This window comes from Bacillus sp. T2.9-1 (assembly GCF_950097965.1).
Lineage (GTDB): Bacteria > Bacillota > Bacilli > Bacillales > Cytobacillaceae > Niallia > Niallia hominis.
Genome location: NZ_CATNHG010000130.1, coordinates 57,672 through 115,342 on the forward strand (window position 1 = coordinate 57,672; position 57,671 = coordinate 115,342).

The 57,671-nt window shown below is 35.5% G+C and carries 51 protein-coding genes (2 of these 51 cut by a window edge); 3 read left to right on the forward strand and 48 right to left on the reverse strand.

Going from position 1 to position 57,671, the window contains the following annotated elements; genetic code table 11:
• The 18 genes from QQZ16_RS19665 to QQZ16_RS19750 all read right to left on the reverse strand — a co-directional run.
• Nucleotides 1-229: the 5' portion of a response regulator transcription factor gene (locus QQZ16_RS19665; RefSeq protein WP_048716883.1), read on the reverse strand. It extends 458 nt beyond the left edge of the window; 229 of the gene's 687 nt are visible here — the first part of the coding sequence; it begins with the start codon at nucleotides 227-229; the stop codon falls past the left edge of the window.
• Nucleotides 230-428: 199 nt separating this feature from the next.
• On the reverse strand, nucleotides 429-1,325 hold the full coding sequence (locus tag QQZ16_RS19670) for an ROK family protein (RefSeq protein WP_109767901.1): 897 nt from the start codon (nucleotides 1,323-1,325) through the stop codon (nucleotides 429-431).
• 41 nt (nucleotides 1,326-1,366) lie between these two features.
• Nucleotides 1,367-2,356 (reverse strand): Gfo/Idh/MocA family protein, encoded by a 990-nt coding sequence (locus tag QQZ16_RS19675; protein WP_109767900.1) that lies wholly within the window; start codon nucleotides 2,354-2,356, stop codon nucleotides 1,367-1,369.
• A 187-nt stretch (nucleotides 2,357-2,543) separates the two neighbouring features.
• Nucleotides 2,544-3,500 carry a siderophore ABC transporter substrate-binding protein gene (locus tag QQZ16_RS19680; RefSeq protein ID WP_031536252.1) on the reverse strand — a complete coding sequence of 319 codons (957 nt, stop codon included), beginning with the start codon at nucleotides 3,498-3,500 and terminating at the stop codon, nucleotides 2,544-2,546.
• Nucleotides 3,501-3,782: 282 nt separating this feature from the next.
• Nucleotides 3,783-4,541, reverse strand: coding sequence for an iron ABC transporter ATP-binding protein (locus tag QQZ16_RS19685; protein ID WP_048716892.1), 759 nt, complete (start codon nucleotides 4,539-4,541; stop codon nucleotides 3,783-3,785).
• The gene (locus tag QQZ16_RS19690; RefSeq protein ID WP_048716895.1) at nucleotides 4,535-5,491 is read right to left on the reverse strand and encodes an iron chelate uptake ABC transporter family permease subunit; all 957 of its coding nucleotides are present in this window, start codon (nucleotides 5,489-5,491) and stop codon (nucleotides 4,535-4,537) included. The genes QQZ16_RS19685 and QQZ16_RS19690 overlap by 7 nt, the downstream gene beginning before the upstream one ends.
• Entirely contained in the window at nucleotides 5,478-6,434 is a 957-nt protein-coding gene (locus tag QQZ16_RS19695) for an ABC transporter permease (RefSeq protein ID WP_284561693.1), read from the reverse strand. Before QQZ16_RS19695 ends, QQZ16_RS19690 begins: the two co-directional genes overlap by 14 nt.
• 296 nt (nucleotides 6,435-6,730) lie before the next feature.
• A complete protein-coding gene (gene qoxD, locus QQZ16_RS19700) occupies nucleotides 6,731-7,036 on the reverse strand; it encodes a cytochrome aa3 quinol oxidase subunit IV (protein WP_031536248.1) in 306 nt (101 codons plus the stop codon).
• 6 nt (nucleotides 7,037-7,042) lie between these two features.
• Nucleotides 7,043-7,645, reverse strand: coding sequence for a cytochrome aa3 quinol oxidase subunit III (gene qoxC, locus QQZ16_RS19705; protein ID WP_035416157.1), 603 nt, complete (start codon nucleotides 7,643-7,645; stop codon nucleotides 7,043-7,045).
• Nucleotides 7,645-9,597 (reverse strand): cytochrome aa3 quinol oxidase subunit I, encoded by a 1,953-nt coding sequence (gene qoxB / locus QQZ16_RS19710; protein WP_048716898.1) that lies wholly within the window; start codon nucleotides 9,595-9,597, stop codon nucleotides 7,645-7,647. Before qoxB ends, qoxC begins: the two co-directional genes overlap by 1 nt.
• Nucleotides 9,587-10,516: a cytochrome aa3 quinol oxidase subunit II gene (qoxA, locus tag QQZ16_RS19715; RefSeq protein WP_031536245.1), complete on the reverse strand. Its 930-nt coding sequence runs from the start codon at nucleotides 10,514-10,516 to the stop codon at nucleotides 9,587-9,589. Before qoxA ends, qoxB begins: the two co-directional genes overlap by 11 nt.
• Nucleotides 10,517-11,117: 601 nt before the next feature.
• Nucleotides 11,118-13,217, reverse strand: a complete 2,100-nt coding sequence (locus QQZ16_RS19720; protein ID WP_284561694.1) for a PBP1A family penicillin-binding protein — start codon at nucleotides 13,215-13,217, stop codon at nucleotides 11,118-11,120.
• 433 nt (nucleotides 13,218-13,650) lie between these two features.
• On the reverse strand, nucleotides 13,651-14,802 hold the full coding sequence (locus QQZ16_RS19725) for a mannitol-1-phosphate 5-dehydrogenase (protein ID WP_284561695.1): 1,152 nt from the start codon (nucleotides 14,800-14,802) through the stop codon (nucleotides 13,651-13,653).
• Nucleotides 14,803-14,806: 4 nt separating this feature from the next.
• On the reverse strand, nucleotides 14,807-15,235 hold the full coding sequence (locus QQZ16_RS19730; protein ID WP_284561696.1) for a PTS sugar transporter subunit IIA: 429 nt from the start codon (nucleotides 15,233-15,235) through the stop codon (nucleotides 14,807-14,809).
• Between the two features lie 15 nt (nucleotides 15,236-15,250).
• A complete protein-coding gene (locus QQZ16_RS19735) occupies nucleotides 15,251-17,335 on the reverse strand; it encodes a BglG family transcription antiterminator (RefSeq protein ID WP_284561697.1) in 2,085 nt (694 codons plus the stop codon).
• Between the two features lie 345 nt (nucleotides 17,336-17,680).
• On the reverse strand, nucleotides 17,681-19,117 hold the full coding sequence (locus tag QQZ16_RS19740; protein ID WP_284561698.1) for a PTS mannitol transporter subunit IICB: 1,437 nt from the start codon (nucleotides 19,115-19,117) through the stop codon (nucleotides 17,681-17,683).
• A 235-nt stretch (nucleotides 19,118-19,352) separates the two neighbouring features.
• Complete coding sequence (locus QQZ16_RS19745; protein WP_284561699.1) at nucleotides 19,353-20,657, reverse strand: hemolysin family protein; 1,305 nt, start codon at nucleotides 20,655-20,657, stop codon at nucleotides 19,353-19,355.
• A gap of 139 nt (nucleotides 20,658-20,796) precedes the next feature.
• On the reverse strand, nucleotides 20,797-21,189 hold the full coding sequence (locus QQZ16_RS19750; protein WP_231512521.1) for a MerR family transcriptional regulator: 393 nt from the start codon (nucleotides 21,187-21,189) through the stop codon (nucleotides 20,797-20,799).
• A gap of 227 nt (nucleotides 21,190-21,416) precedes the next feature.
• Here QQZ16_RS19750 and QQZ16_RS19755 point away from each other — a divergent pair, with 227 nt between their 5' ends.
• Entirely contained in the window at nucleotides 21,417-22,448 is a 1,032-nt protein-coding gene (locus QQZ16_RS19755) for an AI-2E family transporter (RefSeq protein ID WP_031536240.1), read from the forward strand.
• Nucleotides 22,449-22,546: 98 nt separating this feature from the next.
• Here QQZ16_RS19755 and ilvD read toward each other — a convergent pair whose 3' ends face one another.
• Complete coding sequence (ilvD, locus tag QQZ16_RS19760; RefSeq protein ID WP_031536239.1) at nucleotides 22,547-24,223, reverse strand: dihydroxy-acid dehydratase; 1,677 nt, start codon at nucleotides 24,221-24,223, stop codon at nucleotides 22,547-22,549.
• 502 nt (nucleotides 24,224-24,725) lie between these two features.
• Entirely contained in the window at nucleotides 24,726-25,658 is a 933-nt protein-coding gene (locus QQZ16_RS19765; protein WP_414630332.1) for an aldo/keto reductase, read from the reverse strand.
• Between the two features lie 372 nt (nucleotides 25,659-26,030).
• Between QQZ16_RS19765 and QQZ16_RS19770 the strand changes: the two genes are divergently transcribed.
• Nucleotides 26,031-26,429, forward strand: coding sequence for a VanZ family protein (locus tag QQZ16_RS19770; RefSeq protein WP_065429047.1), 399 nt, complete (start codon nucleotides 26,031-26,033; stop codon nucleotides 26,427-26,429).
• A gap of 428 nt (nucleotides 26,430-26,857) precedes the next feature.
• Here QQZ16_RS19770 and murB read toward each other — a convergent pair whose 3' ends face one another.
• The 15 genes from murB to QQZ16_RS19845 form a co-directional block, all read right to left on the reverse strand.
• Complete coding sequence (gene murB / locus QQZ16_RS19775) at nucleotides 26,858-27,769, reverse strand: UDP-N-acetylmuramate dehydrogenase (protein WP_031536235.1); 912 nt, start codon at nucleotides 27,767-27,769, stop codon at nucleotides 26,858-26,860.
• A 243-nt stretch (nucleotides 27,770-28,012) separates the two neighbouring features.
• On the reverse strand, nucleotides 28,013-28,831 hold the full coding sequence (locus QQZ16_RS19780) for an ABC transporter ATP-binding protein (RefSeq protein WP_109767897.1): 819 nt from the start codon (nucleotides 28,829-28,831) through the stop codon (nucleotides 28,013-28,015).
• Nucleotides 28,832-29,114: 283 nt separating this feature from the next.
• Nucleotides 29,115-29,897 carry a serine hydrolase gene (locus QQZ16_RS19785; RefSeq protein ID WP_235248441.1) on the reverse strand — a complete coding sequence of 261 codons (783 nt, stop codon included), beginning with the start codon at nucleotides 29,895-29,897 and terminating at the stop codon, nucleotides 29,115-29,117.
• An 11-nt stretch (nucleotides 29,898-29,908) separates the two neighbouring features.
• Complete coding sequence (locus QQZ16_RS19790; protein WP_031534985.1) at nucleotides 29,909-30,868, reverse strand: ABC transporter ATP-binding protein; 960 nt, start codon at nucleotides 30,866-30,868, stop codon at nucleotides 29,909-29,911.
• A 12-nt stretch (nucleotides 30,869-30,880) separates the two neighbouring features.
• A complete protein-coding gene (locus QQZ16_RS19795) occupies nucleotides 30,881-31,798 on the reverse strand; it encodes a C40 family peptidase (protein ID WP_109767895.1) in 918 nt (305 codons plus the stop codon).
• Complete coding sequence (locus tag QQZ16_RS19800) at nucleotides 31,795-32,895, reverse strand: mandelate racemase/muconate lactonizing enzyme family protein (RefSeq protein ID WP_284561700.1); 1,101 nt, start codon at nucleotides 32,893-32,895, stop codon at nucleotides 31,795-31,797. The genes QQZ16_RS19795 and QQZ16_RS19800 overlap by 4 nt, the downstream gene beginning before the upstream one ends.
• 87 nt (nucleotides 32,896-32,982) lie before the next feature.
• Nucleotides 32,983-33,912, reverse strand: a complete 930-nt coding sequence (locus QQZ16_RS19805; RefSeq protein WP_446715468.1) for a S66 peptidase family protein — start codon at nucleotides 33,910-33,912, stop codon at nucleotides 32,983-32,985.
• A gap of 74 nt (nucleotides 33,913-33,986) precedes the next feature.
• Nucleotides 33,987-35,600, reverse strand: coding sequence for a peptide ABC transporter substrate-binding protein (locus QQZ16_RS19810; protein WP_284561702.1), 1,614 nt, complete (start codon nucleotides 35,598-35,600; stop codon nucleotides 33,987-33,989).
• A 109-nt stretch (nucleotides 35,601-35,709) separates the two neighbouring features.
• Nucleotides 35,710-36,702 carry an ABC transporter ATP-binding protein gene (locus QQZ16_RS19815; protein ID WP_284561703.1) on the reverse strand — a complete coding sequence of 331 codons (993 nt, stop codon included), beginning with the start codon at nucleotides 36,700-36,702 and terminating at the stop codon, nucleotides 35,710-35,712.
• Nucleotides 36,702-37,664, reverse strand: coding sequence for an ABC transporter permease (locus QQZ16_RS19820; protein ID WP_284561704.1), 963 nt, complete (start codon nucleotides 37,662-37,664; stop codon nucleotides 36,702-36,704). Before QQZ16_RS19820 ends, QQZ16_RS19815 begins: the two co-directional genes overlap by 1 nt.
• A gap of 2 nt (nucleotides 37,665-37,666) precedes the next feature.
• Nucleotides 37,667-38,596: an ABC transporter permease gene (locus QQZ16_RS19825; protein WP_031534998.1), complete on the reverse strand. Its 930-nt coding sequence runs from the start codon at nucleotides 38,594-38,596 to the stop codon at nucleotides 37,667-37,669.
• Between the two features lie 13 nt (nucleotides 38,597-38,609).
• Nucleotides 38,610-39,422, reverse strand: coding sequence for a M55 family metallopeptidase (locus QQZ16_RS19830; protein ID WP_284561717.1), 813 nt, complete (start codon nucleotides 39,420-39,422; stop codon nucleotides 38,610-38,612).
• A 138-nt stretch (nucleotides 39,423-39,560) separates the two neighbouring features.
• Nucleotides 39,561-39,884 carry a DUF3870 domain-containing protein gene (locus QQZ16_RS19835; protein WP_284561705.1) on the reverse strand — a complete coding sequence of 108 codons (324 nt, stop codon included), beginning with the start codon at nucleotides 39,882-39,884 and terminating at the stop codon, nucleotides 39,561-39,563.
• Nucleotides 39,885-40,234: 350 nt separating this feature from the next.
• Nucleotides 40,235-41,890: a histidine kinase N-terminal 7TM domain-containing diguanylate cyclase gene (locus QQZ16_RS19840; protein ID WP_284561706.1), complete on the reverse strand. Its 1,656-nt coding sequence runs from the start codon at nucleotides 41,888-41,890 to the stop codon at nucleotides 40,235-40,237.
• Between the two features lie 151 nt (nucleotides 41,891-42,041).
• Complete coding sequence (locus QQZ16_RS19845; RefSeq protein WP_284561707.1) at nucleotides 42,042-43,430, reverse strand: protoporphyrinogen oxidase; 1,389 nt, start codon at nucleotides 43,428-43,430, stop codon at nucleotides 42,042-42,044.
• Between the two features lie 304 nt (nucleotides 43,431-43,734).
• Between QQZ16_RS19845 and QQZ16_RS19850 the strand changes: the two genes are divergently transcribed.
• The gene (locus QQZ16_RS19850; protein WP_284561708.1) at nucleotides 43,735-44,157 is read left to right on the forward strand and encodes an Rrf2 family transcriptional regulator; all 423 of its coding nucleotides are present in this window, start codon (nucleotides 43,735-43,737) and stop codon (nucleotides 44,155-44,157) included.
• Nucleotides 44,158-44,512: 355 nt separating this feature from the next.
• Here QQZ16_RS19850 and tuaH read toward each other — a convergent pair whose 3' ends face one another.
• From tuaH to QQZ16_RS19915, 13 genes are all read right to left on the reverse strand, one after another.
• Complete coding sequence (tuaH, locus tag QQZ16_RS19855; RefSeq protein ID WP_048718169.1) at nucleotides 44,513-45,706, reverse strand: teichuronic acid biosynthesis protein TuaH; 1,194 nt, start codon at nucleotides 45,704-45,706, stop codon at nucleotides 44,513-44,515.
• Nucleotides 45,707-45,725: 19 nt separating this feature from the next.
• Nucleotides 45,726-46,475, reverse strand: coding sequence for a teichuronic acid biosynthesis protein TuaG (tuaG, locus tag QQZ16_RS19860; RefSeq protein WP_284561709.1), 750 nt, complete (start codon nucleotides 46,473-46,475; stop codon nucleotides 45,726-45,728).
• A 7-nt stretch (nucleotides 46,476-46,482) separates the two neighbouring features.
• A complete protein-coding gene (locus QQZ16_RS19865) occupies nucleotides 46,483-47,157 on the reverse strand; it encodes a hypothetical protein (protein ID WP_284561710.1) in 675 nt (224 codons plus the stop codon).
• 29 nt (nucleotides 47,158-47,186) lie between these two features.
• Complete coding sequence (locus QQZ16_RS19870) at nucleotides 47,187-48,626, reverse strand: O-antigen ligase family protein (protein ID WP_284561711.1); 1,440 nt, start codon at nucleotides 48,624-48,626, stop codon at nucleotides 47,187-47,189.
• 31 nt (nucleotides 48,627-48,657) lie between these two features.
• A complete protein-coding gene (locus tag QQZ16_RS19875; protein WP_284561712.1) occupies nucleotides 48,658-49,587 on the reverse strand; it encodes an NAD-dependent epimerase/dehydratase family protein in 930 nt (309 codons plus the stop codon).
• On the reverse strand, nucleotides 49,584-50,813 hold the full coding sequence (gene tuaC, locus QQZ16_RS19880) for a teichuronic acid biosynthesis protein TuaC (RefSeq protein ID WP_284561713.1): 1,230 nt from the start codon (nucleotides 50,811-50,813) through the stop codon (nucleotides 49,584-49,586). Before tuaC ends, QQZ16_RS19875 begins: the two co-directional genes overlap by 4 nt.
• 35 nt (nucleotides 50,814-50,848) lie before the next feature.
• Nucleotides 50,849-52,291: a teichuronic acid biosynthesis protein TuaB gene (tuaB, locus tag QQZ16_RS19885; protein ID WP_284561714.1), complete on the reverse strand. Its 1,443-nt coding sequence runs from the start codon at nucleotides 52,289-52,291 to the stop codon at nucleotides 50,849-50,851.
• Nucleotides 52,292-52,951 (reverse strand): sugar transferase, encoded by a 660-nt coding sequence (locus QQZ16_RS19890; protein WP_031535024.1) that lies wholly within the window; start codon nucleotides 52,949-52,951, stop codon nucleotides 52,292-52,294.
• 773 nt (nucleotides 52,952-53,724) lie between these two features.
• Nucleotides 53,725-54,516 (reverse strand): energy-coupling factor transporter transmembrane component T family protein, encoded by a 792-nt coding sequence (locus tag QQZ16_RS19895; protein WP_031535026.1) that lies wholly within the window; start codon nucleotides 54,514-54,516, stop codon nucleotides 53,725-53,727.
• Complete coding sequence (locus tag QQZ16_RS19900; protein WP_031535028.1) at nucleotides 54,513-55,370, reverse strand: energy-coupling factor transporter ATPase; 858 nt, start codon at nucleotides 55,368-55,370, stop codon at nucleotides 54,513-54,515. Before QQZ16_RS19900 ends, QQZ16_RS19895 begins: the two co-directional genes overlap by 4 nt.
• Entirely contained in the window at nucleotides 55,355-56,158 is an 804-nt protein-coding gene (locus QQZ16_RS19905) for an energy-coupling factor transporter ATPase (protein ID WP_035415984.1), read from the reverse strand. Before QQZ16_RS19905 ends, QQZ16_RS19900 begins: the two co-directional genes overlap by 16 nt.
• Before the next feature lie 59 nt (nucleotides 56,159-56,217).
• Complete coding sequence (menA, locus tag QQZ16_RS19910) at nucleotides 56,218-57,159, reverse strand: 1,4-dihydroxy-2-naphthoate polyprenyltransferase (protein ID WP_031535031.1); 942 nt, start codon at nucleotides 57,157-57,159, stop codon at nucleotides 56,218-56,220.
• A gap of 23 nt (nucleotides 57,160-57,182) precedes the next feature.
• On the reverse strand, nucleotides 57,183-57,671 hold the 3' end of the coding sequence (locus tag QQZ16_RS19915; protein ID WP_031535034.1) for an FAD:protein FMN transferase. The gene runs 558 nt beyond the window's last position; 489 of the gene's 1,047 nt are visible here — the last part of the coding sequence; the start codon falls outside the window, past its right edge; the stop codon is at nucleotides 57,183-57,185.

Below are 57,671 nucleotides of genomic sequence, written 5' to 3' on the forward strand. Positions count from 1 at the left end.
TAATAATAGGTGTCTCTTTATCTGTTTCTCTTATTTTGCGACAAACTGTTATACCATCTAAATCTGGAAGCATCCAGTCTAAAATAATCATATCATATTTATTTTGCTTCAAATGTTTATATCCTTCCAAGCCGTTAGAAAGAAAGGTTACCTGAAAGCCCTCCTTCATAAAAAACATTTCCAGCATGGAACAAACACTTTTATTATCTTCTATTACTAAAATATCCATAAGTACTCTCCTATTTTATCTGCTTTTTACTAATTAAAGCCGCTTTTACTAATAGAAGCAATAGCTTACCTTCCTATTTAATGGATTGTTAAAGGTTAGGAAATAGTTCGTTCATATTTTAAAAAAGACATTTGTACATAGACACAAAAAAGACCATCTAAAAGATTCCTCCTTTAAATGGTCTACTAAATTAACTTATTTAGTTAACTTCTGCCTTACTTTCTTCCAATACTTTTTCTGCGAGAAGTAGCCCTCCTGTGATGCCGGCATTATCTCCTAATCCTGGTCTAACAATATATTCATTCATCTTGTCTTGGACTTCTGGATAGGAAACATACCCATTTAAAAGTTCGCTCAAATGGCGATATACATGTGTTAACACATGCTCCTGATTCATAACACCTCCGCCAAGGATGATTTTTTTAGGGGATAGAATAAGGATATATTGCATGAGTGCCTGTGCAATATAATAGCCCTCCATTTCCCATACACTTTCCTTGTCACTTAAATGAATAGCCTTCTCGCCCCATCTTTCTTCAATTGCTGGTCCTGCAGCTAACCCTTCTAAACAATCTGCATGGTATGGGCATCTCCCTTTGTACATATCTTCTGGATGTCTTCTGACTAAAATATGTCCCATTTCTGGATGTGTCAAACCTTGCAATAATTCGCCATTAACATACGCACCAGCACCAATGCCTGTACCAATGGTAATATATAAACAATTATCTACTCCTTTAGCAGCACCTAACTTTGCCTCTCCTAGCGCAGCAACATTTACATCTGTATTAAAACCAGTTGGAACAGAAAATTCATCCTCTATTGCTTTTAATAATGAATAGTCCTTCCAAGCTAGTTTAGGCGTAGTTGTGATATTTCCATAAGTAGGACTATTTTTATCCACATCAATTGGACCAAATGACCCGATTCCAATTGCTTCAATAGGAAACCTTTTAAAAAAGGCAATTACCTCTGGCATTGTTTCTTCAGGGGTCGTCGTTGGAATGGAAATTCGTTCTTTAATTTCCCCTTTTGCATCTCCTACTGCACAGACAAATTTTGTTCCGCCTGCTTCAATCGCACCATATAATGTCATGAATCTTCTCTCCTTATGAATGACTAGATTTATTTGCTTATTTACTGTTTATCTGCTGGAAAAACAACTCCTGTTTGCTTTCTTACCTCGTCCATAATTTCCATGACCGTTAAAGAAACATCATAAGTGTTCACAGAAGATTCTATTTTCCCCGCTTTAATCAATTCAATAAATTCCTTCGCCTCATAATACATCGAAGCTGGCTTTTGTGAAACCGTCAGATCCTCTTTTTCCCCTTTACGCGGGATAAATTCTACCTTTGTAGGTGTGCTGAATTGTTGAATTAATATGTTTCCTTCTTCCCCTTGAATTTCGGATGGAATATAGGAATTGGTGATTTTTGAATACATCAATAGTACATCCATATCAGAATAGCTTAAAATGATGCTTCCTTCTCCATCTACCCCTGAATCTAGTAAGAAACTATTTGCTTTAATTTCCTCTGGCCTTCCAAACAGAGCTACCATTGGATAAAGACAATAAACACCAATGTCCATTAGTGATCCATTTGATAATTCTGGCTTAAATGCATTTAATACCGTTCCTTCTTTATAAGCATCATATCGTGAAGAATACTGACAATAGCTTACAAATGCACGACGGATTTTTCCGACTTTATGTAAATTCTTTTGAATAACTTGAAAGTTAGGAAGGAAAGTTGTTTTTAATGCTTCCATTAATAAGACATTATTTTCCTTGGCAACCTCCATCATCTGTCTCACTTCACGTGCATTAGAAGCCATCGCTTTCTCTGTTAAAACATGCTTTTTATTTTTCAAAAAAACGATAGCCTGTTCTGCATGATAGGCATTAGGACTAGCAATATATACAGCATCGATTGTATCGCTTTTTGCCATTTCTTCTAAATCTGTGTATGTATAATCTGCCCGATACTTATCAGCAAACGTTTTTGCTTTATCTTCCGTTCTAGAATATACCGCTGTTAATTGAAAGTCTGCTATTTCACTAGCCGCCTCAATAAAAGATTCTGTAATCCAATTCGTGCCGATGATTCCAAATCTAATCGTCATAAAATGTAGATCCTCCTATTCGATGAAATCTTCCCATCTTTCTTTTATTTTGGATGGAAGTCGCTAAAAAAGCAACTATCAGCTAGCATTTTTATCTTTTGAAAATGGTTCTATATCCTTGCAAAATTGTTTTATCCTTACACAAAAAAGAATCCAGCAAGTAGCATACTTACTGGATTCTCCTTCTTTATTCTGAAATCGCTTCTGAAATTTCTTTTACCATTTCACTTGTTGATAGCAGTCCTCCGCCTGATAGGTACCAGTAATTTGGATCTAGATAGATAATATGATCATTTTTAGCTGCATCAATGCCATTTACTAACTTATTATCAAGCGTCTTCTCACCTGAAGATTCTCCACCAACAACTGCTCCTCTATCAATGACAAATAAGTAAGCTGGATTTTTTTCTGCTAGATATTCAAATGTAACCTTTTGTCCATGTGTAGATGCCTCAATATTTTCATCTGCTGGAGCTAAGCCTAATACATCATGAATAATCCCGAACCGAGAGTTTTTCCCATAAGCACTTAAGCTTCCGTCATTTACTAATACGATTAATGATTTACCATCTATCGTTTTTGCTTTTTCATTAATGGCAGCAATATCCTCCTCAATTTTTGCTAGTTCATCTGCCACTTCTTGTTTCTTATCAAAAATATCGCCAATAAGATTCATATTATGCTTAAATGAATTCATATAGTCTGTTGTATCAACACCGACATATACAGTTGGAGCAATTTTTTTCAATTCTTCATAAGCAGCTGACTGTCTTCCAGAGATAAAAATAACATCTGGTGATAATTCACTAATTGCTTCAAAATCTGGTTCCTTTAAACTTCCTACATTTGCATACTTTGAATCTTCATATTTAGAAAGATATGGGGGAATGTTTGCTTGTGGAACACCCGCTACTTCTATTCCTAATTTTTCTAATGTATCTAAAACTCCAAAATCAAAAGCTACAACTTTCTTAGGATTGACCGGAACTGTGTCTTCCCCTAATTCATGGGTTACTTTAATTTCTGCCGGCTCTTCGCTATTCTTACTTGAATCTGCTTCTGCATTTGATTTTTCTGTATTGCCACATGCAGCTAATACTGCAAGAACGAATGTTAATAATAATAGGGAAAGCTTTTTCTTCATTCGATAAACACCTCTATAAATTTAATATATAAATTAAATTGAATACATTGCATTTAAAGACAGAATACCCTATGATAAGGTATTATTAGCATCTTTCCTTCCTCATTTTCCTAGAATGATTAGGGATTTTGCTAATTCTAATGGTAGTGTTATTATGGTTTCTTCTGGCGAAGGGACTTAGTTAAGTCAGCCATAATTACACTGCCCCCTTTCTATTTTTCTTCCACCATTAGCTTCTTTTCTACAATGAACCAATCATTTATCAATAGGCAGAATCTTTTTCTATGCAAAATAAACGCATATTCGTTGATTATTAATTTCCTCAATTTGCATATCCATTTCATAAATGCTTTTTAATACTTTTCGATTGATTATCTTTTTAGCTGGTCCATCATTGACGATTTTGCCATTCTTTAATGCTACGATATTATCTGAATAAACAGATGCAAAATTAATATCATGGATAACAATTACTACCGTTTTTCCCAGCTCTTCTACTAATCTTCTTAGCACTTTCATAATTTGCACAGAGTGCTTCATATCTAAATTATTTAGCGGTTCATCCAAAAGGATATATTCTGTATCTTGGGCAACTACCATTGCGATATAAGCTCTTTGCTTTTGTCCACCGCTTAGCTGATCTAAGTATTTATGCTGCATATCCTCTAATTCCATATACTTAATGGCTTCATCTACCATTTTTTCATCTAAGTCTGTCAGTTTTCCTTGTGAATAAGGAAATCTCCCAAAGCTTACAAGCTCTCTTATTGTTAAGCGAAGATTGATATTGTTTGCTTGTTTTAATATAGAAATTTTCTTTGCAAGGTCATTGCTTTTTGCTTTATCAATATGCTGGCCATCTATAATGACATCTCCACTGTCTGCTTTAATTAAGCGACTAATAATAGAAAGCAATGTACTTTTCCCAGCGCCATTCGGTCCAATAAAAGAAGTGATTTTTCCTTTTTCTACAGAAAGAGAAACATTATCAAGCACTTTTTTCCCACCATATTGTTTCGTAATGTTCTTTACCTCTACCATGCTCTTCTCTCCTTTAGTAATAAATAGATAAAATACACTCCACCTACAAAGTTAATGATCACACTGATAGTTGTTGAAAATGTAAATACTCGTTCTACAATCAGTAACCCACCAACTAAAGAAATAATGCTCAATAGAATAGATCCAGTAATCAAGGTACTGTGCTTATATGTTTTCAAAAACTCACGAGCTAAGTTGACAACCAGTAACCCGAGAAAGGTAATTGGACCAACTAATGCCGTCGCAACAGATACAAGGATAGATACTACAATTAACATATTGCGCACTACCTTCTCATAATCAATCCCTAAGTTAATAGCCTGATCTCTTCCTAAAGACATGACGTCAAAGAAGCGACTATATCTTGTAACATAGATAGACACTACTGCTACAATAATAAGACTGATCGTTAAAATATTGGTATTTATATTATTAAAACTTGCAAACATTTTATCTTGAATAATCAGAAACTCATTTGGATCAATTAATACTTGCATAAAGGATGAAACACTAGAGAAAAAGCTCCCCATTACAATTCCAATTAACAGTAATAATAAAATGTTTTGGTCTTCTCTATTAAAGAAAAGCTTATAAAGGATACTTGAAAAAAGAACCATTAATACAACAGACACTAAGAAGTTTATGTTGCTATTCATCATCGTCATCGTGCTTGAGCCAAAAAGGAAAACAACAGCGGTTTGAATAAATAGATAAAGGGAATCTAACCCTAAAATACTTGGCGTTAATATTCGGTTATTTGTAATGGTTTGAAATACCATCGAAGTAAAGGCAATGCAGCCACCAGTTAAAAGAATGGCTACAATTTTTATGGCTCTGCGTGGAATGACGTATTCCCAATTATTGCTACTGACTTTGATTAACATGAATATAGTAATTAGTAGAATCGCTATAATGGCCAGTACAATAAGTTTTATCTTAGGCTGCTTCATAAGTCTTTCTCCTTAAAAGTAAATACAGGAAGATACCACTTCCGATGACTCCAACCATCACACCAATCGAAATTTCATATGGATAAATAATCACTCTACCCAGAATATCACAGAATAATACAAATACTGCGCCAAGTAATGCTGTATGCGTTAAGCTGTTTTTTAAATTATCTCCTCGGTATAAAGAAACAATATTTGGAATAATTAGGCCAAGAAATGGAATCATTCCTACTGTCAGTAATACAACAGAAGATACTAGTGCAACGATGATTAATCCTATATTCACCACTCTTTTGTGATTTAGTCCAAGATTAATGGAAAAGTCTTCACCCATTCCAGCAATCGTAAATTTATTAGCATATAGATAGGCAATAATTACTACCGGAATACTTATGTAAAGAAGCTCGTATCTCCCTGCCATGATCAAGGAAAAATCTCCTTGCAACCATGAAGACATATTTTGTATTAAATCATATTTCATCGCAAAAAAAGTGGTAATGGAACTTACAATATTTCCAAGCATTAGACCAATTAATGGAATAAAGATAGCATCTTTGAATTTAATCATATTCAGTATTCGCATAAACAAAAATGTACCACCAAGTGCAAATACGAATGCGATTGTCATCTTTATAATCGGGCTCTCCCCTGTAAAAAGCATTAGAGCGACCAATATCCCCAACCTTGCCCAGTCCATCGTACCAGCTGTCGTAGGAGAAACAAATTTATTTCTCGATATTTGCTGCATAATGAGGCCACAAATGCTTAAGCTAACGCCGGCAATGATAATGCTGATTAGGCGTGGAAATCTGCTAATCAAAAGAATTTCTTTTTGATCTGCTGTTAAATGAAAAATATTTTTTGGGTGAATATCAATGACTCCAACAAATAGGGAGATGGTAGATAAGACTATTAACAATATAAATAAATACTTTATTTTCATCATGCTATTGAGTAATACTACTCTCTTTCCTCACTCCCCTACTTAGTCGTAAATGATTTTCATTATCATTTAGATTCTTTCTTTATTTTATCATCTTTTTCCAGCTCGTCAATGCTTTTTCAAAGACCTGATAGATTTATCACAAAATTTAAAAAAGAATGATGCTGATTACCTAGTTACTTTGTCATGGTTTAGCATCACCATAAAAATACTTAATTAAGCATGCTGTCGTTCCGTTCCGCTCGAATGCAAAAAAAAGAGACCTCCAATGGAGACCTCTTTCACATAACGCTTTATTAGTAATGCACATGTCCTGATGTCATTACCCAAATAGTTCCTCCTGCTACTACGATTGCGCAGAAGAAAGCATAAACGATATTTATAGTTTGTACTTGTCCTTCTCCTTCTGTAAGATGCATAAACATAAACAGTTGAAGAATGGCTTGAATGACAGCCAATGCACCGATAATCCACATAACAGTTATCATTGGAAGATCTGTATATAACTTAGCTCCTACAGCTGCGAAGGTAAGTAATAAAGAAACAATAAAACCTGCAATATGACCAATTGGAAATTTTTCATTTTCATGATTTTTTGCCATCTTTAATTACCCTCCCATTCTAGCAAGATAAACGAATGTGAAGATGAAAATCCACACAACGTCTAAGAAGTGCCAGTATAAACTTATAATAAATGTCTTACGAGCTGTTGTTGGTGTTAAACCATGCTTCATTAATTGAATAATAATTAATATTGCCCAGCCAATACCTATGGATACGTGCAATCCATGCGTTCCAAGCAATACAAAGAACGAAGAAAGGAATGCACTTGTCTGCATTGTTGCACCTTCATGTACATAATGAATAAACTCATTTACTTCCACAAAAACGAACCCTGCACCTAATGCCAAAGTGATAATTAACCAAGTTAATAATCCTTTTAAATTCTGGCGACGCATATACCATATGGCAATCCCACAAGTGAAACTACTTGTTAATAGTAAAAGTGTTTCAATCATGACATCTTTTAATTTAAATAATTCAGCTGGAGTAGGCCCGCCTGCAAAGTTATCCTTTAAAGATCCATAGGCTGCAAACAAGGTAGCGAATAATACAACCTCCGCACCAAGGAAGATCCAGAAGCCTAGAATATTTAAACGGCTTTGCTCTGTCTGATATTCTAGTGGTAAAGACTTATCGACTTTTGCCATTATTTCTCACCTCTCCATGCACGTTCCGTTTTCTTAATAACATCCAGTTTAATATGGTAACCTTCGTCATAATCAAAAGAACGAATTATTAAGCCAACAAAAATACCTAAACTACAGATTGCAGCTGGAATAAACAATTCAAATACTAGTAAGAAACCAACTACACCAAATATTGCACACATATAGAATGGCAACCAAGAGTTGCTCGGCATGTGTATTTCTTCTAACTCTTCTTCTTTTAAAACTAAGCCTTCTTTATTTTTCTTCATATACCAGAATGCATCTAATGCTTTTACTTCTGGAGTGATAGCGAAGTTATATGGCTGAACTGGAGAAGCTGTATGCCATTCTAATGTTCTTGCATCCCATGGATCTGTTGAAATCTTTCTATCTGCATAACGAGTGCTATAGTAAATGTTATAAACAAGTACTGCAAATCCCGCAGCAAGAATAAGAGATCCGATTGCGGAAAGCATGAACAATGGTGCAAATCCAGATTCTGCAGAGAAAGTATAAGAACGTCTTACTGCTCCTTGTAAACCTAAGAAGAACATTGGCATAAATGTTACGTTAAAACCAATATTAAATAACCAGAAATGCCATTTTCCTAAACGCTCATTTAAAGCATAACCGAACATTTTTGGCCACCAGTAATAGAAACCAGCAAATACTGCATACACTACACCTGGTATTAATACATAGTGGAAGTGAGCTACTAAGAATAATGTATTATGATATTGATAGTCTGCTGCAGCCATTGCAAGCATAACTCCAGTTACCCCACCAATTGTAAAGGTTGGAATAAATGCAAGCGACCATAGCATAGCTGTTGTAAATTGAATTCGCCCTTTTCTCATTGTAAATAACCAGTTGAAAATCTTAACCCCAGTCGGAACTGCAATTAACATTGTCGTAATCGAGAATACAGAGTTTACAACAGGTCCAGACCCCATCGTGTAGAAATGGTGAACCCATACAACCATACTTAAGATAGCAATACCTACAATAGATATAATCATTGAATTATAACCATATAGACGTTTTCTTGAGAAAGTCGCAATTACTTCTGAGAACATACCGAAAGCAGGCAAGATTACGATATAAACCTCAGGATGTCCCCATAACCAGAATAAGTTATTCCATAACATCGCATTTCCTCCACCGGAAATCGTGAAGAAATGTGTTCCGAATAAACGGTCAAATGTCATTAATGCTAGTGCAACAGTTAAGATTGGGAATGCAAATACAATAATAACGTTTGTAATTAATGAAGTCCAAGTGAACATTGGCATTTTCATTAATGTCATCCCTTTTGCACGCATTTTTAGGATCGTAACAACAAAGTTGATACCTGTCATTAACGTACCTATACCTGCAATCTGCAAGGCAATGGCATAGAAGTTATTTCCAACCCCTGGCGTAAATTCTTTCCCAGCAAGAGGGAAATAGGATGTCCATCCTGCATCAGGTGATCCACCAATTACGAAAGAAATATTGAATAACATTGCACCACTAAATGTTAGCCAGAAGCTTAATGCATTTAATTGTGGGAATGCAACATCACGTGCACCAATTTGTAAAGGAATTACTACGTTCATTAGTCCAATCAACGCCGGCATCGCCATAAAAAGAATCATGATAACACCGTGTGTTGTAAATACTTCATTGTAATGCTGTGCATCTAAAAAATCCATTTCAGGTGCTGAGGTTTGATATTTCATCATCAAACCATCTACTCCACCACGGAAGAACATTAATACGGCTACGATAATATACATAATACCGATTTTTTTGTGATCAACCGTTGTTATCCATTCATCCCATAGATATTGCCATTTCTTAAAATAGGTGACACCAACTACAATGGCAAGCATTGTTAGCGTAATACCTATTTGAGCAGATAATATGAGGGGATCACCAGTAATAACGATATCTTCCCACTTAATGTGCATCCTCTTCACCCCCGTTTGACTCTTCGTTCTTTTCAAAAGTTTTACCTGGATATCCATGAACTCGATATAGCTCAGGATTTAAATAATAGTTTGAGTCTCCACCTTTCCCGTGATCAATCCACTCTAAATGAGTATTAGAGAAAGTCATACGGCCTAAATGTGTCGGCTTAATAATTTCTTTATATTTTTCCTCAGTTAATTCAGGGGCAGTTTCTTTTACTTCATCTACCCATTCATCATAGTCCGCTAAAGTTTTTGCTTCAACTTCAAATTTCATCTCCGCATAGCCTTTACCGTTAAAGCTTGTATTTTGCCCTTCATAACTACCTGGGTTATCAGCCACAACATAAAGATCTGTTTCAGCCCCATACATTGTGTACTTCTGGCCAGCTAATGCAGGAATCCAGAATGATTGCATTGTTCCAGCAGAAGTTAATTTAAACTCCACTGGTACACCAGCAGGGATATTTACATAGTTGACTGTTTCAATTCCTTCTTCTGGATAGCTAAAAATCCACTTCCAGTCTGCAGAAGTTACATTAATTACAATAGGATCTTGATCTTTATAATCCTCTGGAATATCCTCTAATGCATAAATTGTTTTTACAGTCGGAATCGTTAATGCAATAATAATTAGAAATGGGATTACAGTCCAAACAATCTCAAGCTTTGTACTTCCATGTTCTTCTGGTTCATAATCCGCATTGTCTTTCGTTGCGCGATATTTCCAAACTATGTAGCCAAATAGTCCAAAAACTACTAGACAAACAAAAGCCATTAATACAATAGACCAGTTAATCAAGTCTGTAATACTTCTAGCAACAGGACCTTGTGGATCAAATACAACCATCGATTCACAACCGCTTAAAATGAATAGTGGTACAATTGCTAAAAGTGAAACTAAAATTCCCTTTTTCATTTGTACAGCTCCTTCCGTTTAAGTTCAAATGTTAAACTATTCACAGAATGTTCGATATTTAGACATAGAACATTCATATTACATAGGTAAAATAATGATTATTACTACCTGTATGATGATATCATATCTCGAACCTATTATTTGTGACAAAAAACGTAAGTATAATTTTACCAATTTTCACATTTTCTATTCTTATGTTTTCCGTGTATTCAAGATTTTATCAACCTTTTTATTATATCAGATGCTATTATTAAAATCCATGTCCACACTCTTGTCACAAATACTTTTTCAACCTATAGCATTTCTATGTTCCCCTCTCTCACAAGACATTTAAACGCTTACAAACATTATAGAATATTCTGGTTGGTTTTTCCAATATTTATTCCTCTTCATCCCCTTTCATCCATTTAGTTTATTCTGTTATATTTATCACAGACTATACTTCATTAAACTAGATTATCTTTCCTATTTTATAGATTATCCATATATTTAGTTATGCTTTTCAAAAAAAGCCTTTAGATAGATAAAAAAAGGCAGAAATATATACCGCCACCAGTAGCAACTGCTCAAGTATCCGTATAAATTTCTGCCTGTTCAAATACTAATTTTCTAGTATTTCTTGTAATTTCCCTTTTACCTTGTCATTTATTTTTTTCACATCTTTTTTAATTTCATCTACAACTTGGCTCCATTTTGAAGAATTCTCTTTTATGGTTGTTTCTAATTCCTCTGCTTTTTCTTTAATTACTTTTTTTGTTTCTTCTACTTTTTCATTTACATTTCCATTATCCTTATTTGCTAGTTTATCACTAACAGATAATACTTTAAAATTTTCCGGTTCTACGTATTGTACAGCCTGATCCATAATTGTCTTAAAGATTGGTACTACATCCCCCGAGCTTTTGCTTGGAAGATAATGTTGATCATCTGTTTTATCATAACCGAGCCACATGGCACCAACTAGATTTGGGGTATAACCCACAAACCATTGGTCCTTTGTACCAGAAATATTACCATTATCTAATTGAGTAGATCCTGTTTTTCCCGCAATTTGGAATCCAGTCACTTTTGCACCTTGACCTGTTCCTGATTTTATAACATCCAGTAGCATCGAAGTCATATCATTTGTGACTGATTTAGATGTTACTCTTGTTGATTCAGGTTCATATTCCGCAATAACGTTACCTGTTGGTCCAATAATTTTTGTAATCAAATGATTCTCCATTCGAACACCATCATTTGGGAACGTAGAATAAGCACTGGCCATTTGTAAAGGGGAAACACCTGTAGTCATTCCACCTAAAGCAATCCCTAAATACTCATCATCTTTTTCATACGGAATTCCAAATCGATCAAGCGATTTAAGTCCCGTTTCTAATCCAATTTGGTCTAATAGCCAGACAGCTGGAACATTTAAGGATTCTTCTAAAGCCTCATACATTGGGACTTCTCCCTTAAATGTTTTTGTAAAGTTTTGTGGTTCATATTTCCCTTTCTTAAAAGGTTTATCCTCTAGCATCGAATCTATTTTATACCCTTTTTCTAAAGCTGGTGTATAAACCGCAAGTGGCTTCATTGTAGATCCTGGTTGTACTTTAATTTGAGTAGCTCGATTAAATCCTCTGAAAACTTGCTCTCCTCTTCCTCCGACTAACCCTCTTACTCCACCTGTTTCTGGGTCAAGCAGCACTGCTCCACCTTGCACTAATGTCCCATCAGCGCTTTTTGGGAAAAGAGAATCGCGAGCAAAGGTCTTTTCTAATGTTGATTGAAGATTTTGGTCCATCTCTGTATAAATTTTATAGCCTCTTTTCAAGATTTCTTCCTGGGTAAGACCATATTTATTGATTGCTTCATCGATAACCGCATCTACAAAGTAAGGATATTCTCTTTCAATAAAAGAGCCTCCCCCATTTTCTAAAACAATTTTTTCTTTTACTGCCTTTTGATATTCTTTCTCTGTTATTTCGTTTAAATCTAGCATTTTCTTTAGAACCACATTACGGCGGGAAATTGCCCCATCATAATTATTATAGGGATCTAATGCAGAGGGAGCCTGTAATATCCCTGCAAGTAAAGCAGCTTCACTTATTGATACTTCTTTAATATCTTTATTAAAGTACTTTAAAGAAGCTTGGCTAATCCCCCATGCTCCACTACCAAAATAAACATGGTTTAAATACATTTGTAGTATTTCTTCTTTTTTATAATGCTTCTCTATTTCTACTGCTAAAAATAATTCCTCTGCTTTCCGTTTATACGTCTGTTCGGAAGTTAACAAGGCATTTTTTGTTAATTGCTGCGTAATGGTACTGCCTCCACCTGTAATTCTTCCTGCAAAAATATTTTTAAAAAAGGCCCGAGTAATTCCTTTTATATCAAACCCATTATGTTCATAAAAACGTTCATCTTCAATAGAAACAACAGCTGCCGGAACATATTCAGGTACATCCTCCAATTCTATTCCTTCCGTTCTTTCTGTTCTTATTTGGGTTGCTTCGTCCCCATCTTTATCGTAAATAATCGTTGCCTGGCTTAAACCAGCCTTCAAGGTACTAACATTTGCCTGTGTCGCTAAATACGTAAAATATAATATTGCCAACAAAACAAACAGTAACCCAGCCAAAAGTATAATTTGGGTAAGATGTCTCTTCTTCCAAAAGCGTCGAAACCCTTCCCAATACGGTTTTAGTCTTTCCATTCTATAACCTATCCTTTACTTTTACTAAATAGAATAAATACTATATATTTTCTTTTCTCTCTTTCCTATCAAACATTAGACGTTAATTTCCATTCTTTTGTTGCAAGTTATCTATCAAAACTATATTCTCTTTTTTTGTAAATTACAAGAAGGTATTCCCCTCTCTATTATTACCAAATTTATCAAGGAGCGAGCTCTGTTGTTTATTCTATCGCAGTTTCGGGAAAAGACCTATTATAGAAGAAAAAGGATGTGAGAGATAATGAAAAAAATGTTCAGACGATTGATTACGTGGGGACCTATCATTTATCCCTTCGCCAAAAAAATGTGGGACAAGCGGAAACAGTCCAAGGTAAACTCTAGTACTGCTACACGCTAAAAGAAAAAATCCAATGCAGCCAGGGCTATTCGCCTTAGGCTACATTGGATTTTTTTATGCATTAATATTGTTATAAGCAAGCACTACTTCTTTCACTAAAGCATGGTCTTCATTTAAACCTGATACTTTACTGAAAGCTGTTTGAACTCCATTTTCATCTATTAAGTTCTTTAACTCAATAGACTCTTGATCTTCCGGTGTATAAAAGCGAAGTGCTGATGCCATCACTTCAACTAAGTAAGAAGGAATTTCGTTAAACTCCCTATAATATGCTAAAGCAGGAGCGACTAATCGATCATTGCCACCTAATTTTCTTAATGGTGATCGACCAACTCGTTTTACGTCGTCAACGATATAAACATTTGCAAAACGGCCTAGAATTTTGTTGATATATTTTTGATGGTCCTCTGCATTAAAGCTATACTTTGCAACAAGGACTTTTCCTGTTTCTTGTAAAGCATGAAGTACCTTTTCTTTCACATCTTCATGTTCGATTGTTTCTGAAATGGTTTCATAGTTCTTAATATTGCCCAAGTATGCTGTTGCAGCATGACCAGTATTTACGGTAAATAGTTTTCGCTCAATATATGCTTGTAAGTTATCTACAAAATGAGCTTCTGCAATTTCCGGTTTCGCTCCTTTAATAGCCGTTTCATCTACTACCCACTCATGGAAAGGCTCTACTAGGACGTCTAATAAATTATCATTCTTTTGGTTTGGCACAATTCTGTCCACAGCTGAATCAGGGAATCCAACATACTCCTCAACCCATGCTGCTTCTTCTTCATTTAAATGCTCTAAAACAAACTGTTTAAGGGCACTGCTTCCACCAATCATGTTTTCACATGCAATCACGTTCACAGGTGTTTGATTATTTTTCATACGCGCTTTTATGCCATCTGCAATTAGTGGTGCAATGAATTTTAAAATATTGGGTCCGATTGCTGTAGTAATGATATCTGCATGGATAAACGCTTCTACTACTTGCTCAGGATTAATTTTACTATTAATCCCTTTAATGTTTTTTACTGCGAATTGCTCTTTAGCTTCATTTGCAAGCAACACATTGTATTGTCCAACACGGTTAATCTCATCGATGATTTGCTCATTAACGTCTACAAAGGTAATAGCATAATTTGACTGATGCAATAATAAGCCGATAAATCCTCTGCCTATATTTCCAGCTCCAAAATGAATAGCATTCATAGTATTATTCTACCTCGCTTAAAATTTGGATTATTTCCTCTTCTGATTTTGCTGCAACTAATTTTTCTACATTTTCCATATCAGAACATACAATGGCGATTTGAGATAATAGCTCTAAATGCTCGCCATCTTTCCCAGCAATTCCAATGATAAGTTTTACCTCGTTACCACCAAAATCAACACCATTTGGGGCTTGAATAACAGATAGACCAGAGTTCAATACAGCTGTTTTTGCTTCATCTGTACCATGAGGAATAGCTAAAAAGTTGCCCATGTAAGTAGAGGAGATTTCTTCTCTTTGTAACATAGCTGGAATATAATCCTCTGAAACATAGCCTTGCTCTACTAAAATTTGACCTGCTTTTTTAATTGCCTCCTCTTTATTTGCTACACTGCTGTTTAAAAAAATATTTTCTTTCTTTAAAATACTCATTTTTTATTCCTCCTATTATTTTCTCATATGATGTCTTAAAAACTGGCTGCTAATAAAATCTAATAGTTCCTCTTTATTACCATTATTGAATATGGCGATACTCTTCTCAGATTCAATAATGGATGCACTTAGAAAACTCAATACTTCCATTACATTAGAATTCGTATTTAATGGCGCGAGTAAAAGCAGTACTCGCTTGACCATTTCATTAGCACCATTCATTGCCCTCAAACTCACCATCTCGGGCAAGTCAATGATATTGAAAGATGGTTTTTCAATTTGATTATTACTTGTGTGATAAAGAGCCAATGTCGTTTCAGGAATGGCAAGTCCGCCTATTTCAGCCCTTGCTTCTAAAGCTTCATAAACTTCCGTCTCGTTTAAAATGGAGCCTTGCTGTTTCAATTCGTGTAAACCATGCCTTAAGCTTTCACTTAAACATGTACCCTTATTCCATATATGCAACTCATTTATAATAGAGGTTAGAATCTGTGATTGCTCTGTAAACACAAGAAATGACTGAAAATCTATACAGGATGGCTTCTGCTTTGGAGCTTCCATATACATTCCTTCTTCTATTACATGACCACTATTCTTCTTAATATAGTTTTTGACTTCTTCTAAATCCTTATCATTTAAAATCGGATTGACTACTAGATAATCTCTTGAGATATCCTCTAGTGGAATCGTCGAAAGAATGGCATCGTAATCATCAATGGAAATGTTTTTCAACTCAAACACTGAAGCTGTTTTGACTTCCGACAGACTTGGAATTTGATTAATAATTTTTGCAGCAAGCATTTTCGATGTTCCAATTCCACTCGAACAAATAATCAATAGCCTTATCTTCTTTGTTATTTTTTTGTCATTAAGCGCTGAACCAAAGTGCAAGACTAAATAGCCAATTTCTTCTTCCGGAACATCTCTATTAACTAGTGTTTGCTTTACTGCTTGTTGCACTACCGCAAATAGTTCGGCATAATCTTCTTTAATATTTTCCAATAATGGATTGGAAATTCTCATCTTTTGATCCAAGCGATATAAGGTTGGCTGAAGATGGGCTAGTAACCCTTGAAATAATGAATCGTCTGCCAATGTCGTATGTAATAATTTCTCCACATTAGCAATCAAAGTTCTTACCAGCATAGCTACTTCCACATTTTCATCCTTGATGCCTACTTTATTATCGTAGCGTATTTTAGCACCTCTTAAATGCATGGTTATATAGCCAATTTCCTCTTCCGGAATCAATATATCAAAAGTGCGTTCCAGTCTCTCTACGATTTGCTTTGCAAAATCAAATTCTTTTGTTTGGGAAAGCTCGCTTAAATAGTCTTCTTTAAATGAAATATTTTCGCCCCTCTGTATTCTTTCCATTGCCAGAGCGATATGAACTACTAAACCGACATAGGAACTATCCGCTAACGGATATGGTAATTGCTCATTAATATCTTCAATAATATTTTCAATGCGTAGTAGTTTCTCCTTTTGAACAAGACCCAACAAACGTTCAGAAATCGAATCAATTTTATTGCTGGACTTTTTCTGGATATTTTCCTTTACCATTTTAAGAAACTCTGGCACATCAAAGCGGTCAGATATTAGACTGCGAATTGCCTTTCTTTTATCTTCTTCTGTTCCAACTAACTCAATCCCATAGCCTCTTTTTCGCATTAAGCGTAGATTATACTTTTCGATAGTTGGCTCAAGTTTATCCAAATCATGGCTTACTGTAGCAGTAGTTACACCAAGCTCTTTTGCTAACGAAAAAAGCTTTATCGGTTCTTGATGATCTAACAAGGTACACAAAGCAACGAGTATCCGTTCATCAGGAGTATATTCTACATAGTCTTGCTTTAATATAGATACCCTCAATTGGTAGATATCATTAGGATTTCCAATAATATTTACTCCAACTCCAGCTTTTTTATTTAATTTAAGATGAAATCCTTCTAATATATCTTCTACATTCTTTAAATCACGATGTATCGTTCGTTCACTGACATTTACATGTTCGGCAATTCCTTTAATCGTCATTTCTTCTTCTGTATGTTCTAATAGTATCTGTAAAATAATTCTTTCTCGAGCGGAAATAATCATACCTTATCTCCTTAATCACCTGACATAATTTAATTATAGAACTTCTATATGTACATACTCAAACAGTTTTAAACACATTTTTTTCAAGTTTATTGTTGCCAATTCTAATTTAGAATCCCCTATTTTTATCTTTAAATACTGAAAATTATTACATTCTTTATCCATGGAGCATCGATTAATAGCAGTTATCTCCCTTCTGCCTGTTGGTTTCTCCTCTTCTCTCTCATTCCTTCCTTAGTCTGCTTATTATTTGTAAATAATTTATTGTCCATAAAGACTTTTTTAGAAAAAATACAAAAAATGCCGACCAAAATTTGGCCGACAGTATCTGATTAAAGCAAAAGCTTATTTTAATTTCTCAATAATTTCATCATATTTAGGACTGTTCATGAAGTTCTCAACAGAAACATGATGTGCATTTGGTAATTTGGCAACTGCTCTATCTGTTAAATCTTTATGTGTAATAACAAGATCTGCATCATTTGGAAGATTTGCAATCGATGTATTTGTTACATCTACTCCTTCAATCCCTGCTTTTTTCACTTTATTACGCATAATAGATGCACCCATCGCACTAGATCCCATACCAGCATCACAAGCGAAGATTACTTTCTTCACTGATTTGTAATCAAATTCTGTAGCTTCAGCTTTGTTAGGAGTTGCTGCAGTTTCAGTAATAGCACTTGCTACTGAGCTCTTTTTCCCTTTTAATGCTTCCATTTTTTCTGTTGCTGCACTAATATCTTCTTCTTTTTCTTTACTTGTTCTTAAAATAATAGCTGCAATTACGAAAGAAATTACTGTTGCAACTACAACACCAGCAATTACGCCCAAATGTTGTCCTTTTGGCGCCATCATCATTAATGCAATAATACTACCAGGAGATGGAGTTGCTACTAAACCAGCATCAAATAAAGTAAAGGTGAATACTCCACCCATACCACCAGCGATAACCGCTAATAACATCATAGGTTTCATTAAGATGTATGGGAAGTAAATTTCATGAATACCACCCAAAAAGTGAATAATTGCTGCACCAGGTGCTGTTTGTTTTGAAGTACCTCTACCAAATATACAATAAGCTAATAATACCCCAAATCCTGGACCAGGGTTTGCTTCTAATAAGAATAGAATAGATTTTCCAACTTCTTTTGCTTGCTCTACTCCTATCGGACCTAAAATCCCTTGGTTGATTGCGTTATTTAAGAACAATACTTTAGCAGGCTCAATAAAGATACTTGCTAACGGTAATAGATTTGCATCAACAATCAATTCTACTCCGTTTGATAAGAAGTTACTTAATCCAGCCACAATAGGACCAATATATTTAAAACCAATAATTGCAATAATTGCACCTAAGATACCAGCCGAAAAGTTATTTACTAACATTTCAAATCCAGCTTTAATTTTACCTCTAAATAAGTCATCCACTTTTTTGATTAAGAAACCACCAAGTGGACCCATTACCATTGCTCCAAGGAACATCGGTATATCCGCACCAACGATTACGCCCATTGCTGCTATTGCACCAACTACGCCACCACGCTCTGCGTAAACCATCTTACCACCTGTATAACCAATTAATAATGGTAACAAGTATTTAATCATTGGATCTACAAGCTGAGCTAAATCTGCATTAGGTGTCCAACCTGTTGGGATGAACAATGCTGTAATTAACCCCCAAGCAATAAAAGCTCCTATATTAGGCATAATCATGCCACTTAAATGACTACCAAAACGCTGTATCTTTACACGAAAACCATTTTTATTTTCGTCTGACATTTTGTTTAACCCCCTTTTATTTCATGTCTTAATAATAAAGCGTTTACAGCTTGATAACAATTCAAACTAAACATACTTTTGACCGACATAATGCTGACACAATTAAATTTAATAAATTGATAAAATTCAATAATATTGTCATTTAATTTTTTTAGGATTCCAAAAAGACACCTATTTATACGAATTCGCAACAAAAAAAGAAGGGTTTCCCCTTCTATAAAATCCGTTTTTTTAATCAAACTTCCACTACACTTGTATCTTTCATCACTTCAATAAAGTGGATATGATGTTCTTCGATATTTTTTATTTTAAAGATATATCCTTCTTCTTCCAAAATATCTCCTTCAACCGCTTCAAAATTTTTAGTCAAAAACCATCCGCCAATCGTATCCACTTCATCCTCAGATAAATGAGTTCCTAAAAGATCGTTTACTTCGCTAATTAATACTTTTCCATTAAGTATATAATGATCGTCTTTGATTCTGCGAATATCAGAAATTTCATCCTCATCAAACTCATCTCTGATGTCTCCTACAATTTCCTCTAATATATCTTCTGCAGTAACAATACCGGAAGTACCACCATATTCATCAAGCAGAATCGCCATATGTGTGCGTTCTTTCTGCATTTTAATTAATAATTCTCTTATAGGGACGGTTTCAATGACACGAATAATCGGTTTCATATAGTCCTCTAATCGAATCTCTTGTTTGTTTTGAACAGTTGCCGTTAGAAATTCTCGAATATTAATTAATCCGATTACATTATCCTTATCTCCATTTACTAATGGATAACGAGTGTAATTCTCCTCTTCCAATATATTCATTATTTCATCAAAGGTATTATCTACACTAATCGTAACCATTTCGGTTCTCGGCACCATGATTTCTTTGGCAATTCGTTCATCAAATTCAAAAATATTATTTACATATGCTAGTTCATTTTTATTGATTTCACCGCTTTTATAGCTTTCTGACATTAAAATTCTTAACTCTTCTTCTGAGTGTGCAAGTTCATGTTCTGATGCTGGTTTTAATCCAAAGATACTTGTCAAAAGTCGTGCAGACCCATTCAACAACCAAATAAAAGGATATAATATTCGATAGAACCAAATAATTGGATTTGCAAAGGTTAATGTTATAAGTTCTGCCTTTTGAATAGCAACCGTCTTTGGAGCAAGTTCTCCAACAACAACATGCAAGAAGGTTACAAGTAAAAAGGATATAACAAAGGCAATCACGTGAGATAGTGCATTCCCAATGGATAACTTAATAAATAGTGGCTCAAGAATTTCCGCGAAAGTGGATTCTCCAATCCAACCTAGTCCTAAAGCTGTAACAGTTATCCCTAATTGGCAAGCTGAAAGATATTCATCTAAATGTGTCGTTACCTTTTTTGCCGCTAATGCACCTTTTTTTCCTTCAGCAACTAACTGATCGATTCTTGAACTCCTGACCTTTACTATTGCAAACTCGGTTGCAACGAAAAAAGCAGTTAAAGCAATTAATATCACAAATAAAATCAAATTAAAAATTTCCAATAAGTAGCCCGTAAAGGGGCTTACACCTCCTGATAATAAAAGCGCATCCGCATTTCTCCAATAAAGGAGAGACGCTGTTGCTTATAATAATTCCCATTCCTTTTAGTTAAATTTTTTATGCAAACCTTAAAAAAACAGTTTAATTTAGCAAAAGCAACAATGCTTGTATTAAAGATATACTTTCATGAGATATAGTATTTCTTACTTCTTTCTTTTTATGATGGTCCTGAATATCTACTGATAGAAGCATTTGATGAATCTTTTCATTCAAATCCCTCATATTTTCTTTCAGTTCCTCTACATCCAAAGTATTCATTTTGTGATTATTTAATTTCCCCTTAATTTCCTCTAGCGTTAGCTTTCTCTTTTTAAATTCTTCAATAACTTTAATTTGTTCTATTTGTTCTTCTCTATAATAACGATAATTTGTTTGAGAACGTTCTGCTTGAAGAAGGCCAAGGTTTGTATAATAATCTATGGTTCTTTTCGTTACACCAGTAACTTTTGCCAAATCACCAATTCTTAATTTCACATCCCCATCGCTTCTCCTCCTAACCATAACGTTTTAGTTTTACTTTTTTATTATATAAGGGGAAGGAGAAAAGATTCAAGCAAAAAACTTCCTATATATAATAGCTTTTCCTTACGCTGACTAAATTTTCACAAAATGTAGGCTTTTTATATTATTAAAATACAATTTAGGTTAAAATATAAGAAGATAAATAGAAAAGAAAAATATATTTAAGAAGGGGAAATGGAGTGGAAACAATTATCAATTTTCTTATGAATAAAGGGGTAAAAAGGTTTTTTATTTTTGCATTAATCATTCTGGGCATCTATGCGCTTAGAAGCATGATTAATTTAATGCTATTTACTTTTATCCTTTCTTTTTTAATGGATCGCATGGAAAAAATTATCTCCAAGCGAATTCACGTTAAACGAAACGTTATAGTTAGCCTCCTCTATCTGGTAACCATCGGAATTCTTTCCTATAGCTTTATTAAATATTTGCCAATGCTTGTAGAAGAAATAACGGCATTAGTTAGACAAGTAATGGATTTTTATTCCCGTCCACATGATAATGAGGTCTTAAATTATATTGTTTCCATCATTCAAGAAAGACAAATCAACAGCTATTTGGAACAAGGACTTGGCATTGTTGTCAAATATTTCTCAAGTATCAGTTCCATAAGCATACAATTCATACTCGCTATGATTCTAAGCTTCTTCTTCCTTTTAGAGAAGCCGCGATTAATAAAATATAAAGAAAACTTTCGTAAAAGTAAAATTGCACCTTTTTATAATGAAATTGAATTCTTTGGCAAAAAATTTGTGTTAACATTTGGAAAAGTATTAGAAGCTCAAGTTATCATAGCTTTAGTAAATTGTATCTTAACGACTATCGGATTATGGATCCTTGGTTTTCCTCAATTACTAGGCTTATCTCTGATGATATTTGTCTTTGGGCTTATCCCAGTTGCAGGGGTTATTATTTCCCTCATACCGTTGCTGACAATTGGGTACACAATTGGTGGATACACCTATATTATTATATTGATTATCTTTATTTGTGTTATCCATGCTATTGAAGCTTATATTCTTAATCCGAAGCTAATGTCATCGAAAACAAATTTACCTGTATTTTTTACTTTTATTGTGCTTATCTTCTCTGAACATTTCTTTGGAGTATGGGGCTTAATCATTGGAATACCTGTGTTTGTTTTCCTTTTAGATATCTTACAGGTACAAAGTATGGATCCCAATAGAGAAAAAGACATGATAAAGGAATAAACCCGTCTACCTTTTTATACACATAAATAGAAAAGCAGGTTGAATACACTTTGTACCGTGTATCTAACCTGCTTTTTCATTAAATAAACATTACCGAATTAATACTTCAATACTGCTCCTGTATTCGCAGATGTCACAAGCTTAGAATATCGTGCTAAATAGCCACTTTTTACTTTTGATTCAAACCCTTTCCATTCTGCTTTCCTTTGTTGCCATTCTTCCTCAGGTACTACAACATCCATTGTACGATTTTCAATGTCAATCACAATATGATCGCCATCTTTAACAAATGCCAACGGTCCTCCTTCTGCCGCCTCTGGTGAAGCATGGCCGATAGATATACCGCGAGAAGCACCTGAAAAACGCCCATCTGTTACAAGCGCAACTTTGGGACCAAGACCCATTCCAACAATTTGTGAAGTAGGTGCTAGCATTTCCGGCATACCCGGTCCTCCTTTTGGTCCTTCATAGCGAATGATAACAACATGCCCTTCCTTCACTTTGCCTTTCACTAATCCCTCTAATACATCATCCTGTGAGTCAAACACAATAGCTGGCCCTTCATGACGTTGAATTCCGTTTTGAACACCACCTGTTTTAATGATAGCACCTTGAGGAGCAAGATTACCAAACAAGACTGCTAATCCTCCTGTTGAGGTATGAGGATCATCGATTGGACGAATCACTTGATAATCCTTCACTTTACATCCAGCAATATTCTCTCCAAGTGTTTTCCCAGTAACAGTTAATGTATCCAGATGAAGAGCCCCTTCTTTTTTGGATAGTTCATAAAGAGCCGCTGAAACTCCTCCAGCTTCATGTAAATCTTCAATATGTACATCAGAAGAAGGAGCAAGCTTCGATAAATGAGGTACTCTTGATGCAACTTGATTGATTCTTTCAAGTGGATATTCTACGCCCGCTTCATGTGCTAAAGCCAATGTATGAAGAACAGTATTCGTTGATCCTCCTAATGCCATGTCCAATGCAAAGGCATTATCAATTGCCTTTTCTGTCACAATATCTCTTGGTTTAATATCCTCATCTATTAAATGCATCAGCTGTTTAGCAGATTTCTTTACAAATTCTTTTCTCTCAGGTGCGACAGCAAGAATTGTCCCATTTCCAGGCAAAGCAAGACCTAATGCTTCAGCAAGACAGTTCATTGAATTTGCTGTGAACATTCCGGAACAAGAACCACAGGTCGGACAACCAAATTGCTCTAATTCTCTTAGACCACCTTCATCAATTTTGCCTGACTGGAAAGCCCCTACTCCCTCAAACACAGATGATAAAGAAATCTTCCTCCCATCACTAGTAACACCAGCCTTCATTGGTCCACCACTTACAAAGATAGTAGGAATATTTAATCGTAGGGAGGCCATCATCATTCCTGGTGTAATTTTGTCACAGTTTGGGATACAAACCATTCCATCAAACCAATGTGCAGCAACTACCGTTTCAATGGAATCTGCAATAATTTCACGGCTTGGCAAAGAATAGCGCATTCCAATATGCCCCATCGCAATTCCATCATCCACACCAATTGTATTCATTTCAAATGGAACGCCGCCTGCTTCTCTTATTGCATCCTTTACAATCTTTCCAAATTCCTGTAAATGAACATGTCCTGGAACAATATCAATATATGAATTGACTACAGCAATAAATGGTTTATCAAAATCCTCCTCTTTTACCCCAGCAGCTCGCAGTAAGCTTCGATGTGGCGCACGATCGAATCCCTTCTTTATCATATTACTTCTCAATTGTGTCACTTCTACCCCTCCAATTATCCGATTAAAGCGAAAAATCTGTATATTTAAACTTTTACTTATTGTAACACTATAAAAGCAAAATTGGTATAATTTCTTCTTGAGATTATAAATAGAAATCGATATCGACAATCCTTTTTACCAAAAAACAAAAACATTGTTAAATTAGGTTTTTTCTAACGGACAATGTTAGAAGTTCTTACATAATAACCTTATGTATTCTAATTCTCCTGTCCTTCTTAATCCATTCTCAGCCAACTTAATATTATATAAAAATAATTTTTCTGTTAGTAATTTCATTAAATACGGCTGTAAATAAAGCTCTATAGATAAACAAAAGCAATGAAGTTCCTATTATCCCTTCATTGCTTTTTATTGATTTCATTATTCTCTATTTAATAAAGTGAATCATCACTTTAGTGTGTTTCCTTGCTCCCACTGAGAATTAGTAGAACCATTTCGGATATTAATGGACAGTTAATCTCCGTCTATCCTATCCGTTCTCCTAAGCAAATATTTCACTAATTTGTTTCACTTCTTCTTCTGTTAACGCCACTTCTAAGGTTCTCAGATTATTCTTAAGCTGACTAGTTGATTTCGCTCCTGGAATAATCACATCAACTGCAGGCTGTTCTAATAGCCATGCTAATGCAAAATGTGTTGCATCAAAGCCTTTTTCTTCAGCCATTTGCTTTAATTTGTCGACTTTTTCAACATTTTGAATAAATGCCTCTCCTTGAAATAGAGGATTATTTTGTCTGCCATCACTAATTGTGGAATCCTTTGAATACTTTCCAGTCAATAGACCAGAAGCTAAAGGAAAATATGGAACAAAGCTAATGTTATGTTCAACACAATACGGTAAGTACATTTCCTCTGCTTGTCTTTTAAATAATGAATATTCTGCTTGGAATACTTCTAAATAGCCATCCTGATTAAATGCCTTTAGTTGTTCAGCATCCAAATTAGAAGCTCCAACTGCAAGGATCTTCCCTTCATCCTTTAACTCTTGTAACGTCCCTGCAACTTCAGCCATTGGAGTGACATCATCTGGAAAATGAACATAGAATAAATCAATATAATCTGTTTGCAGTCGCTTTAGACTGTCTTCTACAGATTTCCGTAAAAACTCTCTACTATTATCAAGTTGTATTTTGCCATCCACTAATTTATGAGCAGCCTTGCTTGCAATGACGATATCTTGGCGGTTACCTCTTTCCTTTAGCACCTCTCCAATTAATTCCTCTGATCTTCCTAATCCGTATACATAAGCAGTATCAAGAAAATCAATTCCAGCATCTAATGCATTTCTTACTACATTTTTTCCTGTTTCATCATTTAAATTCGGAAATAAATTATGACCACCGACAGAGTTCGCACCATATCCCAGCTTCGTAACATGCATAGCCGTTTGACCTATTTGAACTTTACTACTCAAAAAGATTCATCTCCTTCATTAGTATATAGACAACTATCTATTCACTCCTAGTATGCGTATTTCTGTAATAAGAGTAAAGTAATTCGCTTTATATTCTATTTTTGAACAAGTATCATATACTTTTTAGAAGAACAAATAAAGAAAGGACTTCGATTATCTGTGCATGTATTAAAAAACGGAATCTTTTTTCTCCTTATTCTCCTTCTATTCCTTACACTTTGGTCGATGAGGGGAGTTTCACTGCTATTAAATTTTCCTTTTCTACTTATTCTTATCGTTCCCTTATGGATATATTTTCGAATCCAACAAAACAATCAGCGAAAAGCGGTACTACTTTCAAAAGAATTTCCAATTAATCTATTTTTCGTATATATGCTGACAGTTATCTATGTAACATTGGAGCCTTTTCACTTTACTCCACCTAGTCTAAATGACGGAAAAATGAATCTAATTCCTTATGTTCAAATTCTATATCAATACAAATATAAACCGCCTTTTTTTTGGATGCTATATACGCTCGGAAACATCCTTTTATTTATCCCATTTGGTCTTCTACTTCCTTTTTTGTATAAAAAGCGATTTAGAGCATTCGTTATACTAGGACTTGCTATTCTCTGCTCCCTTTCTATTGAGACTATTCAATTTTTCTTTACTGTAGATAGAGCTGCAGATATAGATGATTTCATTCTAAATATCTTTGGAGCAATGGTTGGCTATTTTCTCTTTTTATTTATGGGGCTATTCGCGCGACGATTATTACATAAGTGCTAAACATTAATCTTTTTAAGATGCTAGCTTTATATAGAAAGAGGCTGGACAAAACTAAATAACCAATCTTTAAAGACGAACAATATCTAATTTAGCTCTTAAATAAAGCTACTTTCTCATGATGGTTATCTATGTTTTTAAATATAGTTAAGTGTAAAAACTAAGTAGTTCCATTGCGCTACAGACGCACGATGCGCCGGGGGAGGAAGCTGAGCCTTCTCGCATGCGCTGCGGGGCCTTAAGCGTCTCTATTTCCCGCAGGAGTCAAGCGTCCTCCGCTCCATTCCACTTCGTTTTTAAACTTTTTTTCAAATTGAAAAACACGAACTTTTATGTATACTAACTATACAAAAGTTCGTGTTTATTATTAGTTGAAATACTTTTGTCCCAGCCTCATCCTATAACAATAACCTTTTTTACGGGTAGATTTTCTATTCTTCCCCGATGATTCTTACTTCTGTTTCAAGGTCTACGTTAAAATTTTCTTTTACCGTCTTTTGCACATGCTTTATTAAAGATAGATAGTCATTTGCTGTTGCATCTTCTACGTTTACAATAAAACCAGCATGTTTTGTAGATACTTGCGCACCGCCAATTTTCGTTCCTTGAAGTCCGCTGTCTTGAATAAGCTTTCCCGCAAAGTGGTTAGGCGGTCTTTTAAACACACTTCCACATGAAGGATATTCTAATGGTTGTTTTGACTCTCTTAAGAAAGTAAGTTCATCCATTTTTGCTTTGATATCTGCATATGTTCCTTTTCCAAGGGAAAAAGTTCCCTCTAATGCTACCCAGCCATTTTTTCCAATACTACTTGTACGGTAGCCAAGCTCTAATTCTGCTTTTGTTACTGTGCGAATATCCCCAGTTCTAGTTAAAACTTTTGCGGCTTCCAATACGTCAGAAACTTCCCCCCCATAAGCACCAGCGTTCATATACAACGCTCCTCCTACAGAACCTGGAATGCCACAAGCAAACTCGAGTCCTGTTAAAGAATGCTCTAGGGCAAATCTAGATGTCTCAATAATTGGAGCACCACTTTGAGCAATCACTTTATTACCATCAAGGGAAATAGCATCAAGCTTTGTTAAATTAAATACAACTCCACGAATTCCGCCATCTCTAATTAGCACATTTGAACCATTTCCTAAAATAGTGATTGGCATATTTTCGCTTAATGCCAATTTATACCCAGACTGTAATTGCTCGTACGTAAGAGGAAAAAGCAAGAAATCAGCCTTCCCACCAATTTTCGTATACGTATATTTATTTAACGCCTCATCAATCATTACACTTTCATTAGGCAATATTTCTAGAAATTTTTTAATTAATATGTTTTTATCCATTAATCTCAACCTTCTGTACGTATTTCTGACTACACTATTCTAATAGTATACCAAAATTATAAAATGGTACGACGCTATTAAGCAAATTTATGTGAAATCATACTCAATCCCATTATATGAAACTCCCCTTCTCTTCATGCTAATAAAAAGGGGAAGACCAGTTTGCTTATTCATGCTGGATGGTAAAACAGCATTTAACAGGTTGAAAAATACAAAAAAAGCTAAGCAATCTCTTTTTATTGATTACTTAGCGGCCATTACTAATTCTTTTTCCTTTTGATGCAATAAATCATAGGAAAGGCATGCTGGTTTATTGGTTCTCGGATCTTTTACTACGACAGCATCTATTTGAAAAACTTCTCTTAATACCTCTTCTGTCATTACTTCTTCTGCCGTTCCTTCTTTCATTAATTGACCATTTCTCATTGCAACCATATGATCCGAAAATCTTGCTGCGTGATTAAGGTCATGAATAACCATCACAATCGTTCGATTTTCTTCTTCATTTAATTTCTTTAATAATTTCAAAACTTCCAATTGATGAGCCATATCCAAATAGGTTGTTGGTTCATCTAGGAGAAGAAGATTTGTTTCCTGTGCAATCGCCATGGCAATCCATGCTCTTTGTCGCTGTCCACCTGATAACGTATCGACTTCCTGGTTTTTCAATTCCGTTAACCCAGTGACATCCAACGCCCAATTTATTACTTCTTTGTCTTTCTCCCCTAAGCGTCCAAAGCCTCTTTGATGAGGTGATCGCCCATAGGATACTAAATCAAATATCGTTAATCCATTAGGAGCTTCTGGAGATTGAGGAAGAACTGCCATTCTTTGCGCAATTTTTTTTGTTGGTATTTTGTGAATCATTTCTCCATCAAGATAAACATATCCTGCTTTTGCCTTATGGATCCGCGCAAGTGTTTTTAATATCGTTGATTTTCCGCAACCATTTGGTCCAATAATAGTAGTGATTTTTCCCTCTTGGACACGTAAATTTAAATCATGGACGATAATTTTGTCTTCGTATCCAATTTTAAGTTTGTCTGTTGATAGTATATCCACTTATTCTCCCCTCCTTTATTTCTCTCATAAATTTATCTATTATATTTTTTCTGTAGAATTAAACAGCTGTTAAAATAATCCTCTATTTAAACTTTTCTTATTTTCTCATTTATTCATTTCTTTATTCCCTACATATAAATGAAATACTAAATGATAATGATTTTCATTATTTATTATAATTTGAACAAAGCTTTCATTCAAGACTATTTAAACAAATTTAACAAGATTTATTTCTTGTAGCTTTAGATGATTTCATTCATACAAAAAAGCCTGCTTAACAAGTTCAGACTTTTTTGTCGGATATACATTCAAAAATACTGGCCCCAATTAATTGGATGATCTCTTTTCCTTTTTGATTAGTTGGTAATTGATCTGTTAAAACCGCAACATAGATAATTTCATCCTCGTACTCGATAATAGCACAATCGTGTTCGACCTTATCTAACTCTCCTGTTTTATTGGCAATCCTAATAGAGCGATTCTCTCCAAGATAATAGGGCAGTTTATCAAGAAGTTGCTGATTGCTTAGGATTCTCTTAGCACTTTGATTCTTATCGTTCTGAATAGCCTTTAAACACCGAATAATGTCTAGAGGGGAAGTATAGTTATCCAATTTTCTTTCTCTTGCTTGTTGATCCATCATTTTTCGTTGAAGAACTGTATTGGACATTCCAAGCTGTTGGCATCTGCTATTAATACTTTCCAGTCCAAGTCGTTCAATCAAATAGTTGGTTGCCATATTATCTGAAACAATAATCATCGAAGTAAGTAAATCACCGATTGATAAATAGCTTTGTGGGGAGATGTATTGAACGATACCCGCTCCTCCTGCTTTCCGAATATTATCAACTCTTATTAACTCGTCCAACTCTAAGGTTCCACTTAGGCTTTGCATAAATCCTTCTATCATAATTGGTAATTTAATTAGACTAGCACTTGGAAAGACATCCCTTTCGTTTAGAAAAAAAAATTGTCCCTTCCACTCAATAGCTATCCCTAAATGACCTTGTCCCCTATGCTCCTGTGCAATTTTGTTTATACTTTTGCTTAATCTCTCTATATCCATTCTGCTATCTCCTAATAAAGATGACATGCTACAAAATGACCATTTTCTCGTTGCTGCCAAGTTGGCTTATCATTGGCACAAATATCCATTGCATGAGGACAGCGCGTTCGAAAAACACAACCACTTGGTGGGTTTACCGGACTTGGTATCTCCCCTTTTAAGATGATTCGTTCCCTTTTGTCTTCTATATCAGGATCTGGAATCGGAATAGCAGAAAGGAGCGCCTGTGTATATGGATGAAGTGGATTCGAATACAACTCTTTACTATCTGTTAATTCTACTAAATTCCCTAAATACATGACGCCAATTCGATCACTAATTTGCTTTACCATCGATAAATCATGGGCTATAAATAGATAGGTTAATTGTTTTTCTCTTTGTAATCGTTTTAATAGATTTACTACTTGAGCTTGAACAGAAACATCTAATGCAGAAATCGGCTCGTCAGCAATAATAAATTCAGGCTCTAACGCCAAAGCTCTTGCTATGCCAATTCTTTGTCTTTGCCCCCCACTAAATTCATGTGGAAATCGATTACCATGTTCTCTATTTAGACCAACACTTTCCAATAACTCATCTATCCTTGCATTTTTTTCTTCCTTTGTATGATACACTCCATGAATTTCCAAAGGTTCTGCCAAAATCTCTCGCACAGTAGAACGAGGATTTAACGAAGCATAAGGGTCCTGAAAAATCATTTGCATTTTGCGACGAAACGAAAAAGTATCCTTTTCAGAAATGTTCTCCATATTGGTATCATTATACAGAATCTGTCCATTTGAAGCTTTATACAGTCCAATAATCGTCCTACCCAATGTCGATTTTCCACAGCCTGATTCACCAACAATGCCAAATGTTTCTCCTTTTTTAATTTGAAAGGAGACATTTGATACAGCTTGTAATGTCGTATTTTTTTCTAATTCAAAATATTTTGATAGATTATCTACCTTCAATAGAACTTGCTGTGCCATATCATTCTCTCCTTATTCCCAATATCTTCTTGCTATACATAATTCTTTTTCATAGTTTGTATTTTTTAAAGGAATAATTTCGATTGTTTTTCCTGTCTTAGGAGAATGAAGCAATTTATTTTCTCCATAATAGATACCTACATGGTGAATCTTTCCTTTCCCTTCCTCGTAAGCAAAAAATAATAAATCTCCTGGCTCTATTTCATCTAAAGGAACATTTTTCCCTGCCTCTGCCTGCTCACTTGCATCTCTTGGTATCACATAACCATTTGCTAAACACATGGAGTAACTGAAACCTGAGCAATCATAACCATAAGAACTCATGCCACCCCATAAATAATCAAGACCCAAAAATCGTTCTCCTTGCTTTACTATATCCTTCCCCGTTCCTTTACGGACATCTTGAGAGGAGGAATAACTGGATACATCCTCCGCTTTAATCCACCCTTCTCCAGTAGGTGTAGTCACTTGTACCCATTCCCCTTCTTGATTTTTTAGTGGAAGCCTCGTTTGGAAGGCTAATTGCAATACAGCATCTTTATTGACATCACATAAATCTGTTGTAGATGCTTCAATAACTGCAATCGGTCCACTTTGTAAAGAGTAAATCCCTTTTTCTACTAATTGTTTTTTCGGTATCCACCCCGGATAACCTAGCTGATTTTTTTTAGTCGCTTGATTGGGCAATGCAACAAACATCCAGTCCTCTTTTTCTGCCAAGACATATACCTCTTGGCCATACAATACTTGTGATTGTACTAAGTTCCCGGTACAAAGCTCCAGTCCTTTTTCATAATCAAGGCTATCTATCCAGTTCTTCATATCACATGGATTATCAATTGCCATACAATCAATTTCCCTTGCCGAGTCTTCACTTGTCCAAAGGGTAGCAACAGGAACATCCACTATTTTCACATCATATTTACTCATCCCACATTCTCCTTTTCTTGTCCAAGAATATGATTTATTCCTAAGCCAAATTGATCAGATAGAGTGATGCTTCTTCCGTTATATTGAATACCTCCACCCACTATATCCTCAGCCAACATCAGTGGTGCATCAAAATCATAACGAGTTATATTCTTTTTACTTGCTGCAAAATGTGCAGCTGCCGTAATTCCTAATTTCGTTTCAATCATACTTCCGACCATACATTCTACTCCAGAGACTTCAGCCAGATGGTTAATAATCTGAGCTCGGTAGATCCCTCCCGATTTCATTAATTTAATATTAATCAAATCAGCACTACGTGTTTTTAGCACCTCAAAGGCTTGATTCGGAGTAAATACAGCTTCATCAGCCATAATTAAAGTATCTACTGAATCGGTTACTTTCTTCAGTCCTTGTATATCCGCTGCTTTAACCGGCTGCTCAACTAATTCGATGTTTAGTCCTAAATCCTCCATTTTTCGTATTGCTGTTACTGCTTCTTTCGGGCTCCAGCCTTGATTAGCATCCAATCTTAATTTAATTTCCTTCCCTACTCTTCGTCTAATTTCTATCATTCTATTAATATCCGTTTGAATTTCATCTTTTCCAACTTTAATCTTTAATACAGTAAACCCTTGCTTAACATAGCTTGCTGCGTCTTCTCCCATTTCAATCGGATCATTAACACTTACTGTATAATCTGTTTCCAATGTATTATTATATCCGCCTAATAATTGATAAAGCGGCAGTTTACAATATTGAGAAAAACAATCATAAAGCGCCATATCAATTGCTGCTTTTGCACTTACATTTCCTACAAGTATTTGATGGATTCCTTGAAGTAATAATTCGAGTTGCAAAACACTTTTACTCAATAAATATGGTTTGAACACTTCATGAATAGACGCTTCAATGCTTTTCAGGCTGTCTCCAGTTATCACTAAAGTCGGTGGTGCTTCTCCCCAACCAACAATTCCGTTTTCACATGTAATTTTTACATATACAGAATCTGCAATAGTTACGGTTCGTAATGCAGTCTTAAAAGGCTTGATTAACGGAACTGCGATACGGAATGTTTCAATTCTTGTTATCTTCACTATGTACCATCCTTATTAAAAAAATTCTAGTTTTATGGTGTTAATTAATTATTGACTCGTTCTAAAACTTTCAATCTCCTTCTATCGTTATTCCACCCCACTATCAATCATTAATACTTTCTCATTCGTGTTTATTTCCGCATTCACACCTAGCGGGATTGACACTTGAGGAGAGCAATGTCCTATTTTAAATCCCTTCATCGCTGGTTTCCCAGCTTTTTGAATGTAGTGATCCATCACTTCTTCTAATGCAAGTGATTTATCTCTTTTAGAATGACATTGATGGAAGTCACCGATAACGATTCCGGCAGCATCGGTTAGCTTCCCAGCTTGCAGTAATTGATTAAGCATCCGATCTACAGAGCGCGGTTCTTCATTTATATCTTCTATCAATAAGATATTCGATTTTGTATTTATTTCAAAAGGAGTACCAATTGAACTTGTGATAAGGGAAAGATTTCCTCCTGTTATCCTTCCAGATGCCTTCCCTTCCACTAAAACCTCTAGCGGTGAGTATTCTTCGGTATATAGCATTTCCTTTGGTTCAAATAATTGTTGGAATAGGTCTTTCGATAAAGGATGACAGTCTTCCTTCCCAATATCAGAAGAAAGCATTGGACCATGAAAAGTAACCAATCCAGTGCTATTAGAGATAGCTGTATGCAAAAAAGTTATATCACTATAACCCCAAAATATTTTTGGATTTTGAGCAATTATTGAATAGTTAATCTTACTTGCCAACCTTGCTGTTCCATATCCTCCACATGCACAGATAATTCCTTTTACTTCTTTATCTAAAAATGCATTTTCTAAATCTATTAATCTAAATTCATCTTCTCCTGCTAAATAACCGTATTGGTCGTAAACATGTTGTCCAACTTTAACTTTTAAACCTAATTCCTCTTCCAGATAGCTAATACCTTTCCTTAAAAAGTTGGGCGATGGCGGACTTGCTGGGGCGATAACTGCAACAGTATCTCCTTTTTTTAAACGTTCCGGCTTTATCACTTTTTTAATCCCTTTCTCGTTTCGTTTTTTGAATGCTTTAAGGAAAAAAGGGATGCCTTCCGTTCATCCCTTCTCCCTTCCATTTATTTTTTATCTGCCCATTTTAACTCAAGATATCCAACTGGATGACGAACAATTCCCGTCACACTATCATTTTGTAAATACACATAGTTATAGAAATGAATTGGGAAAATTGGTGCCTCATCAAGCAATAACTTTTCTGCTTTATACATTAATTCATAACGTGTTGCTTCATCAGATTCACTCTTGGCATCTTTAATTAATTGATCATATTCAGCATTTGACCAACCCGTTCTATTCATTGCTAAACCTGTTTGGAAGTTTTCCAAAAAGTTAATTGGATCACCATAGTCTGCTAGGAAGGAACTTCTGGATAATTGCAGCTTCAATGCTGTTTGTTCTTGAGTAAAGACACTTGATTCCATATTTGCAAGCTTTACATCTACCCCAAGATTATCCTTAAACATTGCTTGTAGAGCTTCCGCTATTGCCTTATGTGTATCATTTGTGCTATAGGTGAGCGTCACTTCTGGTAATGTTTTATAGCCTTCTTCCTTCATTCCTTGTTCAAGTAATTTCTTTGCTTCTTCTACATCTGTTTTTATTAAATCTCCACTCGTTTCACGAAAATCATTTCCGTTATTGTCCAAGTATCCATAAGAAACAAAACCATATGCAGGTTTCTCCTGATTTTTTGTTACATAATCGACAATTTGCTGTTGATCAACTGCTAAAGCAAAGGCTTTACGGATATTTTTATTTGTGAAAGGCTCTTTTGTTACATTAAATCGATAGAAGTATGTTCCTGCCTGGTCTTCTACTTTTACTTTTCCTTCATTAAATAATTGCTCACTTAATTCTGCTGGAACATCAGAAGTATCCAATTCTCCATTTTGGAACATTTGATATTCAGTATTAGAATCATCTACCATTGCCCAATGTATTTTATTAAGTTTAACCGTATCAGCATCCCAATACGTTTCGTTTTTCTCCATTTCAAAATAGCTGTCATGCTCCCATTTTGTTAATTTAAACGGACCATTTCCTACAAATGAATCTGCCTCTGAAAACCATTCTGGATTCTCCGTTGCTACCTTTTCATTAATCGGGAAAAAGGCAGGATTGGTGATGACATTTAAGAAATAGGCCTGTGGGCTTGTTAACGTAACCTCAAACGTCTTTTCATCAATCGCTTTAACTTTTACATCATCCGCTGAGCCCTCTCCGTTTGCATATGCTTCTCCTCCCTCAATGAAATAACCAAGAAAGGCAGCTGGCGATTTCGTATCTGGATTTAACAATCGCTTCCATGCAAATTCAAAATCCCCAGCAGTAACCGGATCTCCATTAGACCAATTTGCATTCTCCCTTAAGTGGAAAGTATATACTTTCCCATCTTCTGATACATCCCAATTTTCAGCAATGGCAGCTTGAGGCTCATGGTTGTTATCCAATCGGGTTAAGCCCTCCATTAAATTATTTAAAGCTGTCCAGGAAACACTATCAAAACCAATCGGCGGATCGAAAGAACTAGGCTCTTGTCCATTATTTAAATATAATATCTTTTCTTTCGTCTCCCCAGATGACTCTTCCTTCCCTGCATCACTATTTGCTGTACATGCAGCAAGAGAAAAAATTACAACCATAGCCAAAAAACTTATCCATATCTTTTTCATCGTATTCCCCCCACATCGTTTTCATCTAGCAATCTATAAAATGACTTTTCCTTAAAGTCAAAAAATAGCATAAACTTACACTGCTAAAAAACAGTTTCTTTTTACATCATTAGATTGTGTGCAATATGTGTTTTGCTCGCTCATCCTGGAGCCAGCAGTTGATTTGATGGTGATCGTTCAAATTACTTTCTAATGGATACACCCGCTTGCAAACTTCCATAGCATAGGGGCATCTAGCAGTAAAAGAACATCCTTCTGGCGGTGAAAATAAGTCTGGTGGTGTTCCGTCTATCGGTACTAGTTCTCCTTCTTGGTCCAATCTAGGTACAGAGTTTAATAGACCTCTTGTATAAGGATGCTGGGGAGAATAGAAAATGTCTCGTCTATTACCCATCTCCACTATTTTTCCAGCATACATAACTGCCACACGGTCAGCTACTTGTGCAACTACGCCTAAATCATGTGTAATTAAAATGATCGATACATCTCTTTTTTGCTGAATCTCTCTAAATAGGTCCAAAATCTGCGCTTGAATGGTTACATCTAAAGCAGTTGTCGGCTCATCTGCAATCAAAATCTCTGGCTCGCAAATCAATGCCATCGCGATAACAATTCTCTGTCTCATCCCTCCACTAAATTGATGAGGATATTGTTTTAATCGCATTTCTGGATTAGGGATTCCAACTAATTCAAGCATTTCAATAGCTTTACTCTTTGCTTCCACTTTTGAGATTTGCTTATGCTGCTTAATCCCTTCCATAATCTGATCACCAATTGTTAACGTAGGATTTAAGGCAGTCATTGGATCTTGAAAGATCATGGAGATAGAAGAACCTCGAATTCCTCTCATTTCTTCCTCTCTTAACTTTGTTAAATCTTTCCCTTTATATAAAATAGAACCGTCCTTGATTTTTCCCGGCGGACTGGGGATTAATCGCATAATCGTTTGGGAAGTTACACTTTTTCCACAACCAGATTCGCCGACAATTGCTAATGTTTCCCCTTTTTTTAATGAAAAATTCACTCCTCTGACAGCTTGTACCTCTCCTCCATATGAAGCGAAAGAAACATGTAAATTATTAACTTCTAACAGACTCCCCATTATTTCCCACCCCTTAACTTTGGATCTAATGCATCCTGGAGTCCATCACCCAACACATTAAAAGCAAACATCGTAAGTGAAATAAATAATGTTGGGAAAAATAGTCTCCACCAATGACCTGTTAAAATAGCAGATAGTCCTTCATCTGCCATTACCCCCCAACTTGTTAAAGGAGCTTGAATACCAAGCCCTAAAAAGCTTAAGAATGCTTCCGCAAATATAGCGGAAGGAACGGTTAAAGTCATCTGAACAATAATTGGCCCCATAGTATTGGGAAGTAAGTTTTTTCTAATTATTCTGTAAGTTTTTGCTCCAAACGTTTTCGATGCTAAGATAAACTCATAGTTTTTTATTTGCAGAACTTGCCCTCTTACGATACGCGCCATCCCAACCCATCCTGTAATAGATAGTGCGATAATAATGGAACCTAATCCTGGCCCCATCACTACAGACATTAAAATAACAATTAATAGATAAGGTAGTCCATATAATACTTCTACTATTCTCATCAAGATATGATCTACCCTGCCACCCTTGTACCCCGATAGACCTCCATAAGCTACCCCTATCAAAAAATCAATGACAGCAGCAGCAATCCCAACAAATATCGATATTCTTGCTCCATACCAAGTTCTAGAAAACACATCTCTGCCTAAACTATCTGTCCCAAACCAATATTCAGAAGATGGTGGCTGATTTTGATTAATTAGTTTTTGCTCTGAGATCGAATGGGGAGAAAGAATCGGTCCTATAATAGCCATGATAATTAGTAGAATTAAGAAAATTAATGCTCCCAACGCTAATTTATTCTTCCCAAGATTTCGCCATGCTTCCCGCCAATAGGATAGACTTGGTCGAACAACCGCTTCTGCTTCTCCTTTCTTTTTCTCTATTGGCACAAACCATTCGTCAAGAGCAATATCTTCCTTCTCTTCGTACAATGTTTCCTGAGGTAAACCCATTGCTATCCCTCCTTCTTCTGAAGTTTTATTCGAGGATCCAATATGCCATATGCTAAATCAACGAGGAATAGCATGATAATCAAAATGGTACTGTAAAAAATAGTAGTTCCCATAATGACAGGGTAATCACGGTTATTGATACTATCTACAAAGTATTTTCCCATACCAGGTATCGCAAATATTTTTTCAATCACGAATGTTCCTGTTAAAATACTAGCTGCTAAAGCACCTAATAATGTCACAACTGGCAAAAGAGCATTGCGCAGTGCGTGTTTTACAATGATTTTGAATGGAGATAGCCCCTTCGCCTTTGCCGTTTTTATATAATCCTGTGTTAACACCTCTAGCATGCTTGTTCTTGTTAATCGCGCAATAATGGCAGTTGGACTTGTCGCAAGTGCAATCGTCGGTAAAATCATATGCTTCCAGCTTGACCAAGTTGCTGTCGGGAGTATCTTCCAATTTACAGCAAACTGTTGAATAAGCATGGTTGCTAAAACAAAGTTAGGAATGGATATGCCTATTACTGCTATTGTCATCGCTATATAGTCAATGACCCCGTTATGTTTAAGGGAAGCAATTACTCCAAGTGTTATCCCCGAAATGACAGCAACTACTAAGGCAACCATACCGAGCTCAAAGGAAACAGGAAATCCTCTTCCAATCATTTCATTCACTGTTTGAGATGATTTTTTTATCGAAATGCCAAAATCAAAGGTAGCGATTTGTTTTAAATACATTCCATATTGGACAATTAGAGGTTTATCTAGATGATATTGCTCCTCTAAGTTTTTCTGAATAGCCTCATTTGTCGTTCTTTCATCATTAAATGGAGAACCTGGTGTGAAATGCATTAAGAAGAAAGTAATCGTAATAATAACCCATAGAGTTACGAGCATCGAGACAAACCGCTTTATATAATAAGATTTCATCACTCCTCACCACCTAACAAAATGTTGTTCTCATCGCAAGTTCAGTCATAACTAGCATGGCTTGATAAGCTTCTAAAATGCTTTTTGCTTGAAACCGAACTATTGTAGTACCTGGTTCTATTTCGGTTCCTGGCATTAGATGGGCCCATTCAGCTTGTCCATAATTAGCAAACTCAATTCGGAGTAAAGGACTTGTTGGTGGTACTAGCGGCTTTATTAAATGTTTTCTTTCTAGTGCTTCCTTTGTCTTTTCCTTCAATAATTCTCCTGCCTGAGCCGGTGTTAAGCTCAAAGCTGCTGATCTTGAAATACTATTTTTCACAATTGCTGTTGTTACATTGGGAATAAGCTTCTCTGCTTCTTTTGCAGCTTGATCATCCCCTGCAACAAGAAGAATGGGGACTCCATAATACCCTGCGACATAGGCATTAAACCCTAATTCGCCAACTACCACATCATCTATGTACATATTACGAACTCCAAAGATCATGCTATGTGTCATAACACCAGGAACGGAAGCTCGTGCATGATAGCCAACAAAGATTGCCCCATCATATGTAGCATCAAGGCCCTGTACCATTGAGTACGGCTTGACATCTCCTGTTATTATCTTTGTTTTCGGATGAAATCTTTCTACCAATAAATTATTCATTTTACTATGACTATCATTCACAACTACTTCTTCTACGTCCTGGTCAAACAAGCTTGTTACAACATAGTTCGCCTCATCCGTCATTAGAATCCGGCTTCTTTCGTAATTTAACTTAGTTGAATCAACCTGTGTGTGATCAATTAATCCTGTTATTCCTTCCATATCAACGGACATATAAATTTTCCCCAATAGAAAAACCTCCCCTATTTTCTTATTAGCCCTCTTTATTCGTACAAAATAAAAAATCCAGCCAATAGAGAAATAAAGTCTCTATCAACTGGATTTCCTCTGCGTATAACAGAAAAAGCAGTTTTATACCAATTCATTTAATAGTTGTTTATATTTAATATGGGCATTCTTAAAAGCAACCATAACTGCCTTTTGAGAAGATCCAAAATAACGACTTTCTACTTCCTTTAAGACAGTGTCTGTATCTAACATCGATTTTCCAACAACGATAGACTTAATAAAGGAAGAGGTAATATTAATAGTTGAAGAACATTCAGCATCCACAATTGTATGCGAAACTCTATCCACAACCAATGCGATAAAAAAACCATTGTATTGCTGCATAATTGCATTATTAGAGGATGTTTTACTTTCTCCAATAATATAAACGGTATTAGCATGATACATGTGATACTCCTCCTACAAACATCTGGATATTGCATGAGATATCTATGAGAAAATCATAAACATTCGAAGCAATGCATATGTCTTAAGAAAAGCGCGGTTGCCTTGATTGGCAAAAGACTACTAACATACTTTTCTTCCTATCATTTCACAAAATAGTTAGAATCTTTTCTGACTATAAAAGATAGATTTAGATTATATAAAAAATTGTAATACACCACCCTTTTTTACGCAATAGATTTTTAAGTATTTTCTAAATATTTTAACAAATAACGTAAGAAAAGATGACATAAGTAGTAATTTTATATTAAACACACGTCCTACAAGTAGAAATATGTGCCCTAAACCCTCTATTATCCGTATTTTCCTGCAATTATCTCAGAAGATAATTTAATATATTCTCCATCCATTGCGACACAAACAGTATTTCTCCCTTCTTTTTTGGAAGCATATAGTGCTTCATCTGCTTCCTTAATCAAAAGGGGAAGTGCTGTACAATTTTCCTTTAACGCAACACCAAAGCTTGCAGTAATATTAATCACTATATCATCATAATGGAAGGGAGTTTCTGCAATTAATCTTCTCAACTTACTAGAAATGGTACTGGCTGCTTCTGCTTCTTTCCCAAATAAAAAGAGAATAAACTCTTCTCCACCGTATCTGCCGAATACGCCACTTTCTGGTATAACATTTCTACTTAAAGATGCAACATGCTTCAGCCCTTCATCTCCTCCAAAATGACCATATGTATCATTTATTTTCTTAAAATGGTCAATATCAAACAAAACAACAGCCATCTTTTCATGTGAGGCAAACATCTTTTCAGCTATAGATAGAACATACGCCCGATTATATATTTGCGTTAATCCATCCGTGTATGCCAGTTTCGTTAAATTCATCTGTTCCATTTTTTGCTCGGTAATATTAGTAAAAATAATAGTAGTGCCAACAATCGTCGACTCCCCTCTTTTTATTGGGGATATCTTTGCTTGATAATATTCTTTTATAGAATTATTACTCATCTCTACTTCCAGTATTATTGATTCTGTATGGACATTTTTCAATAAGGGAAGGATTTGATTATCCACTCCTAATACAGCTGCTATATGCTCCCCTATATTTACATGTGAAAATATAGTAAAGGCTGCCTTATTAAAATCTTTAATATGGTAGGTTTGATCTAATACTAGAACAGCATCTCCCATACTTTCAAATACATAGTCCTTTTCGATGGGCGGGACCACTAAAAACTTTGTGGATATGATGGAGTATAGATAAAGAGAACTAGAAAATAGCATGGCAACTGGAACAGGATCAAGACCACCAGGAGTAATTCCTATTAAATACGAAAAAGCAGCAGCAATCGGAACAAAGACTCCTATTAACAGAATGATTACTTGTTTAGTTTGTCTAGATTTATCTCTAAACCAATAGATTGCTAGTAATACAAAAGCAATCGCAAGCGTACCGAATGTATATGCTCCATGTATTAAATACCATTGCCCTATTGTGATTTGCATAATAGGAGTTGCATTGCGATATTCTAAATAGACAGATTGGTAGAATAAATGGTGAAAATCATTTGTCGCAAGTAGCAAAAAGGATATCGCCGGTATTAGATAATAGAAAAAATATGTTTTTTTATTTATATGCTTGTCATAGCCAATATACTGCAAAACAAGAATTAAAGTAGCAGGCGCTGAAAAAGGCATGCCTAAATACTGAATAGCTGTCCAGAACTTCATTCCCTCTATCGTTGTACTAGCAAGACTTAATGCATATCCAAATGCATAAATAGCAATAAAACACGAAAACCATAAAAAGGTCCTCATGCCTTCAAACGCATGTCTATTCATATAGGCAATAATTGCTAATATGACATGCAATGCACCAGACATTGTTATTAAAACAATATATATCATTACTAATTGATCCATTAAGTTTGCTCCTGTATTCCAATCATCTGTCTCATCTTCATTTTGGTCCCTCAATTCTTTATATTCTTTCATTCTATTATAATTCTTGTTAAAAGTTGATACTAGCTAAGAACGAAAAAAACCTCTATTTTGCTATAAATGACAGTAAAATAACCACCAGATTTATAGGTTGCACAGAAAAAAGCAGAACCTTTCCATTGTAAAGCGGCTCTGCCTTTTTTGACTATTCTATTGAATTTAATAATTTCACGGCTGTTTCTTCCCCATTTGCCATACATGCGGCAATCCCTACCCCGAAGTATGAACATCCTGCAAGATACACATTTGGATATAAGTCAGCTAAGGTTTGAGTAAGTACTTCTACCGCTTGCTTATGATCTAAAGAATAAACCGGCATCGCATTTTCCCACTTTGTCACTTCATAGCTTTTTGGATTCGATGTAATTCCTAAACTCTTCTCAATATCCTTCTTTGCCTCTTTTATCAGCTCTTCTTCTGTCAGACTATTTAATCGCGCAAAGGCCGGATTCGTTTTTTTATAAAAAAGCCGCAATAATAGCTGATTATTCTTTGAAGTATGTTTCCACTTTCTGCTTGTCCACGTACATGCATTACAAACAATATCACTATCTTCTGCAACAATAAATCCCGTTCCGTCTTTAGGCAGCTCTTCATCTGATATGTCATAGGATAAATACAGGGTAATATTCGATGAATTCTTTAATTTGCCGAATATCGGGTTCAACTCTTCCTTGTTTAAAATTCTTTGCGTTATATCTTGAGGTGTCGATAACACTACAGTATCCACTATTTGCTGTTCCCCATTTGATAACTTAATTTCATATTGATCATCTATTTTTTTCATGCCTGTAACTGCAATTCCCTTTAAAATCGTTACATCTGTTAGTACTTCTTCCAATCGATTAATAATAGTAGATAACCCTTTTTTAAATGAGATAAATTTCTTATTCGCAGCAGACTGAAATGTGTCTTTATTCTTTCCAAGGCCACGGATAATGCTCCCATACTTTTCTTTATAATCCAATAGATAAGGCAAGGTAGATCCCATTGTTAACGAATAAATATTACCTGAATATACACCAGCAAGAACTGGTGCAATCTGTTTTTCCACAATTTCTTTTCCGAGATAATACTTTAAAAACTCACCAATAGACGATTCTTTCGTAAAGCATATATTTGTTCGAAAAAGATCCTTTAAAGCCTCTATCTTCCCTCGCGTAGATAGAAGCTCACTTGTAAAAAGTGCTTCTAACGTCATCGGAATGCCGAATATAGAATCCTTAGGAATTTCTAACAACTTATTTTGAGTATGAATATAGGATGTTCCTGTTGCATTAAAAACAAGTTCCTCTTCTAAGTTCAGTTCCTTTACAAAGGGGAGAACATTTTTATTCCGCGCGACAATAGAATCCGCTCCAGTTTCCATAATAAAATCATCTTTTTTTACGGTATGAATTTTCCCACCAAGATATTCATTTGATTCTACTAGCACTAAACGGAGCCCTAAGTTTCTTTCCCTGTTTTGTTTTTGTAAATAATACATGGCAGTTAACCCCGTTATTCCACCACCAACGACTAAAACTGTTTTCACAATTCCTACACCTCATTTACTAATGACAATATCTAAAAACTTGTTTTCTCTACGATTTCTTAGCTGTTTTTATTATAAAACAGGTTTACCATTTTCTTTCTATTTATCAACATATTTTTTGTGTCTATTTGTTCACAATTTAGCAGAAATTTAACCGCATATGGTAGTAAAATCCATTGTATAATAATGTTAACCACAGAATGTAAGCGCTTGTCGAAAGAATCACTATTCTTTTTTTACAACGCAACAATTATAACGTATTCCTGATGAATGACAAAAAATTTGATCGGTGGTGTCTATTTATATGGCTAACAGTCGACTATCTGTTGCTATCCATATCCTATCTTTAATTGCCTCGAAACCTTATGAACAAATAACCTCTGATTCTATTGCAGAAAGTGTTAATACAAACCCTGTAGTGATAAGAAGAATGTGTGGTCTTTTGAAAAAAGCTGGAATATTAACGAGTAGAGCAGGAATTTCAGGGGCTATTCTATTAAAATCTCCTGCTGACATCTCTCTTTTGGACATTTATTTAGCTGTTCAATCAAAAAGTGAATGGTTTGCGCTACACGATCACCCAAATCACGATTGTCCAATCGGCTGTAAAATTTATCCTACACTAGAGAAGACTTTTTCTACTATCCAGAAATCAATGGAAAAGGAATTAACACAAATTACCTTGCTGGATGTAATGGAAGAAATGGATTTATACAGTAAGATATAACATCAATTGAATATTTTAAAATAGAACACAAAGAAGAGGCTGGGACATAAGTATTTCAACTAAAAATAAACACGAACTTTTATATACTTAATATACATAAAAATTCGTGTTTATCAGTTGAGAAAAAGGTTTAAAAACGAAGTGAAATGGAGCGGAGGACGCTCGACTCCTGCGGGAAATAGAGACGCTTTAGACCCCACAGCGCATGTGAGGAGGCTCAGCTTCCTCCCCGGCGCATCGTGCGTCTGTAGCGCAATGGAACGACTTAGTTTTTACGCATAATTTTATTTGAAAACATAGATAACCATCATGAGGAAGTAGCTTTATTTAAGACTACATTAGAAATTATTCGTCTTTAAAGATTAGTTATTTTGTTTTGACCCAGACTCTCTCTATCTTTATTTATATGAATAATTTCTTGGAAAATCGTCTCCCAATCTTTTGTCTTAGCAATTTGCTTTCTTCTTTTTTCCCACTCTTGATTTCTAGCTATGTTCATCATCTTGTCACATGCTTGAATATATGTATCCACTTCCAGCCCACCCTGCAGAAGTTCATAAACACCTTCTTCTACATATTCCTTTGTTGAGGGGAGGTTCATCCCTATCACTGGCTTTCCAGCAGCAAGAAACTCAAACAGCTTTAATGGAAAAATAGCTTTATTGTATTGGGTATCCTTATATGGCATTATCCCAATGTCTAATGTATGCATATATTCCGAAACCTGCTCTCTCGGTACACTTCCAGCCCAATGAACATTTGACTCCTCCAATAATTGCATAAATTCTTGGCTAGAATTAGTGCCATCAGGTCCCACCAATAATATCCGCCAATCCTTCCTTCTTTGTGCTATTTGCTGAATAAGATTAAAATCAAGCTTTGGCTTGATTCCTCCAATATACCCAATCGTTAGTTGCTCTTTATCTATTAGAGGAACATTTTTCGCCTGTTTTTGAAAAAGCCCATATTCCACACCATTTTCAAACGTGTAAATTTTGTTGTGATAGACAGGCATTCGGTTGATTAATTCCTCTTTTAAAAAACTAGAAGTACAAGTAATATAACTCGCTTTCTCTACAATTCTTTGTTCACTTTTCAAAATGACTCTTTGTTTTAAATAGGCAAGAATAGAAAATTTTCCACTTAACTGTTCTGCCCATAGATCACTACAATCATAAACGATCTGATCCCAATCATATATCTTATAGAGGGTCGGCAATGCTGGGTAAGTATACCATAATTTCACCAAGTACCGCCCTTTCTTCTCTGCTAAATAGTTGCTCAAGCTGCGAAGCTTCTTTTGATAAAAACAGGGAATAAATCGAGCGAATCGTTGTATTTTATGATTTCCCAAATCACCAATTATCCATTGATAAATGCCATTTTCTAATTTCGTTACTTCCGGCATTTGCTTTTGCCCTGGACAAAGCCAAATTACTTCCTCTGTATCTTGCTGTTTTTGTAGGAACTCTGCAAATCGATGTCTACGGTATGTTAAATGATCTAGATTCCAAATACCAGTCGCCACAATAACATGGATTGTTCTCATTTTAATATCTCCTTACCTTTTACAGTCTTTTCCGGATAGCATTATAGGCATAATGAGAAAAATACCAAGACGACTGCAAGAAATTCAACTGCTCTATTTGGCGATACACATGCCAATTATTTTTTGCTGCCTTCCATTTGTTTTTGGAGATAGATTCATTTCTCACCCTGTATTCTGCTAGTATTTCATTTAAGCCAAACGCACGGAATCCTCTTTTTAAAATCATTAGCCAGGTTGCCAAGTCTTGCCGAGTACGGATATTAGGCATACGGAAATCTCCCACTTGGTCACGATCAATTAATACAGTAAGGCAACCGACAATTGTATTTTTTAGCATCGTTTGATAGTCAACTCGCTTAGGAGCACGAATATATTTATTTAAATACTCTCCTTTTTGATCAATCCACTCATAGGCAGTAAAGGTAAAAGCATATTTGTTATCCATCATATAAGCTAACTGTGCTTCAAGCTTGTCTTTTTTCCATCTATCATCACTGTCTAAAAAAGCGATGTATCTTCCACGGGCATGAGCTAGTGCTATGTTTCTGGCAACAGCAGCTCCTTCATTCACCGTCTGGTAAAAAATACGAATGCGTCCATCTCCCTTTTCCCATTCCTTTAATAAATCGACCGTTCCGTCCGTTGAATAATCATCAACAATTAATAGTTCCCAATCTTTGTATGTTTGTTCTATGACAGATTCGATGCTATAAGATATATATTCTTTACAATTATATGAAGGCATAATAATGGATACAGATGGAGCCATTCTACATTCACCTCTTTAAATCCGTTTCAGATTTTATAAACACCGGATAGATTATCCATAAACAACTGAGCATGATTCCAATCATAACTCCTAAAAGCGCCCGATCTTGTTGAGAAACTACTCTGTTATCTGCCTTAATTGCCATAACATCCTTCACTAGCATCGCTGGCTGAAGTGTTAACTGTTTCGTTTTTAGCTCGTATAAAAATCGCTCTTGATCTACTACCAAGTCTTCTGAAACGGTCTTGTCCTGAACCTGATTAATGCTTTCTGAGATAATTTCATCCTTTTCTTTGTAATATCGCTGATCCATTTCTAAAAAAGCTGTTACTAATTCTGATAATGAATCCAATGCTTCTCGTTCATTTATTGCAGTCAAAGCAAAGCTTATTTTTGTCGGTGCATCGGTAGAAATACGGAGTTGCTCTCTATCAATCTCAACATCTGGTAAATATTCTTTAAAAGTCGTTTCATTTCTTAATAAGGACGCGATTACTTCACTATTGTTCAAATACTCATTTTCATAATTTCCAAGTAAAATCGTTGCCTCTGCTTTTACATCCGTAATTTCTTTCCCTGCTGGTGCAAACCATCCAATTGCTCCGAGAAGGAGGTTTAATACTAATAAGGTCAAAATGTATCTTTTCAATCTGGCTGTAAAAAGTGATAAACCGAACTTCACGAACGAACTCTCCCTTTCCGCTATGAAAGTTAAGATTCTAGCTTTTTATTTTTATAAACAGATAATGTAGATAAAATAAATCCTAGAAACACCCAATGGAAATATAAATTCATCACTGAACTTGGACTAATACTAGAAATGAGGAAAGAGACCATTCCAATCATGGATGCTTCTAACAGCATTTTATCCGTACTGCTGTTAGTCCTTTGATAGATTCGATAGAACCCTATAAATGCATAGATCCACACAAATAAATAACCAAGTAGAATAACTAAACCAAAATTCCCTGCAATTTCTGCAAACCAATTATGCACTTGATAGACATTTCCAGTTGGAAAGTAGCTTTCATGCTCCAAATAATAAGGGATATTCCCCGCCCCGATACCAAATCCATATGAATCTAGTAAATAATAGAAGGTGTTCCTTAAAAGATTGATTCTTGCCAGGTTTGATGGCAGCACTTCATCGAATCCATATTCTCCTGCTGAGTCCATAAGTAAATGAACTTTGGCAATCCCTCTGTTTGCAAACAAGAGACTCCCTAATACAAATAATCCAAAAAGAGTTAGCAGCATTAACTTTTTCCACCTTTTCGGTATCAATAAGAATAGATAGACTAACCCTCCTCCTACTACCGCAAGCATGGCAGCACGTGATTCCGTTAAATATAGAAGCATAAGGACCATTACACTTAGAAGAAATGTTGATCCTTTCAGCATGGTTCTTTTAGCATTTTTTGCTACAGCTAAGAAAAAGAAAAAGGAAATTCCCAGATAAACAGCAAAATCATTCTGGTTAAAAAAAACAGCTGTAGGGTAGGTTAGTTTATGAACAGAAGCTCCATACAGCCCTGAACTTGGCAATTGAATTGCGAAAAAATAATTCACAAAGCCTATTCCAACTAATACAACAGTCATTCCAAGCCAGCCCGCCAAAAAGAACTTCAATTGCAGTCTTGTTTTAAATGTCATACTTGCTAAATAAACGAATGCTATCCCCATCATCAATAAGGACAGATATTTAATGGATGCCATAATCGAGAGGGACCAAAGAACAGATAAAATTCCATAAAGTAACCACCCACCAAAAAATAACCATATATAGGACAGACCACTACGATTAAAGTCCACCGTCAGCCTTTTATTGTATAAAGCAGTGCACACGTACATAATAATTGCCAATAATAGCAATATTCTGTACAAAAAAAGAGAAAAGGCACCAACATTTACACTAATGACGGACTGGTTAAGAAAGGTAGAGAGCAGCAAGGCATACATAACCTTTCGGAATAATTGGTCAAGTGTCATGACTGATTTTAAATAAACGCCTAATTGTATAGAAATCCATATGCTTACAATAGGAAGTATCCAGGTTAATTTATACATCGTTGTCACATATAAAACGGTAAGACAACCGATAAATAAGACTGTAAATCCTATTGTTTTGCTTCCTGTACGATTATTTCCCAAACTTCTACAATCCTTCCTCCCTATTCTACGCTTACTTTTGTAAAACTTTTTTTGATGAGAAAAGGGTTTCTCTCAATCCATTTTCTAAATTGGTTCGAGGCATCCATTCCAATTGTGCAATTGTCTCCTCATTACAAAGAATGCTATGTAAAATATCTCCAGCTCTTTCTGCTTTATATATTGGATTAAAGGAAAAACCGCTAATTTTCCCCATCTTTTCCCAAAGCTGATTGATAGAAATTCGATTATTTGAGGAAATATTTAAACAAACATTTTCTTGTTGCTTTAATGCCTGTACATTTGCATATGCTACATCTTTTACAAAGATAAAGTCTCGAGTCTGTTCTCCAGAACCGTAAATGATCGGCGCTTCATTTTCAAGAATACGATCAGCAAAAATAGAAATAACTCCGCCTTCTCCTTTGCCATCCTGCCTTGGTCCAAAAACATTGCTATATCTTAGAATCCCATAGGATAAGCCATAAAATTTATGTGCTAGCTTTAGATATTTTTCGACAGTTAATTTAGTCAATCCGTAAGGTGATTCTGGTAAGGTTGGATGATCTATCGTAACAGGAAGCGCCATAGGGTTTCCGTATACAGCTGCAGAGGAAGCAAATAATATTTTCTCCACAGAGGCACGAATAGCTGCTTGAATCACATGCAAAGATCCTTTTACATTTACATTTTCATCATGCAATATATCATGAACCGATTCTGCCACACTTACTTGGGCAGCCTGGTGAATAATAAAGGAAGGATGTAAGTCGACAATAACATCGATTACTCTTGGATCGGTTATATCAAAGGGACAAATTTTAACAGGCAAATCTTTAATATGATCAAACTTCCCTGATGAAAAATTATCGATAACGACTACTTCATATCCTTCTTCTAATAGAGCTTCTACAATATGTGATCCAATAAAACCTGCTCCACCTGTAACTAGAACCTTGGTCATTTTGCTTCCTCCCAAATGTGATTTATTTCATAAGTAGAATTTGTCGACTTATTTGTTAATCCTTCATATTTCTCTATTAGTTTTTTAGCATTATCAACTACAGAGTAATTTGCATGGACGTGCCTGGATAATTCTTCTATTACCTCTTCATAGAAAATCGGATTAGCCATTAACTCTTTTACTCTTGTTACGATATCTTGTACCGATTTAGGTTGGATTAATAGATTAGAATATTTACCAAATAAATCTGGTATCCCACCTACATTCGTACAAATAATTGGGATTTTTAAAGCCATCGCCTCTATTACAACGGTTGGCACCCCCTCCGAATAGGACGGTAAAATAAAAATATCGCTTGCAAGTATATATTCTCGCACTTTATCATTAGGAATTTGTCCCACTAAAAACAATCGTTCATTGTACATTTCCTGCCTTTGTAGCCTTTCCTTTTCCGGTCCATCACCCACATAAACAACTACATATTCTGCTGGAAGAAAAGGCAATGCGTTTGCTAATTCAAAAATCCCCTTTTCTTTCACCAGGCGTCCAATATACAGAATGATTTTTTTACTCTTCGGTAATGTTAACTCTCCTTTACGCTTTGCTTTCCATATCGAGGCGTCCGTTATCTTGAATGTCGTTAAATCAATCCCTATTGGCAACGGGGTACATTCCCTACCTGTTTTTCGCTCTGCTGCTATCGCAAGGTGCTTCCCTACGGCGATTACTTCATCTGCAGATTTAACCGTTTTTTGAAAAATCCGTTCTGCACTTCGACTGAAAGAAGGATAAATATGAACATCACTCCCATGCAGTGTTAAAAGCCATGGCTTCTGACATTCAGCAGCAATTATTCTGGCAGCACCTCCAGAGGGCATTGCAAAGTGAGCATGGATAAAATCGAAATGGAGATTTTCCTTCTTCAAGGTGTTAAGAATGCTTCTTGCAATTCGTTTGTCCGGCTGAAACCAACGAAGTTGACCCGGAGTTGCTCTATACACTGGTCTGTATACCTTCACACCATTCCGCTTTTCTAAATAGGGGAGATTCTTTTTTCGATACTTTTTCTTCCATACTCTAATAATGGATGTATTTAAGGGAATAGGATTAATAACCGTTACTTCTACTCCTAAAGAAGTTAGTGCTCTTACCTGTGTTTCATGAAACACCCCAATTCCAGGGTTCTCCTCACTTGGGTAAACACTGGTTATCCACAATACCTTCATGATACGTAACCCTCTTTCTATAGGTTTATCTGCGATTATTGATACTCTCCTCTAAGCTCTAGCTTTTTTGTTACAAGGAATAACAAGAAGTAGCTTATCCCACTTATCAACACAGACCATATTAGCGTCCAAACCAAATTATTGTGGAGCGAAATCATTTGATTTTTCAATACAAATGCGATCACACTACTTACTCCTGCAAGAATAAATGGCAACAGCAACACTTTGATATATCTTTTTAGTTGAAGGCCAATCATTCTAGTTAATAAAATTCTTCCACCTATAAAATTCAGTATGCTTACAGCTACATATGTCCATGCCACCATTTCCAGCTGCTCACTTTGAACTGCTGCTAGCAGTGCTAAACTGTAGCAAACTAATACTCCTGAATCCCAATAAAATGAAATATTCGCCTTTCCCTTGGCTAAAATGATGCTGCCATTTGGGTTCATAAGGACTCTTAGGATCCCGACAATAATCATAATTTGCAAAATTGGAATGGCTTCTCCCCATTGCTCACCAAAAAATAGAGGAATAACTATATCTGCAACAGAATAAAGCCCGAGTAGCAGCGGAAAAGAAACAAGCGCCAATAATTTGGTCATGTACAGATAACCAGTTTCTAATGCCTGATTATTATTTTTATCTTTTGAAAACACTGGAAATGCAACTCTTGTTATAATTGGATTTAATTTAAGAACAGGAATGGTCACTATTTGATAGACTAAGCTATATATTCCTAATGCCTCCATTCCAATAAATCTCCCAATTAAAATCATATCTACATTGCTACCTAGACGATTTACGAGACGAGATAAAAGCTGATATATCCCAAAAGAAAAGAATTCTTTACAGTCTTTCATATCTAAAACAAAGCTTGGTTTCCACTTTGGAAGATAACAAATAAAAAAAAGAACTCCTTTCAAGGAATAGAGACAAATCTGCGATATTACATACGCATTTATTGGGTCTTCTTTCGTGAAAACAATCAAACCAATTAAGAGCCCAAAGCTTAAAATAGTTGCTATCGTCTCTATTTTTCCTAATAGCTGAAAGGATAAGTCGCGCTGCATTAGATACTGGGATTGCTGGCCGATTGGAGCAATCAAGAAAACAATAGATAACAGGCGTATTTTTCCCTCTAGCTCGTTTGTTTGAAAGTAATCTGCAATAATAGGACTAGCAGCCTGCATAACAATACAGATTAAAATCCCCAAAAGAATATTGATCCAAAATAAAGTGGACAACTGTCTATTTGTTGCATGATGCTTTTGAATAACAGCTGCCCCTAGTCCCAGTTCGACAAAAATCTGTGCAAAAATAATGATGGTTGTCAACATGCCTATCATGCCAAATTCCCTTGCACTCATTGCATTACCTAGTATTACAAACTGCCCCATCTGTAATAGAGTAATGACTAACGTCGCTATACTAGTCCATTTTGCTCCACTGTTAATTTTGCTTTTAATGGAGTCCAATTACCTAGCACCTTCTCCTGTTAAGACAACCTTTATTGTTTTTAACAAAATGATCATCTCTAAAGTAAACGTCACATTATTAATATATTGAAGATCGTACTTGAGCTTTTCCTCTGGCGAAATATCATATCCGCCATTCACTTGTGCAAGACCTGTCAACCCAGGTTTCACAAGAAGCCTATTGGAAAACCCATCAATCTCTTCACTAAATTTCGCTGTAAAAGACGGTCTTTCTGGTCTTGGTCCAATTATGGACATATCGCCTTTTAATACAGAAAATAGTTGGGGTAATTCATCAATTCGCGTTTTTCTTATAAAGGTCCCGACTTTTGTAATTCTTGGATCATTTACTTCCGCCCATTTTTCGCCATCTTTTTCTGCATCATTTCTCATCGAGCGCAATTTAATTAAACGAAAGCATTTCCCATTCTTTCCGACCCTTTTTTGAATATAGAAGGGTGAACCTGGGGAATCTACTCGAATAAGAATAGCAAACAATAGGATGAATGGGAGTGAAATCACAATACCTATACTTGCTATAAAGAGATCCATCATTCTTTTAAAAAATGGATAAGAGGAAACTTTTTTTGATGATGTAAGTTTATTTGCTTGTACAATTGATATCTCTTTTAAAATATGGATACTCCTGTTAGCCTGCATTTTTTTCACCTCAAAGTTTTATCTTTCTGGGCTATTTACAAATTTAGTATATGGTTCTTTTGTTAATAAATCGTTGAATCTATTTTAAAGAATGGTAAATGATTGTAAATTTCCAGTTATTTTTCGATATACATGGATGATTTTTATGGAATGAGGTGGTGATCCATTAATGGAATTTGACTGTATGTTTTGTTTGGTAGTCTTTTGCAGAGGAAGCTAATTCTGTCTGTTACGGTCCCTTGCTGTTTTTCTTGTTTACGGGCTCAGAGAACGCTTCTCTGTTACCTTCTCTTCCTGTTTTTCTTGCTTATGGGCTCAGAGAACGCTTCTCTGTTACCTTCTCTTCCTGTTTTTCTTGTTAATGGGCTCAGAGAACGCTTCTCTGTTACCTTTTCTTCCTGTTTTTCTTGTTAATGGGCTCAGAGAACGGCTCTCTGTTACCTTTTCTTCCTGTTTTTCTTGTTAATGGGCTCAGAGAACGGCTCTCTGTTACCTTTTCTTCCTGTTTTTCTTGTTACCAGACTCAGAGAGCGCTTCTCTGTTACCTTTTCTTCCTGTTTTTCTTGTTACCAGACTCAGAGAGCGCTTCTCTGTTACCTTCTTCTCCTGTTTTTCTGGCTCCCGGGCTTAGATAAAGCTTCTCTATTACCGTCTCCTCCTATTTTTCTCACTCCCCGGGCTCAGAAGTCCCACTCTGTCCCTTTCCAAAAATAAAATAGGACTGCCCATCAACCGACATCGGTTGACAGACAATCCTTACTCAAAATCAAAAATCAATTTAATAATAATGTGACTATTCCAATGAACAGTACACTGCATAAACACCATGAATCTTGTTTTTTCCAGTTGATTCTCCGAAAAGTAGATCTTTTTATTCCAGATCGATATCCTTTTACATCCATCATATTAGCCATATCCTCTGCTCTATTTATCGAACTAACAAATAAAGGAAGAAAAATTGGCACTAGTGTTTTCATTTGCTGAAATAATGAACCTTCGCCAAACACTGTACCTCTTGCTCTTTGGGCATCCATTACCTTTTGGGTTTCATCTAGTAAATTAGGAATGAAACGTAAGGAGATAGATAGCATGATGCTTATATCATCAATCGGAACTTTTACAAAGCGTAATGGTGATAATAATTTATTTATCCCATCTGTCAAATCGATTGGTTTCGTTGTTAATGTTAAGACCGTTGATAAAAATACCATCATGACAAAACGGCTAAAGATAAAAATTCCATTTATTAAGCCGTACTCTGAAATCGTAATTGGTCCCATAGTTACATATACGTTGCTTCCAGAAGTAAATAGCACTTGTAATACCACTGTGAATAAGATAAGCCAAATCATTGGTCTTACTCCCCGTACATAAGTACGAAATGGAACTTGTGATAAATGCATGATAGAAAATGTGATGAGCCATAAAAATAAATAGGCTTGCCAACTATCTGCTATAAATAGCATCACTATAAGTAAAATGACTGAAATCATTTTTGCCCGAGCATCTAACCGATGAAGCCATGATCCTCCAGGAAAATATCTCCCTAAAATTAATTTATTCATACCAATCCCACCATAACCAAAGCATCTGCTAGCTCATCTAACGTTAGGCATATCTTTGGTAATTTCATTCCTGTTTCCTGTTCAATTTTTATTTGATAGCGCCGAGCCTGTGGCAATTCAAGTCCCCAACTCTCTAGTAAATCTGAATCTGTAAAAATCGTTTTTGTTTTTTCGTATTTTATTATTTTTCCTTGATCCATTAAAATAACACGATCAGCGTATAAAGCTACATCCTCCATGTCATGCGTAACCAAAATGGTAGTTAAGCCTTCTTGTTGATGCCAACTAGAAATGAGAGACATAATTTCTTTTTTTCCCTGTGGATCTAATCCAGCACCAGGTTCGTCTAGAACAAGCACAGCAGGTTCCATTGCTAAAATCCCTGCAATTGCAACTCGTCTTTTCTGCCCCCCCGATAAGGAAAACGGGGATTTTGATAAAATGGATGGCTCTAGCCCCACTAACTCAATCATCTTTTTAGCAGTTTTTTTCGCTTCTTCTAAAGGCACGCCAAAATTCATGGGCCCGAAGCAAATATCTTTTTCCACTGTTTCAGCAAATAATTGGGACTCTGGAAATTGAAAGACCATTCCCACTTGTTTACGAATGTTCCGGATATCCTTTTTAGGATACGGTTGCTTAATGACTGTTTCTCCAATACGTACACTGCCTTTTGTCGGTAGAAGCAAGCCATTTAATATCTTTAACAAGCTAGATTTCCCAGCACCAGTTCTTCCAATGAGCGCTGTAAAAGTCCCTGATTCAATTGTAAGATTTACGGTATTTAATACGTTGGATTTACGGATTGGTCCGAGCTGATAATTTGCTGACACATCCTTTAATTCGATTTGCATATCCATAACACCATTTCTGCTTCTGTCATATATTTTTCTGGAACATTACACTTTCTATTTTTCAATGCATTTCTTAGTTTTTCTGCAAAGGGCTTTTCAAGTGATGAATCGGTGAAAAATAGCTGGGAAGGACTTTCTATTTTCGCTACTTTCCCTTGCTTTATGACCATAACTTTATCTGCATGGGCTGCTTCCTCCATATCATGAGTAATCGATAGGATTGTCATTCCTTTGTTTGTTAACTTACGTATTGTGTCCATTAATTCCTTTCTGCTTCTCGGATCCAACATAACAAAAGCTTCATCCAAAATGAGCACCTTTGGCTGCAATGCAAGCATTCCTGCGATTGCAACTCTTTGTTTTTGACCACCTGATAATTGAGAAGGATCTGCCATCCGATACTCGGTCATTCCAACATCTTCTAATGCCTTATCCACTCTTTCTCTCATTTGTTTATATGGCATATTTATATTTTCCAGTCCGAAAGCAACATCATCCTCTACCGTTGTTCCAATGAACTGATTTTCAGGATTTTGAAAAACGATGCCGATATCCCAAGATACTGATTCTTTCCTTAAAACTGTTCCGTTTATTTTCAGTTGTCCTGCATCAGGTTGAAGCAATCCAACAAGCAAATGAGCTAACGTGGATTTACCACTTCCATTATGACCAATAAGTGCGGTCCATTCCCCTTCTCTTAATTGAAAGGAAACATCTGATATATTGCTCCTGTCCTGTTTTTTATCATATCGAAAGCTTAATCCTTCCACTTCCAAAACAACACCCAAACTAATCCCCCCTATCCCTAAATAGAAAAGTGCAAGTCTCTTAGTGATCAGTAAATTTCTTATCTAATAATGAAAGACATTGCTAAAGACACTACTAGAAATCCATTAACAATAATCAAGTTTTTCACAGCTAAACTAAATGTTTTTGATTTAACTTGGAGTTCATTAAAAATCCGCATATGCTTATATACTGGTAAAATAGCAACTAAGCTTAATAACGCTATTATTGGTAGTAAATGTAGAAAGACTGAAATCAAAATAGCAACAAAAGATCCTACATAAAGCCCGTTATACAGCCATAAGGAATATTTTTTGCCTAGATAAAACGGCAAGGTAAAGCGATGATTCTTAATATCTTCTTCTACGTCACAAATATTATTTGCAAGCATAAGGTTTGCTATCGTAAACATACATGGTAAAGACACAATAATGATTTCTATTATTTTTATCAGGTTAACTTGGAGAAATATCATTTCCTTTTCCCAAGTCAAAGCGGCAATTCCAACATCAAAGGCATTTACATATACCGTTAGAAAAACGATACCAAACCCCATCGTAACTCCAGAAAACACTTCTCCTAAAGGCATTCTTGATAAGGGAATTGGCCCAAAGGTATACAAAATTCCAATGCAAAAGCATATAAATCCAATTAAAAGTACAAGTAAGTCTGTCTCGATACTAAGCCAGATTCCCAACCCTGTTGCCATTAAAAAGAGCGTAAGTATCGTTGCGATAACCGTGCTTTCTTTTATCCCTTCCTGCCCAATCACGTTTTTTTCTTTCCTATATTCATCACTTTTCGCTTTTCGATAATCCATATAGTTATTTATTGCTGTTGTTGTTAAATCAAAGATGAGCATAGAGCTAAAGAATATAAGCGTATTTTTCAAATGAAATGCATCGTATCGGTATAATACAAATAATATCCCGATGAAAAACGGAAAAACACTAGCTATTTTTGTTTGGATTTCTACTAACTTTAAAAATGAACGAATCGACATGCCTTACGCCTCCCTCTTCCTTATTAGTTCGCTATTTCAAATTTATCATTCGTTAAAGTAAATTTATCTTTTAGTCCCGATGTTAAGTAAACCTTCTTATCTTTTGTTACAAAAATAGCTTCCATTCCATCCATTTGTTCTACTGCTTTTAATCCTTCATCTACTCCTTTTATAAATATCGTTGTCGAATATCCATCCCCATCAAACGACTTATCAGAAACAATGGTTATTCCCGCAACATCATTATTTACAGAATAACCTGTTTTAGGGCTAAGAATATGATGATATTTGACACCATCAACTTCCAAATAACGTTCATATATTCCTGATGTTACAATGGATGTATCCGTTTCTTCCATTTTCCCTACCATTTCTCCTCTGTCTGAAAATGGATCCTGAACACCAACTTCCCAAGGCTTTCCTGATGCATTCTTTCCTTTTACATAAATGTTTCCGCCTAAATCGATAATGGCAGATTTCACCCCATTATCCTCTAATACCTTCACAACTTC

Excerpts from the sequence above, each read along its gene's own strand:
- QQZ16_RS19670 (WP_109767901.1), bottom strand. The coding sequence starts at position 1,325 with ATGACATTATATGGTGCGATTGAAGCAGGCGGAACAAAATTTGTCTGT.
- QQZ16_RS19675 (WP_109767900.1), bottom strand. The coding sequence starts at position 2,356 with ATGACGATTAGATTTGGAATCATCGGCACGAATTGGATTACAGAATCT.
- QQZ16_RS19680 (WP_031536252.1), bottom strand. The coding sequence starts at position 3,500 with ATGAAGAAAAAGCTTTCCCTATTATTATTAACATTCGTTCTTGCAGTA.
- QQZ16_RS19685 (WP_048716892.1), bottom strand. The coding sequence starts at position 4,541 with ATGGTAGAGGTAAAGAACATTACGAAACAATATGGTGGGAAAAAAGTG.
- QQZ16_RS19690 (WP_048716895.1), bottom strand. The coding sequence starts at position 5,491 with ATGAAGCAGCCTAAGATAAAACTTATTGTACTGGCCATTATAGCGATT.
- QQZ16_RS19695 (WP_284561693.1), bottom strand. The coding sequence starts at position 6,434 with ATGAAAATAAAGTATTTATTTATATTGTTAATAGTCTTATCTACCATC.
- qoxD (WP_031536248.1), bottom strand. The coding sequence starts at position 7,036 with ATGGCAAAAAATCATGAAAATGAAAAATTTCCAATTGGTCATATTGCA.
- qoxC (WP_035416157.1), bottom strand. The coding sequence starts at position 7,645 with ATGGCAAAAGTCGATAAGTCTTTACCACTAGAATATCAGACAGAGCAA.
- qoxB (WP_048716898.1), bottom strand. The coding sequence starts at position 9,597 with ATGCACATTAAGTGGGAAGATATCGTTATTACTGGTGATCCCCTCATA.
- qoxA (WP_031536245.1), bottom strand. The coding sequence starts at position 10,516 with ATGAAAAAGGGAATTTTAGTTTCACTTTTAGCAATTGTACCACTATTC.
- QQZ16_RS19720 (WP_284561694.1), bottom strand. The coding sequence starts at position 13,217 with ATGGAAAGACTAAAACCGTATTGGGAAGGGTTTCGACGCTTTTGGAAG.
- QQZ16_RS19725 (WP_284561695.1), bottom strand. The coding sequence starts at position 14,802 with ATGAATGCTATTCATTTTGGAGCTGGAAATATAGGCAGAGGATTTATC.
- QQZ16_RS19730 (WP_284561696.1), bottom strand. The coding sequence starts at position 15,235 with ATGAGTATTTTAAAGAAAGAAAATATTTTTTTAAACAGCAGTGTAGCA.
- QQZ16_RS19735 (WP_284561697.1), bottom strand. The coding sequence starts at position 17,335 with ATGATTATTTCCGCTCGAGAAAGAATTATTTTACAGATACTATTAGAA.
- QQZ16_RS19740 (WP_284561698.1), bottom strand. The coding sequence starts at position 19,117 with ATGTCAGACGAAAATAAAAATGGTTTTCGTGTAAAGATACAGCGTTTT.
- QQZ16_RS19770 (WP_065429047.1), top strand. The coding sequence starts at position 26,031 with ATGCTGACAGTTATCTATGTAACATTGGAGCCTTTTCACTTTACTCCA.
- murB (WP_031536235.1), bottom strand. The coding sequence starts at position 27,769 with ATGGATAAAAACATATTAATTAAAAAATTTCTAGAAATATTGCCTAAT.
- QQZ16_RS19785 (WP_235248441.1), bottom strand. The coding sequence starts at position 29,897 with ATGGATATAGAGAGATTAAGCAAAAGTATAAACAAAATTGCACAGGAG.
- QQZ16_RS19790 (WP_031534985.1), bottom strand. The coding sequence starts at position 30,868 with ATGGCACAGCAAGTTCTATTGAAGGTAGATAATCTATCAAAATATTTT.
- QQZ16_RS19795 (WP_109767895.1), bottom strand. The coding sequence starts at position 31,798 with ATGAGTAAATATGATGTGAAAATAGTGGATGTTCCTGTTGCTACCCTT.
- QQZ16_RS19810 (WP_284561702.1), bottom strand. The coding sequence starts at position 35,600 with ATGAAAAAGATATGGATAAGTTTTTTGGCTATGGTTGTAATTTTTTCT.
- QQZ16_RS19815 (WP_284561703.1), bottom strand. The coding sequence starts at position 36,702 with ATGGGGAGTCTGTTAGAAGTTAATAATTTACATGTTTCTTTCGCTTCA.
- QQZ16_RS19820 (WP_284561704.1), bottom strand. The coding sequence starts at position 37,664 with ATGGGTTTACCTCAGGAAACATTGTACGAAGAGAAGGAAGATATTGCT.
- QQZ16_RS19825 (WP_031534998.1), bottom strand. The coding sequence starts at position 38,596 with ATGAAATCTTATTATATAAAGCGGTTTGTCTCGATGCTCGTAACTCTA.
- QQZ16_RS19830 (WP_284561717.1), bottom strand. The coding sequence starts at position 39,422 with ATGTCCGTTGATATGGAAGGAATAACAGGATTAATTGATCACACACAG.
- QQZ16_RS19835 (WP_284561705.1), bottom strand. The coding sequence starts at position 39,884 with ATGTATCATGCTAATACCGTTTATATTATTGGAGAAAGTAAAACATCC.
- QQZ16_RS19840 (WP_284561706.1), bottom strand. The coding sequence starts at position 41,890 with ATGAAAGAATATAAAGAATTGAGGGACCAAAATGAAGATGAGACAGAT.
- QQZ16_RS19850 (WP_284561708.1), top strand. The coding sequence starts at position 43,735 with ATGGCTAACAGTCGACTATCTGTTGCTATCCATATCCTATCTTTAATT.
- tuaH (WP_048718169.1), bottom strand. The coding sequence starts at position 45,706 with ATGAGAACAATCCATGTTATTGTGGCGACTGGTATTTGGAATCTAGAT.
- tuaG (WP_284561709.1), bottom strand. The coding sequence starts at position 46,475 with ATGGCTCCATCTGTATCCATTATTATGCCTTCATATAATTGTAAAGAA.
- QQZ16_RS19875 (WP_284561712.1), bottom strand. The coding sequence starts at position 49,587 with ATGACCAAGGTTCTAGTTACAGGTGGAGCAGGTTTTATTGGATCACAT.
- tuaC (WP_284561713.1), bottom strand. The coding sequence starts at position 50,813 with ATGAAGGTATTGTGGATAACCAGTGTTTACCCAAGTGAGGAGAACCCT.
- QQZ16_RS19890 (WP_031535024.1), bottom strand. The coding sequence starts at position 52,951 with ATGCAGGCTAACAGGAGTATCCATATTTTAAAAGAGATATCAATTGTA.
- QQZ16_RS19895 (WP_031535026.1), bottom strand. The coding sequence starts at position 54,516 with ATGAATAAATTAATTTTAGGGAGATATTTTCCTGGAGGATCATGGCTT.
- QQZ16_RS19900 (WP_031535028.1), bottom strand. The coding sequence starts at position 55,370 with ATGCAAATCGAATTAAAGGATGTGTCAGCAAATTATCAGCTCGGACCA.
- menA (WP_031535031.1), bottom strand. The coding sequence starts at position 57,159 with ATGTCGATTCGTTCATTTTTAAAGTTAGTAGAAATCCAAACAAAAATA.